Origin of the sequence: Streptomyces albus subsp. albus, from assembly GCF_000719865.1 — a bacterium.
Taxonomy (GTDB): domain Bacteria; phylum Actinomycetota; class Actinomycetes; order Streptomycetales; family Streptomycetaceae; genus Streptomyces; species Streptomyces albus_E.
On the sequence record NZ_JOID01000011.1, the window covers coordinates 1 to 57,671 of the forward strand.

At 71.7% G+C, this 57,671-nt stretch carries 34 protein-coding genes and 1 pseudogene (1 of these 35 running past the window's edge); 27 read left to right on the top strand and 8 right to left on the bottom strand.

What is annotated here, in order from left to right; translation table 11 throughout:
- Positions 1–27: 27 nt before the first annotated feature.
- The 6 genes from IF83_RS30200 to IF83_RS35300 all read left to right on the top strand — a co-directional run bounded on the left by IF83_RS30200 (position 28) and on the right by IF83_RS35300 (position 18,187).
- Positions 28–4,068: an SDR family NAD(P)-dependent oxidoreductase gene (locus tag IF83_RS30200; RefSeq protein WP_030544265.1), complete on the top strand. Its 4,041-nt coding sequence runs from the start codon at positions 28–30 to the stop codon at positions 4,066–4,068.
- A gap of 78 nt (positions 4,069–4,146) precedes the next feature.
- Positions 4,147–8,349: a non-ribosomal peptide synthetase gene (locus tag IF83_RS0112845; RefSeq protein WP_051722715.1), complete on the top strand. Its 4,203-nt coding sequence runs from the start codon at positions 4,147–4,149 to the stop codon at positions 8,347–8,349.
- Between the two features lie 35 nt (positions 8,350–8,384).
- Positions 8,385–11,801, top strand: coding sequence for a non-ribosomal peptide synthetase (locus IF83_RS0112850; protein ID WP_107046756.1), 3,417 nt, complete (start codon positions 8,385–8,387; stop codon positions 11,799–11,801).
- Between the two features lie 4 nt (positions 11,802–11,805).
- Complete coding sequence (locus tag IF83_RS0112855) at positions 11,806–13,377, top strand: GMC family oxidoreductase (protein WP_030544268.1); 1,572 nt, start codon at positions 11,806–11,808, stop codon at positions 13,375–13,377.
- Positions 13,365–14,180, top strand: coding sequence for a thioesterase II family protein (locus IF83_RS0112860; protein ID WP_078843430.1), 816 nt, complete (start codon positions 13,365–13,367; stop codon positions 14,178–14,180). The genes IF83_RS0112855 and IF83_RS0112860 overlap by 13 nt, the downstream gene beginning before the upstream one ends.
- Entirely contained in the window at positions 14,177–18,187 is a 4,011-nt protein-coding gene (locus IF83_RS35300; protein WP_051722716.1) for a non-ribosomal peptide synthetase, read from the top strand. Before IF83_RS0112860 ends, IF83_RS35300 begins: the two co-directional genes overlap by 4 nt.
- Positions 18,188–18,250: 63 nt before the next feature.
- On the opposite strand, the gene IF83_RS0112870 is transcribed toward IF83_RS35300, so the two are convergent.
- The 3 genes from IF83_RS0112870 to IF83_RS0112880 are packed head-to-tail and all read right to left on the bottom strand — an operon-like array spanning position 18,251 to position 20,975.
- Complete coding sequence (locus IF83_RS0112870) at positions 18,251–19,114, bottom strand: ABC transporter permease (RefSeq protein ID WP_078843431.1); 864 nt, start codon at positions 19,112–19,114, stop codon at positions 18,251–18,253.
- An 18-nt stretch (positions 19,115–19,132) separates the two neighbouring features.
- On the bottom strand, positions 19,133–19,990 hold the full coding sequence (locus IF83_RS0112875) for an ABC transporter permease (protein ID WP_078843432.1): 858 nt from the start codon (positions 19,988–19,990) through the stop codon (positions 19,133–19,135).
- The gene (locus IF83_RS0112880; protein ID WP_078843433.1) at positions 19,983–20,975 is read right to left on the bottom strand and encodes an ABC transporter ATP-binding protein; all 993 of its coding nucleotides are present in this window, start codon (positions 20,973–20,975) and stop codon (positions 19,983–19,985) included. The genes IF83_RS0112875 and IF83_RS0112880 overlap by 8 nt, the downstream gene beginning before the upstream one ends.
- Before the next feature lie 93 nt (positions 20,976–21,068).
- Here IF83_RS0112880 and IF83_RS0112885 point away from each other — a divergent pair, with 93 nt between their 5' ends.
- Complete coding sequence (locus IF83_RS0112885; protein WP_078843434.1) at positions 21,069–21,818, top strand: TetR/AcrR family transcriptional regulator; 750 nt, start codon at positions 21,069–21,071, stop codon at positions 21,816–21,818.
- 66 nt (positions 21,819–21,884) lie between these two features.
- On the opposite strand, the gene IF83_RS0112890 is transcribed toward IF83_RS0112885, so the two are convergent.
- Genes IF83_RS0112890 through IF83_RS0112900 form a run of 3 tightly spaced genes read right to left on the bottom strand, consistent with a single transcriptional unit; the run spans position 21,885 to position 25,118 of the window.
- A complete protein-coding gene (locus IF83_RS0112890) occupies positions 21,885–23,081 on the bottom strand; it encodes a macrolide family glycosyltransferase (RefSeq protein ID WP_030544275.1) in 1,197 nt (398 codons plus the stop codon).
- A 13-nt stretch (positions 23,082–23,094) separates the two neighbouring features.
- Complete coding sequence (locus tag IF83_RS0112895; RefSeq protein ID WP_051722718.1) at positions 23,095–23,880, bottom strand: class I SAM-dependent methyltransferase; 786 nt, start codon at positions 23,878–23,880, stop codon at positions 23,095–23,097.
- A 59-nt stretch (positions 23,881–23,939) separates the two neighbouring features.
- Positions 23,940–25,118 carry an FAD-dependent oxidoreductase gene (locus IF83_RS0112900; protein ID WP_051722719.1) on the bottom strand — a complete coding sequence of 393 codons (1,179 nt, stop codon included), beginning with the start codon at positions 25,116–25,118 and terminating at the stop codon, positions 23,940–23,942.
- Positions 25,119–25,494: 376 nt separating this feature from the next.
- Here IF83_RS0112900 and IF83_RS0112905 point away from each other — a divergent pair, with 376 nt between their 5' ends.
- From IF83_RS0112905 to IF83_RS0112915, 3 genes are all read left to right on the top strand, one after another.
- Entirely contained in the window at positions 25,495–27,201 is a 1,707-nt protein-coding gene (locus tag IF83_RS0112905) for a SagB family peptide dehydrogenase (protein ID WP_078843437.1), read from the top strand.
- A gap of 312 nt (positions 27,202–27,513) precedes the next feature.
- On the top strand, positions 27,514–29,034 hold the full coding sequence (locus IF83_RS0112910; RefSeq protein WP_051722720.1) for a vanadium-dependent haloperoxidase: 1,521 nt from the start codon (positions 27,514–27,516) through the stop codon (positions 29,032–29,034).
- Between the two features lie 257 nt (positions 29,035–29,291).
- On the top strand, positions 29,292–29,666 hold the full coding sequence (locus IF83_RS0112915; RefSeq protein ID WP_030544280.1) for a DoxX family protein: 375 nt from the start codon (positions 29,292–29,294) through the stop codon (positions 29,664–29,666).
- 510 nt (positions 29,667–30,176) lie between these two features.
- Here the strand turns inward: IF83_RS0112915 and IF83_RS35565 are convergent.
- Both IF83_RS35565 and IF83_RS0112925 read right to left on the bottom strand, forming a co-directional pair.
- A pseudogene (locus IF83_RS35565) lies at positions 30,177–30,473 on the bottom strand (helix-turn-helix domain-containing protein); the annotation flags it as partial.
- Positions 30,474–31,111: 638 nt separating this feature from the next.
- Entirely contained in the window at positions 31,112–31,402 is a 291-nt protein-coding gene (locus IF83_RS0112925; RefSeq protein WP_030544282.1) for an antibiotic biosynthesis monooxygenase, read from the bottom strand.
- Between the two features lie 207 nt (positions 31,403–31,609).
- Between IF83_RS0112925 and IF83_RS31180 the strand changes: the two genes are divergently transcribed.
- The 17 genes from IF83_RS31180 to IF83_RS0113010 all read left to right on the top strand — a co-directional run.
- Positions 31,610–32,347 (top strand): helix-turn-helix domain-containing protein, encoded by a 738-nt coding sequence (locus IF83_RS31180; RefSeq protein ID WP_051722721.1) that lies wholly within the window; start codon positions 31,610–31,612, stop codon positions 32,345–32,347.
- 144 nt (positions 32,348–32,491) lie between these two features.
- Entirely contained in the window at positions 32,492–33,838 is a 1,347-nt protein-coding gene (locus IF83_RS0112935) for an NAD(P)/FAD-dependent oxidoreductase (protein ID WP_051722722.1), read from the top strand.
- Positions 33,839–34,174: 336 nt separating this feature from the next.
- On the top strand, positions 34,175–34,807 hold the full coding sequence (locus IF83_RS0112940; protein ID WP_030544285.1) for a TetR/AcrR family transcriptional regulator: 633 nt from the start codon (positions 34,175–34,177) through the stop codon (positions 34,805–34,807).
- Between the two features lie 194 nt (positions 34,808–35,001).
- A complete protein-coding gene (locus IF83_RS0112945; protein WP_107046757.1) occupies positions 35,002–36,369 on the top strand; it encodes an NDP-hexose 2,3-dehydratase family protein in 1,368 nt (455 codons plus the stop codon).
- Complete coding sequence (locus tag IF83_RS0112950) at positions 36,366–37,370, top strand: NAD-dependent epimerase/dehydratase family protein (RefSeq protein ID WP_030544287.1); 1,005 nt, start codon at positions 36,366–36,368, stop codon at positions 37,368–37,370. The genes IF83_RS0112945 and IF83_RS0112950 overlap by 4 nt, the downstream gene beginning before the upstream one ends.
- Positions 37,371–37,380: 10 nt before the next feature.
- Positions 37,381–38,103, top strand: coding sequence for a class I SAM-dependent DNA methyltransferase (locus IF83_RS0112955; RefSeq protein ID WP_030544288.1), 723 nt, complete (start codon positions 37,381–37,383; stop codon positions 38,101–38,103).
- Positions 38,100–39,209, top strand: coding sequence for a DegT/DnrJ/EryC1/StrS family aminotransferase (locus tag IF83_RS0112960; RefSeq protein ID WP_030544289.1), 1,110 nt, complete (start codon positions 38,100–38,102; stop codon positions 39,207–39,209). The genes IF83_RS0112955 and IF83_RS0112960 overlap by 4 nt, the downstream gene beginning before the upstream one ends.
- 47 nt (positions 39,210–39,256) lie before the next feature.
- On the top strand, positions 39,257–39,847 hold the full coding sequence (locus tag IF83_RS0112965) for a dTDP-4-dehydrorhamnose 3,5-epimerase family protein (RefSeq protein ID WP_030544290.1): 591 nt from the start codon (positions 39,257–39,259) through the stop codon (positions 39,845–39,847).
- 79 nt (positions 39,848–39,926) lie between these two features.
- Entirely contained in the window at positions 39,927–41,225 is a 1,299-nt protein-coding gene (locus IF83_RS0112970; RefSeq protein ID WP_051722723.1) for a DUF418 domain-containing protein, read from the top strand.
- Complete coding sequence (locus IF83_RS0112975) at positions 41,222–42,292, top strand: glucose-1-phosphate thymidylyltransferase (RefSeq protein WP_030544291.1); 1,071 nt, start codon at positions 41,222–41,224, stop codon at positions 42,290–42,292. The genes IF83_RS0112970 and IF83_RS0112975 overlap by 4 nt, the downstream gene beginning before the upstream one ends.
- Before the next feature lie 13 nt (positions 42,293–42,305).
- Complete coding sequence (rfbB, locus tag IF83_RS0112980; RefSeq protein WP_030544292.1) at positions 42,306–43,304, top strand: dTDP-glucose 4,6-dehydratase; 999 nt, start codon at positions 42,306–42,308, stop codon at positions 43,302–43,304.
- Positions 43,305–43,751: 447 nt separating this feature from the next.
- A complete protein-coding gene (locus tag IF83_RS0112985; protein ID WP_030544293.1) occupies positions 43,752–45,029 on the top strand; it encodes an NAD(P)/FAD-dependent oxidoreductase in 1,278 nt (425 codons plus the stop codon).
- Positions 45,030–45,069: 40 nt separating this feature from the next.
- The gene (locus tag IF83_RS0112990; RefSeq protein WP_030544294.1) at positions 45,070–46,329 is read left to right on the top strand and encodes a cation:proton antiporter domain-containing protein; all 1,260 of its coding nucleotides are present in this window, start codon (positions 45,070–45,072) and stop codon (positions 46,327–46,329) included.
- Between the two features lie 16 nt (positions 46,330–46,345).
- The gene (locus IF83_RS0112995) at positions 46,346–49,087 is read left to right on the top strand and encodes an AAA family ATPase (protein ID WP_030544295.1); all 2,742 of its coding nucleotides are present in this window, start codon (positions 46,346–46,348) and stop codon (positions 49,085–49,087) included.
- A 30-nt stretch (positions 49,088–49,117) separates the two neighbouring features.
- Positions 49,118–50,791 carry an NAD(P)/FAD-dependent oxidoreductase gene (locus tag IF83_RS0113000; RefSeq protein ID WP_244177045.1) on the top strand — a complete coding sequence of 558 codons (1,674 nt, stop codon included), beginning with the start codon at positions 49,118–49,120 and terminating at the stop codon, positions 50,789–50,791.
- Positions 50,792–50,920: 129 nt separating this feature from the next.
- Entirely contained in the window at positions 50,921–57,199 is a 6,279-nt protein-coding gene (locus IF83_RS0113005; protein WP_030544297.1) for a type I polyketide synthase, read from the top strand.
- 71 nt (positions 57,200–57,270) lie between these two features.
- Positions 57,271–57,671, top strand: the 5' portion of a protein-coding gene (locus IF83_RS0113010; protein WP_030544298.1) for a type I polyketide synthase. Its footprint extends 8,788 nt past the window's final position; 401 of the gene's 9,189 nt are visible here — the first part of the coding sequence; the start codon lies at positions 57,271–57,273; the stop codon falls past the right edge of the window.

Here is a 57,671-nt window from a genome sequence, read left to right on the forward strand (position 1 = left end):
GGGTGGTCGCTGGCGACGACGCGTGCGTTGTTCGATCACCGGGCGGCCGTGGTCGGCGAGGACCGGGAGGAACTCCTCACCGGACTCGCGGCACTCGCCCGGGGTGAACAGGCCCCGCAGCTGGTCCTGGCCGAACCGGGACGCGGCAGGACGGCGTTCCTGTTCTCCGGGCAGGGGGCTCAACGCCCGGGAATGGGTGCCGAGCTGTACCGCGCCCACCCCGTCTTCGCCGAGGCGCTGGACGAGATCTGCGGCCACTTCGACGCCCATCTCGACCGGCCGCTGCGCGACCTGATGTTCGCCGCGCCGGGATCGTACGAAGCCGAGCTGCTCCACCGCACCGGCTACGCCCAGCCCGCGCTGTTCGCCCTGGAGACAGCTCTCTACCGGCTCGTCCGGTCACTCGGCCCCGCCCCCGACTTCCTGATCGGCCATTCGGTGGGCGAGATCAGTGCCGCGCACGCAGCCGGGATCCTGACGCCGGCCGATGCCTGCCTGCTCGTCGCCGCTCGCGCCCGGGTGATGGAATCGGCACCCGATTCCGGCGGCATGATCACGATCGAGGCCGACGAGGAGGAGATGCGCGGCTGTATCGGCGAGTTCAATGACGCGGTCGCCATCGCCGCCGTCAACTCGCCCCGCTCCGTGGTGATCTCGGGGGACGAGGTGACCGTCGAGAAGGTCGCCGCCCACTGGCAGGGCCAGGGCCGGCGCACGACACCCCTGCGGGTGAGCCACGCCTTCCACTCCGCCATGATGGACGGCGTCCTGGACGAGTTCCGTGCCGCGGCCGGCGCCGTGGCCTTCGGCCCGCCCCGCATACCCGTCGTCTCCACCCTGACCGGTCTGCCCGCCACCGCCGACGACCTGCGCACCCCGGACTACTGGACCCGCCAGCTCCGGCACACCGTCAAGTTCATGGACGGCGTCAACAGCCTGCTCGCCGAGGGGGTCACCACCTTCGTCGAACTCGGTCCCGACGCCACCCTCACCGCCCTGGCCCAGGACTGCGTCACGGCCGCCGGGCCCGCCCCGACCCTGACGGCCGTACTCCGCCGGGACCGGCCCGAGGCGCGTACGCTCGCGATGGCCCTCGCCGAAGCCCACGTCGCCAATGCGGCGGTGGTGCGCCCCACTCTCGGCTGCGACGCCGGGACCGGCCAGGTCGATCTGCCCACGTACCCCTTCCAGGGCCGCCGGTACTGGCTGGAGGGCCGGGACGCGGTCCGCCGGCCGGCCCGGGCGGAGAACGCCGCCCCGGACCATCCGCTGCTCGGTGCGGGCATGGACATCGCCCGCACCCGCGACCGGTGGTTCTCCCAGCGGCTCTCGGCCGACCGGCCCTGGCTCGTGCGCGAACACCGCGTCGCCGGGCGGTCGGTGCTGCCCGGTAGCGCGATGGTCGAGTGGGCACTGGCCGCCGTCCGGGCGGCGACCCGTACCGAGACCACCGCCTGGACGCTGCGGGACGTGACGTTCAACGCCTTCATGCCGTTCCCGGACGACGGAACCGAGCTCACGGTGCAGGCGGTCGCGGAGACCACCGCGCACGCGCACCGGGTGCGGTGTTTCAGCAAGGGCGCCGGAGACGGCGCGGCGCGGACGTCCGACGACGGCTGGACCGAGCACGCCACGGTGGGCAGCGCCGGCCCCGCCGAACGGCCCCGTCCCGCTGCCGCGCGCCCGCCCCGGCCCGTGGAGCCGGCGACCGAACTCCCCACCGGGCCGCTCTACGACGCCTTCCGCGGGACCGGTCTCGACTACGGCCCCGCCTACCGCGCTCTGCGCCGGGTGTGGCGCGACGGCGACCGGGCGACCGGGCTGGTCGAGGCCGACGAGGCGGCCGGGGACCGGGACACCTATCTGCTGCACCCGGTCGTCCTCGACGCCTGCTTCCAGTTGCTGGTGGCCTTCACGGCCGACGACGACCGGCTGCGCGTTCCCGCGTCCGCCGACCGGATCGACGTCTACGGGCCGCTCCCGCCCCGGGTCACCTGCCGGGCCCACCGGCGCGGGACGACGGCCTCCGGCGACGTCACCCTGGACCTGGAGGTGTACGCGGAGAGCGGGGAGGTCCTCGCCACCGTCGAGGGTCTGCTCTTCCGCGTGGTGCCCCGGTCCGTCCTCGCCCCGGCGGCGGTCACCCCCCGCCGCTACACGCTGGACTGGCGGCCCCGGCCGGACCTGCCGGGCAGGCCGGCCGTCCCGCGCGCCGATGCCGGTGGCTGGCTGGTCTGCGGCACCGACCCCGGAGCGGCCGTCGCCTGGCGTGAGGGACTGGCTGCCCTCGGCGTCGCGGCGACCGCCGTGGTCACCGGTGCCGCGGCCCCCCGGCCGGACTCCGGCGTGTTCCACGCCGACACCGCCTCGGACAGCGACGTGCGGCGGGCGCTGGACGCGGCACGCGGCGCCGCGGAACATCCCTTCGCCGGACTGATTCTCCTCCCGGAGCCCGGCACCACCGGCACCACCGGCACCACCGGCACCGACGGCACCATCCGCACCGCCTACGGGCTGGCCCGCCGGACCACGGCCGTGCTCGCGGCCTTCCTGAGAGACTTCGCCGCCGGAGACCCGCGGATCATCATCTGCTCCGCGGGAGCGGCGGGGCCCGCCGGCACCGGCCCGGCGCCGGATCCCGCGCAGTCCGTCCTGACGGGCCTGGCCCGGTCCGTCGTCGCCGAGTACCCGGATCTGTCCTGCGTGCAGGTCGACCTCGACCCGGCGGAGCCCGCCCCCGCCCCGGCGGAACTCCTCGGCCGGGTGGCTGCACTCGGCGGCTCGGGCCATCTCGCGCTGCGCGCCGGACGCTGGTACGAGGCGCGACTGCGCGAGGAGGGACCGGACGGCGCGGCACCGGCGGCCGCGGCACCGCGGGACGCCGCGCAGGGCGCGGTGGCGGTCCGCGGCGGTGCGACCTATCTGATCACCGGCGGCCTCGGCGGACTGGGGCTGGCCACCGCCTCCTGGCTGGCCGGGCAGGGGGCCGGCTGCCTCCTGCTCGTCGGCCGCACGCCGCCCGCCGAGACGCCGTCCGCGGTGGCCGCACTGCGGGCGCGCGGAGTGCGCGTCGAATTACTGGCCGCGGACGTGGCGGACGCCACCGAGGTCGAACGGATCCTCGCGTACGCGCGCCGTGAACTTCCGCCGCTGCGCGGGGTGGTGCACGCGGCCGGGGTCACCGGCGAGAACGTCCTGGAGCGGGCCGACTGGCCGCAGCTCAGCCGGATGATGGACCCGAAGGTCAAGGGCGCCTGGAACCTGCACCGCCAGACGCACGGTATCGACCTGGACTTCTTCGTCCTCTACTCGGCCCTGGGAGCCCTGACCGGTCTGGCCGGGCAGCCGGGCTACCTCATGGCCAACACCTTCTTGGACGCCCTCGCCGCCGCACGCGGACACCAGGGCCTGCCCGCCCTGAGCGTGGGATGGGGAGCCTGGGCGGACGAGGGCATGGCGGCCGGCGCGGGCCTCGTGGAGCGGTTCGCCGGCGCGGGCATCCAGGGCATGCCGGCCGGCGCGGCCCTCGCGGCCCTCGGCCGGGTCCCCGCGGACGGTCCCCCGCACGTCGCCCTGGCCGCCGTCGACTGGCAGCGGTACGCGGCCGCCGGCACCCGGCGGCTGCCCGACACGCTGCTCGGCGACGTCATGGCGCCCACCCCGCCGGCGTCCGGGAACGCCGGGACCGGGCCGGACAGCGGGGCGCCCGACCTGGGCGCACTCGTCCTCGCCCGGCCCGAGGAGGCTCGGGAGGCCGCTCTCGGCCGGCTTCTGGACGTGGTGGCCCCGCTGCTCGGAATGTCCGCGAAGGAGCGGGACGCGCTGCGCTCCACCTTCCGGCACAAGCGCCTCAACGAACTCGGTTTTGACTCGCTGACCACGATCAGGCTCCGCAACCGGCTGCGCGCCGACTTCTCCGCCGATGTGCCGGCCGATTTCCTCTTCGGCGGCGGCACGGCCCAGGAGATCGCCGAGCTGATCTGCCGCCAACTGAGGACCCGGAGCGTTCTCGCCGGTGACGACGGTGGGCCGGACGACGGCGCGGAAACCGAGGTGCTGACGCTGTGACCGCCGCGGCATCCCCTCTCGCGCCCGGTGACGGGCATCCCTCACGACTCGTCAACTGGCGGACAAGGAGCAACCGCTGTGGATGAAAGCGGATCACGTTCGGTCCCGTCCCTGCTCGACGACCTCGCCCGGGCGGGCGTCAGACTACGGCTCGCACCCGGTGACCGGGTCGAGGTGACCGCCCCCAAGGGGGCGCTCACCGGCGACCTGCGGGAGCGGCTCGGCCACCACAAGCAGGACCTCATCGCCTGGCTCGGCAGTGCCCGGACCGCCGGGGAGGAGGAGGCCGGGCTGCCGGTCGTCACGCCCGACCCGGAGAACCTGTACGAGCCGTTCGCTCCCTCGGACCTCCAGATGTCGTTCATCATGGGCGGTAGGGAGGGCTTCGAATACTACGTGCGGCCCCACCAGTACATGGAGTACGACCTCGGCGGGACGGACCCCGCGCGCCTGGAGAAGGCGCTCAACCGGGAACTGGAGTACCAGCGGCGGAATCTGGTCGTGGTCCGTGAGGACCTGCGGCTCCAGACGGTCCGCGACCCGGAGCCCGTCCGGATCGAGGTGTTCGACGTCCGTCACCTGGACGAGGCCGGCACACAGGAGCACATCGAACGGGTCCGCGACGCGATGAAGCGCCAGGAGCCCGTGCACGACCGGTGGCCCTGGGTGGACATGCGGATCAGCCTGCTGTCCGACGACTCCGCCAAGCTCCACTACAACAACAACAACCTCTTCAGCGACGCCCCCGCGACCCTGAGGTTCATCAGCGCCGTGCTGCGGCGCTACGAGAATCCCGGGGAGACCCCGCCCGAACTGGAGATCAGCTACCGCGACTGCGTCCTCGCCCTGGCCGAGCTGGAGGAGTCCCCGCTCGGCCGGGCGTCGAAGAAGTACTGGACGGACCGGATCGCCGGCTGGCCGGCCGCACCGGAGTTACCCCTCGCGAGCGGTGCCGACCCGCGCCGGCGTTCCCGCCTGGTGCGGCGGGAGATGCTCTTTCCGCCCGAGGTCTGGGCATCGCTGCGGGAGAAGGCCGCCGCCCGCAACCTCACGACGACGAACGTGCTGTGCGGCGTGCACGCGGAAATCCTGGCGTTCTGGAGCGGGTCCCGCCACTTCCTGCTCAACAACATGATCACCCACCGGCTGCCGCTGCATCCGCAGATGAGCGAGGTGTTCGGCAACTTCGCCTCCCTCTACCCGCTGGAGGTCGACTGGCGGCACGAGGAGGGTTTCGAGGACCGCGTCCGCCGGCTCCAGGCGCAGGTTCTCGCCGACGTGGAACACGTCCACTGGAGCGGCGTGAAAGTGCTCCAGGCCCTCAACCAGCACCGGCGCACCCCGGGCAAGGCCGTCTGCCCCTACGCCGTCGGCAGCGCACTGTTCGTCGGAGCGGCCGACCGCCTGGTGCACAGCCTGCTGGAGACACCGCAAACGCTCATCGACTGCGAGTTCTGGGACCTCCGGGACGGCAGTCTCTGGGTCATCTGGGATGTCATCGAGGACATGTTCCCGCCGGGGCTCATCGACGCCATGGAGCAGGGCTACCGCAGCATCGTCACGCAGCTCGCCGGGAGCGACGAGGCATGGCGGCGGAGGGCGTTCGAGCCGCTCCCGGACGCGCAGCGCGTCCGGCGCGCGGCACTCAACGCGCCGTCCGGACCGGTGCCGCCGGGACTGCTGCACGACTCCCTGGCCCGGCAGGCGGAGCGGCGGCCCGGCCGGCCCGCCGTGATCACCGCGGGCCGCAGTCTCAGCTACGGGGAACTCGCGGCGGCCGCCGGGCGGACCGCCCGGAGTCTCCGCTCCGCGGGGGTCGCGCCCGGCTCCCTGGTCATCGTCGCCGCCCCGCCTGGATGGGCACAGATCGTGGCGGTGCTGGGAACGCTGACCGCCGGCGCGGTCTATGTGCCGGTCGACCCCGACTGGCCGGCGGACCGGCTCCGGTACGTGCTCCGGGACACCGGCGCCGCCGCCGTCCTCACCGCCACGGAGCGGCTGGGGACCCTGTCCGCGCTCACGGACGTGCCCGTGCTGGCCGCCGACGCGCAGGAGACCGGTCCCGCGCGCGCGGAACCACTGGTGGCGGCGGCCGGGCGGCCCGGTGACCTCGCCTACGTCATCTACACCTCGGGCTCCACAGGCCGGCCGAAGGGGGCGATGCTGAACCACCGCGGGCCGCTCAACACCGTCACCGAGATCAACCGCCGCTTCGGTGTCACCTCGGACGACGTGCTGTTCGGCGTCTCCTCCCTCTGGTTCGACCTGTCGGTCTACGACATCTTCGGTGCCCTGGAGGCCGGTGCCGCGCTGGTGCTCGCGGAGCCCGGCCGCCCCGACCCCGCCGCCTGGATCCGGACCGTCCTGGAGCGGGGCGTCACGGTGTGGAACTCCGTGCCCGCCCTCATGCAGCTGTTCGTGGAGGAGGCGGAGGGCGCGGGACTGCGGATCCCCGGGCTGCGCACGGTTCTGCTCAGCGGCGACTGGATCCCGGTCGGACTCCCGGACCGGATCCGCGCGATCGCACCGCACGCCCGGGTGATCAGCCTCGGCGGCGCCACCGAGGCGTCGATCTGGTCCATCTGCCACCCCGTCGACCGGACCGACCCGGACTGGGCCAGCATCCCGTACGGGAAGCCGCTCGCGAACCAGAGCTGGCACATCCTCGACGACCTCGGCCGGGACGTCCCGGACTGGGTCACCGGACAGCTCCACATCGGTGGCGAGGGTGTGGCGCTCGGATACCTGGGGGACGCCGGGAAGACCGCGTCCGCCTTCGTGCCCCACCCCGTCACCGGCGAGCGGCTGTACCGCACCGGCGACCTCGGGCGCCGTCTCCCCGGCGGGGAGATCGAGTTCCTCGGACGGATGGACTTCCAGGTGAAGATCCAGGGATTCCGGGTCGAGCCCGGCGAGATCGAGCACGCGCTGACGGACCTCCCGGACATCGGGCAGGCCGCCGTCGTGGCACGCGGGACGGAGTCCGGCAAACAGCTGGCGGCCTTCGTGACCGCCAAGGAGGGCTCTCCCGCGCCGGTGCCGGCCGCCGTCCGCTCGGCACTCGCCGAGCGGCTGGTCGGCTACATGGTGCCCAGCCATGTCGCCGTGCTCGACAGCCTGCCGCTGACCTCGAACGGCAAGCTGGACCGCAAGGCCCTGGAAGCGCTCGGCCCGGCGGACACCCCCGGCGGCCGCCTCCCCGCCGGAGCCCGGACCGCCACCGAGCGCGCCCTGCTGGACATCTGGCAGTCCGCGCTGGCACGCGAACCGATCGGTGTGCACGACGACTTCTTCGACCTGGGCGGCCAGTCCTTCACCGCGCTGCGGGTGATCGGGCAGATCGCCCGGCGGCTCGGACGACGCGTTCCGCTCGGCACCCTGCTGGAACACTCCACCGTCGCCGCCCTGGCCGGCTGGCTCGACACCCGGCAGGGCGACTGGAGCCCGCTGGTCCGGCTGCGGTCCTCCGGCGAAGGCGGGGAACCCTGGTTCTTCGTCCACCCGGCGGGCGGCAACGTGCTCTGCTACCGCTCGCTGGCCGAGGCACGCGACCGCCCCTTCCTCGCGTTCCAGGCTCCCGGCCCCGCCACGGGCCAGGAGCCGGTGGACAGCGTCCCCGAGCTGGCCGCGCTCTACGCCGACGCGCTGACGGAGGCCAGGCCACAGGGCCCGTACCGGCTCGGCGGCTGGTCGTCCGGCGCCGTGATCGCGGCCGAGGTCGTCCGTCTGCTGGAGGCGCGCGGCGACCGGGTCGAGCGCCTGGTGGTCGTCGACTCGCCCGCACCGCTGGGTCCCCGCCCGCCCGCCGACGAGACGCAGCTGCTGCTCTGGTTCCTGGAGGACCTCGACATCGGCTTCGACCCGCAGGCCCCCGGCGCCGCGGAACTGGCCGGGCCGGCGGGCCTCCCGGTATCCGACCGGCTCGGCCACGCGCTCGACGCCCTGCAGCGGCGGGGTCTCGCCGGCGCCGGCCTCGACCGTGCGGAACTGGCCGGCACCTTCGCGGTGTTCCGCGCCGTGGTGGAGGGCTGCGACCGCTACACCGCGTCCCCGGTCGCGGCCGACATCACCGTCCTGCGGGCCCGGGACGGACAGGTCAGCGAATTCGCCGGCCACCCCTTCGCGGCGGCCCCCGACTGGGGCTGGGCCGAACTGACCACCGGTGCCGTGGACACCCTCACCGTTCCCGGCACCCACCACACACTGCTCGCCGGCGCGACGGTGGACATCGTCGCCGACGCCCTGGACGGCACACCCCATCGCGGCCGGCGGACCCGGTGAACGCGGCGGCGGGAGACGGAGGAGGACGATGCACGGTGATTGAGGATCTGCTCGGCGAACTGCGTCTGCGCGGCATCAGGCTGCGCCTTTCCGATGGCCGGCTGGACGTGGTGGCACCCGCCGGTGCGCTGACGCCGCAACTGCGGGACGAACTGCGGCAGCGGCGCGACGAACTCGCCACGATGCTCGAGGACGTCGCGGCGGGCCCGGAACCGGGAGACCTCGTGCCCCGGCCGGCCGACCGCCACGAGCCCTTCCCGCTGACCGACATCCAGCACGCCTACTGGGTCGGCCGGGGCTCGGCCGTCGAACTCGGCGGGGTCTCCACGCACATCTACTTCGAACTCGAACGCGAAGGGCTGGACCAGGACCGGCTGGAGAGCAGTCTCCGGGCGGTGATCGCCCGCCACGACATGCTGCGCGCGGTCATCGGCCACGACGGCATGCAGCGCATCCTGCCCGAGGTGCCCGCGTACCGGATCGCCGTCACCGACCTGCGCGGTCTGGTCCCGGAGAAGCAGGAGCAGGAGATCCTGCGCACCCGGGACGAGATGGACCACCAGGTGCTGCCGGCGGACCGCTGGCCGCTGTTCGACATCCGTGCCTCCCGGCTCGGCGACGACGTCCTGCGCCTCCACATCAGCCTCGACACCCTGATCCTCGACGGCTACAGCATGTACCTGCTGTTCCAGGACTGGCGCCGCTTCTACGAGGACCCCGCCTGGGCACCGGAGCCGCTGGACCTCTCCTACCGTGACCACGTGCTCGCCGAGGTGGAGACCCGGAAGGGCAGCCGGTACCGCGCCGCCGAGAAGTACTGGCTCGACCGGCTGCCCGATCTGCCGCCGGCGCCGGCCCTGCCGACGGCCGTGCAGCCCGGCACGATCGGCCGGCCCGTCTTCGGCCACCGCGGGGGACGGCTGCCGGCCGGGCAGTGGGCGGCCGTCAAGGACTTCGCCCGGCAATTCGGCGTCACCCCGTCCGCCGTGCTCATGACCGCCTACGCGGACGTGCTGCGGACCTGGTCCGCCGAGCCGGACTTCACGCTCGACCTCACCCTCTTCAACCGCCCGCAGTCCCACCCGCGGATGGGCGAACTCATCGGCGACTTCACGTCCGTGACCCTCCTCGCGGTGCCGGCGCGGCAGGGCGAGGCGTTCGGCGCCCGGGTGCGCCGCCTCCAGCAGCAGCTCATGAGGGATCTCGAGCATCCGGAGTTCAGCGGCGTCCGGGTGCTGCGCGAACGGTCCCGCCGCGAGGGCGGCGGTCCCGGTGCCTCGATGCCGGTGGTCTTCACCAGCGCGCTGGTGCTGGGCACCGGCGGAGAGGACCCCTCGGACGGGATCCGGTTCTTCGGGGACGAGGTGTACGGCATCACCCAGACGCCCCAGGTATGGCTGGACCACCAGGTGACCGAGGAGCGGGGCGATCTGCTGTTCAACTGGGACGCGGTCGAGGAGCTGTTCCCCGCCGGCGTGCTGGACGACATGTTCGCCGCGTACCGCGCCACCCTGGACCGGCTCGCCTCGGACCCCGCCGCCTGGGCGGACCCGGGCATGCTGCCGGAAGTGCCCGGACGGCAGCTGGAGGAGCGCCGCGCGGCCAACGACACCGCCGCGCCGATCCCGGCCCGTACCCTCGGCGAACTCGTCGTCTCCCGGGCCCGCAGCAGCCCCGACGCGACCGCGGTGATCGACGAGGACGGCGAGCACACCTACCGCGAGGTCGTGGAGGAGGCCGCCCGGCTGGCCCATCGCCTGGTCGAACTGGGCGCCGCGCGGGACACGTTGACCGGCGTCGTGCTCGACAGGGGCGTCGGCCAGATCATCGCCGTACTCGCCGTCGTCCTCTCGGGCAGCGCCTACCTGCCGGTCAGCCCGGACTGGCCGGCCGCCCGGCGGCATCAGCTGCTGGAGCGGGGCGGGGCGCGGATCGTGGTGACGTCTCCCGAGGCGCGCGACGGGCTCGCCTGGCCGGACGGCGTCCACCTGGTCACCGCCGCGGACCCCGAGGTGAGGGAGGCGGATACCGAGCCCCCCGGGACCGGCGTCCGCCCGGAGGACCTGGCCTACGTCATCTTCACCTCCGGGTCGACCGGACAGCCCAAGGGCGTGATGATCGACCACCGGGCCGCGGCCAACACCCTGCAGGACGTCAACGACCGGTTCGGGGTGGGCCCGGACGACCGTGTGCTCGCCCTGTCGGCGCTGAGTTTCGACCTCTCGGTCTACGACGTGTTCGGGACACTCGCGGCCGGAGCGGGCGTGGTCGTGCCGGCCCGCGGCCGTGAGCAGGACCCGTCGCACTGGGACGAACTCGTGCGGCGCCACGGCGTCACGGTCTGGAACTCCGTCCCCGCGCTGATGCAGGCGTGGACCGAGGCACGCGCCGCCGGAGGGGGCGGCAGCGGGGGCGAGGGCGGCAGCGGGGCCGGGTCGAGTATCCGGCTGGTTCTGCTCAGCGGCGACTGGATCCCCGTGACGCTGCCGGACGCCGTCCGGGAACAGCACCCCGCGGCGCGGGTGATCAGCCTGGGCGGGGCCACGGAGGCGTCCATCTGGTCCGTGCATCACCCGATCGGGGACGTGCCGCCGGAGTGGACACGGATCCCGTACGGCAAGCCCCTCGCCAACCAGACCCTTCACGTGCTCGACAGGCACCTCGCACCGTGCCCGGTGTGGACCACGGGAGAGATCTGTATCGGCGGGGCGGGCGTGGCCCGGGGCTACTGGGAGGCACCCGAACTGAGCGCCGAGCGCTTCGTCGTCCATCCGGTGACGGGCGAGCGCCTGTACCGCACCGGTGACCTCGGGCGTTATCTGCCGGGCGGGGACATCGACTTCCTCGGACGTGCGGACTTCCAGGTGAAGCTCAACGGCTACCGCATCGAACTCGGCGAGATCGAGGCGGTGCTGCGCTCCGTGCCCGGCGTCGCCGAGGCCCTGGTGGGGGTGGAGAGCAATCCGTCGACCGGCAGGCGCCAGCTCGTCGCGCATCTCGTTCCCGAGCACGCGGCCGGCGCGGCCCCGGGGGCCGGTACGGCGGTCGCGGACGTGCGCGCCGCGGTCCGGGAACTCCTGCCGGGCTACATGGTCCCGCACCACTTCCTCTTCGTCGACGCGGTGCCGCTGAGCGCCAACGGCAAAGTCGACCGGAGCGCCCTGCCGGCTCCCTGGGCGGGGCCGGAGCCACAGGAGCAGACCGCGCCGCGCGACGGGCTGGAGGACCGGCTGATGCGGATGTGGACCGCGGTGCTCGAACGGGACGACTTCGGCGTCGACGACAACTTCTTCGAGCTGGGCGGCGACTCGCTGCACGCGGTACGCATCCTGACGCTCATCCGCCAGGAGTTCGGCCTCGGCCAGGACACGGAGGACGACCTGGGAATGCTCTTCGACCACCCGACGATCGCCGAACTCGCCGGCCGGCTCACCGGACCACGGAAGCAGTGACGCCATGTCAGAAACCGATGTCAGAGGGACCGTCCACGGCACGGAGCGGATCGAGGGGCACTGGGACGAGGTGATCGTCGGCGCGGGGTCCTCGGGCGCGACGCTCGCCGGCCGGCTCTCCGAGGACCTCGGCCGTCGTGTCCTGCTGCTGGAGGCAGGTCCGGACGACCACGGCGGCACCCCCGGTTCGCCCGACAACCCGATCCTGTCGGGGGCCAACTGGGACCACTCCGCCTACGTCGGCAAGGAGGCCGAGGACGGACGCCGCTACCCGTACGTGGTGGGCAGGACCGTCGGCGGCTCCTCCGCGGTCAACGGAGCCCTCGCGCTGCGCGGTCTGCCCGGGGACTTCGACGCCTGGGCGGTGGCCGGCAACCCCGCCTGGTCGTGGGAGCGCGTGCTGCCGTATTTCATCCGGCTGGAGTCCGACCGCGACGTCAAGGGCCCCGAGCACGGCAGCGACGGGCCCGTCCCGGTCGGGCGGCAGTCCGAGGACGAGTTCGGGCCGCTGGCGGCCGGCTTCCTCAGCGCCTGCCGGGACCTCGGCGTGGCGACGGTGGCCGACCTCAACGCGGCCGGCTGCGCCACGGGGGCCGGGCCCGTTCCGCGCAATGAGTCCGGCGGGCGGCGGGTGTCGACGGCCGAGGCGTACCTCGCTCCGGCCCGGCACCGGCCCAGTCTCACGGTGGCCGGTCACTGCCGGGTCACCAGGGTCCTGTTCGACGGCGACCGGGCCGTCGGTGTGGAGGCCCTGGCCGGCGGCCGGCCCGTGCGCATCGGCGCCGACCGCGTGACGCTGTCGGCCGGGGCCATCGGCACCCCCACCGTTCTGCTGCGCTCCGGCCTCGGTCCGGGCGACGCCCTCCGCCGGCTGGGCATCCGCCCGGTGGCCGACCTGCCCGGCGTGGGAGCGAACCTCATGGAGCACCCGATCGTCGCCCTGTGGGGGCTCCCCGCCCCCGGCGGCTGCCTCCCGGGGGAGCCCATGCACCAGGTCCTGGCGCGGGTGGCGAGCACCGGCGGCACACCGGACCTCAACCTCACCCTGGTCAACAACATCTCCGGCCTGGACATACCCGTGATGCGCGGCGTTCTCAAGGGCCGGACCGGATTCTCCCTGCACGCCTCGCTGCTGACCCCCCGCTCGCGCGGCTCCGTCACCCTGCGGGGTGCCGGGCCGGACGCCCGTCCCGTCATCGAGCTCCGGCTGGCCTCGGACCCGTGGGACGTCGAACGCCTGATGGCCGGCACCCGGATGCTGTGGCGGATGGCCAGGGGCAGCCACCTCGCACCCCTGGTGGAACGCGTGTTCCTCTGGACCGACCGGACGGTGGAGGACGCGTCCATGCTGCGCCGTGCCGTCTCCCGTTTCGTCTGCCCGTCCTGGCACCCGGCCGGGACCGCCGTGATGGGTCCGGCGACCAGCCGCACGGCGGTCGTCGACGAGCGCTTCCGGGTGCACGGAGTGAGTGGACTGCGCGTCGTGGACGCCTCCGTGATGCCCACGATGCCGAGCGCGCCGACCAATCTCACCGCGATCATGCTCGGCGAGAGGGCGGCGTCGTGGAGCGAGTAGGACAGGCCCACGGCACCGGCCGGCGGCGCGGTCCGCAGACCGGCTGGTGCGTACGGTGGGCGGATTCCGGTGAGGCGCCCGTCCGGCTGTTCTGCCTGCCGCACACGGGCGGCGGGGCGGCACTCTACCGGGCGTGGGCCGAGCGACTGGCCCCGGCCGTCGACGTCGTGTCGATCCGGCTGCCCGGCCGCGAGAACCGGTTCCGGGAGACGCCGTACCGCCGGCTCGACGAGCTCGTCGAGGCGCTGGCACAGGCCGTGGAGCCGCTGCTGGACCGGCCGCACGCCTGGTTCGGGCACAGTATGGGCGCGCTGATCGGCTACGAGCTGTGCCGGACGCTCCGCGACCGGGGGCTGCGCGAGCCCGAGCGGCTGCTGGTCTCCGGCCGCCGGGCCCCGCACCTGCCCTCCCGCCGGCCGCAGGTCCACGACGCTCCGGCGCGCGACCTCGTGGCGCACCTGAGAGAGCTGAACGGCACTCCGGCCGAGGTTCTCGACGACGCGGCCGCCCTGTCGGCGCTGCTTCCCATGGTCAGAGCGGACTTCGCCGTCTCGGAGACCTACCGGTGGCGGGAGCGGCGCCCGCTCCGCTGTCCCGTGCTCGTCCTCGGCGGACGGGACGACATCCTGGCGACGCCCGGTGAACTGGCCGGCTGGCGGGAGCACTCGACCGCCGACTGCGAGGTCCGGATGTTCGACGGCGGCCATTTCTATCTGCACGGGAAAGCCCAGGAGCAGGTCCTGACGGCGCTCGCCGCCGCACTGCCGGCGCCGGGCGCCGCACTCACCGGGAGGCACCAGTGACCGCACACGACCCCACCCCCGGCCACGGCCGGTCCCCCGCTCCCGGAACCGAGTTCCCCCTGACGGATCTCCAGGCGGCGTACCTCGTCGGTTCCAGCCCGCTGATGGAGCTCGGCGGCTTCCGGCCGAACCTCTACACCGAGATCGACATCGTGGACTTCGACCCCGCACGGGCGGGACGTGCCGTCGATCTCCTGATCGCCCGTCACGAACCGCTGCGGACCGTGATGGCAGAGGAGGGCGTCCAGCGGGTCCTCGACGCCGCCGCGGTGCCGCCGTTCCGCCTGCACACCGTCGATCTGACGGGACGGCCCGCCCAGGAGCAGGAGGCGGAGATCCGCCGCACCCGGGAACGCATGCGGGACGAGGGCCCGGCCCCCACCGCCTGGCCGCTCTTCGAGATCACCGCCCACCGCCTGCGGCGGCACCGCACGCGGGTCCACTTCGTGATGAGCCTGCTGCTCCTCGACTCGGCGAGCACCCGCCGGCTCCAGGAGGAGTGGTGGCGGCTGTACCACGATCCGGACACCGAACTGCCGCGGTTGTCCCGTACCTTTCGCGCGTGCGTGCTGGAACGCGCCGCGGCCGTGGACACGGAGGCCCACCGGGCGCAGTGGCGCTACTGGGAGGAGCGGCTCGACTCCCTGCCCGATGCCCCCCGGCTTCCGCTCGCGCGCCCGGCCGGCAGCATCGCGTCCGCCCGCCTGACCCGGCGTTCCTGCCTGCTGAGTGGTGAGCAGTGGCGGCGATTCCGGGCCACCATGCGGGCCCACCGGGTGCTGCCGACGACTGGTCTGCTGCACGTGTACGCCGAGGTGCTGGGGGCGTGGGCGGCCGCACCGGAGTTCTGCCTCAACGTCCTGCACCGGAACTGGGCGGTCCGGCATCCCGAAGCGGCCGATGTCGTGGGGCAGTTCAGCGACACCCTCCCCCTGGAGGTCGATCTCCGGGGGGACGGGGACTTCTTCGTTCGCGCGGCACGGCTCCAGCGCAGGCTCTGGAAGGACATGGAGCACTCGGACGTCAGCGCGATCCGGGTGACCCGCGAGCTCGCGGCCCGCCGCGGCTGGACCTCGCGCGCGGCGCTGCCCTATGTCTTCAACAGCATGCTGGGTCCGGCGGAGCGGCCCGCGTCCGGCCGAGGTGTGTGCCGGCAGCTGAACACCGCCCTGCGCACCCCCCAGGTGCTGATCGACCAGCAGGTCAAGGACGTGCCCGGGGGAGGCGTCGAATGCGTGTGGGACATCGTCGACGAGGCCTTCCCCGCCGGTCTCCCGGACGCGATGTTCGACGCCTACCGGGACATGCTGGAGGCGCTCTCCGCGCGGGACGGGGCCGTGGCACCGCCCGCACGTCCGGGCGCGGCACACCGGGATCTGGTCGAGGCGCTGAACACGACGGCCGAGGCGCCTCCGGAGGGGCGGCTGGAGGACGGCTTCCTCCGGCGCGCGGTGGAACAGCCGGACCGGCCGGCGATCCTGACGGCGCACCGCTCGCTCACGTACCGGGAGCTGGAAGCGGTGTCCCGGTCCGTCGCGGTGTGGCTGCGCGACCGCGGGATCGGCCGCGGCGACGTGGTGCCCGTCGTCATGGAGAAGGGCTGGGAACAGGTCGCGGCCGTGCTCGGTGTGCTCAGGAGCGGCGCCGCCTACTGTCCCGTCTCGGCCGCCCTGCCCGCCGAGCGCATCGGTCGGCTGCTCGACGCGACGTCCGCCCGGGCCGTGCTGTGCCAGTCCCACCACATGCCGGAGGGCGACCCTACCGGGGCGCTGCCCGTGCTCCGCGTCGATCTGGCGGATCCCACCGCCCGGGTGCCGGAAGCACACGGGGGCGATTCCGGCGAACTGGCCTACGTCATCCACACCTCCGGTTCGACCGGCACCCCCAAGGGGGTCATGATCGGCCACGGTGCCGCCCTGAACACGGTCGCCGACATCAACCGGCGACTGCGGCTCGTCCCGAACGACCGGGTGTTCGGCATCTCCTCGCTCAGCTTCGACCTCTCGGTCTGGGACGTCTTCGGCACCCTGGCGGCCGGTGCCGCCCTGGTCCTTCCGGAGGCGACCGGCCACCCCGATCCCGAAGGATGGGCCGAGGCGGCGCTCGTGCACGGGGCCACCGTGTGGAACTCCGTGCCGGCACTGGCCGAGATGCTGACCGAGGTCTTCGCCGGCCGGCGGAGGACGGAGACGCCGCCGCTGCGGGCGTTCCTGCTGAGCGGCGACTGGATACCCACCTCGCTGCCGGACCGCATGCGGTCGCTGTGGGGTGATGTCCGGGTGCTGGCGCTCGGCGGCGCCACCGAGGCGTCCATCTGGTCGAACGTCTTCGAGGTCGGCCGCGTCGACCCCGCCTGGCGGAGCATCCCGTACGGGAAGCCGCTCGCCGGGCAGACCATGCGGGTGCTCGACCACGCCATGGAGGTGCGGCCGCCGTGGGCGACGGGCCGCATCCACATCGGCGGTGCCGGGGTGGCCCGGGGATACGCGGGGGATCCCGAGCGCACCGCCGAGCGGTTCGTCCGCCATCCGCGCACCGGTGAACGTTTGTACTGGACGGGTGACCTGGGCCGCTACTGGCCCGACGGCACCATCGAGTTCCTCGGCCGCGAGGACCGCCAGGTCCAGATCCAGGGGTTCCGGGTGGAGCCCGGCGAGGTGGAGGCCGCGGTCCGCAGCCATCCGGCGGTCGCCGAATGCGTCGTGACGACGGCCGGTTCGCCGGACCGCCGGCCCCGGCTGGTGTGCCTGGTGGTGCCGGGCGAGGGCGTTCGCGCGCGGGCCGGGGACATCTCCCGGCACCTGCGGGAACGGCTGCCGTCCTACATGGTCCCGGGGGACCTGCGGATCGTGGAACGGCTGCCGCTGACCTCGAACGGCAAGGTCGACATGGCGCGGGTGGCGGCGGTGCGGCCGGCACCGGCGGGCAGGGCGGATCCCGCGGTTGCGGACGACCGGGCGGAGGACAAGGTGACGCGCCGCCTCGGGGAAATGTGGGAGGAGTTGCTGGAGGCCGGACCGGCCGGTCCGGACAGCGACTTCTTCGCCATGGGCGGCAACTCGCTGCTGGCACTGCGGCTCGTCAACCGGGTCCGCTCGGAGCTCGGCGCGGAGGTGCAGTTCGGGCAGATCTTCGAGTCGCCCACCCCGGCGGCCTTCGCGGCGGCGGTCCGGACGGGCACCCGGGCCGGCACCCGCGGGGCGGGGTGCGCGGTCAGGCTGTCCGACGGCGGGGAGGACCGCACCGGGCCCGGCCTTGTCCTCTTCCACCCGGTGGGCGGTTCGGTCACTCCCTATTTCGAGCTCGCCCGGGCCTGGCCGGGTTCCGTGCTCGCCTTCCAGAGCCGCCCGCTCGTCGACGGCTCCGAGGAGCCGGCGGCGCCGGACCTCACGACGATGGCGGCGGCCTACCGCGAGGAGTTGCTGGATCTGGTGCCCGAAGGCCCGTATCTGCTCGGCGGCTGGTCGATGGGCGGCGTGCTGGCCTACGAGGTCGCCCGCCAGCTGAGTGCCGAGGGGCGTGACTGCCGCGTGTTCATGATCGACAGCCTGGTCGCCGAGGGCCGGGCGCCGAGGACGGCGGCCGAGGGCCACGCCGCGTTCCTGGCCGATCTGGCCGGAGGGCATCCGCCGGCCGGGCTCGCGGAGGTGCTGCGCGACGCCGGCGACGAGGAGTCGGCGAGCGCGGCCAGGGCGGTGGCGATCAGGCACGGACTCCTCCCTCCTGAGATCGACCCCGCGGGATTCGCGAGGCTGTCGGGGACGCACGCCCACAACCTCGCCGTGCTGGGCGCCTACCGTCCCGCCCCCTGTGAGGTGCCCGCTCTGCTCTTCGTCGCACGGACGAGGCGGGGGGACCCGGCGGACCCGGCCGCCGGCTGGCGGGCGGTGTGCCCGCGGACGGAGGTCGAGTTCCTGGACGGGGATCACTATTCGATCGTGTCGGACGGCGGGCTCCGGGCCGTCGGCGAGCGGATCGTCCGCTGGCTGGCCGCTACGGGGGACTAGCGGCGGCCTTTCCGGACGGGGGTCCGCCGTGTCGCCGACGGCCCGGAGGGTCTGGGGCCGGTGTCAGTACCGGCCGAGTGTTCCCCGGCGCCGGGCGACACGTTCCAGGCGGCCGAAGAGGACCACGCCGATCCCGACGAGCACGACCGGCTGGAGGATCACCCACCACAGGCCCCAGCCGGTCTGCAGGCCGGTCAGCGCGTGGCCGCCCAGGAGGATGTCGCGGATGGCCTCGATGCCGGGGGCGATCGGTACGAGGAGCCGGCTGAGGAACGCCGTCACGTCCGGCATGTTGTCCAGCGGGACGAAGGTGCCGCCCGCGATGAACCACACGGCCATCGAGAACTGCGTGATGATCTCGATGCGCTTGTACACCAGCGTCAGACCGCACAGGATCAGCGCGAGTCCGCAGGTGCCCAGGACGATGGCGGCGAGTGGTACCAGGATCTGCACGTCGAAGGGCATGTCCCCGCCCCGCGCCTCAATGGTGATCACTCCTACCAGGAGGACGGACAGCGCGCTCGGCAGAGCCGATACGACGGCGGCGACCTGGCGTCCGAGGATGAGCGTCCAGGAGGGCAGCGGTGTGAGGTACGTCTGTTCCAGCACGCCCGACTGCATGTCTCCGAGATAGCTCCAGAAGGCCCGGTTCACCTGCTCGTGGATGAAGGTGAGCGAGACCATGCCGAGGAGGCCCGGCAGGAGCAGTTCGTCCCGGAGTTGCCCGCGCCCCATGAACAGGACGAGCAGCAGGAAGAAGATCGGGAAGGTGATCATCTGCACCAGGACCTCGCGCCACCCCGCCCTCAGGTTCAGCAGGCCCTTGTGCACTTCGTTGGCGAAGCCGTTGAGGTAGGTGGCGGCACCCGGGCGGTCCACGGCGTTCGCCGGACGGGTGCGGCCGGCTGCCGGAGTGAGCGTTGTCATGGTCGGTCCCCGCTCATTTCAGTACTGGCCGAGCCGGCCGTCACGCACGGCTCTGCGGTGGTTTCGGGAGAAGAGCCATCCTCCGAAGAGGACGAGCGCGGCGGTGTAGACGAGCAGCCACGGCAGGGTTCCGTCGGACCAGATGCCACCGAGCGACTTCCCGTCGAAGAGCACCTTCGTGGTCGCCTCGATCCCCAGGGTGGTCGGCAGGAACCGCGCCACCACCGCCAGCCAGTCCGGGTAGAGCGCGAGCGGCATCATCGAGCCGTTCAGCAGGATGACCAGGGACGTGAACAGCGAGTGCAGGGCGCCCACCATGGGAGAGCTGACGGCGATGGCTGCGAGGACGAAGGTGAACGCCAGGACGTTGACGACGACCAGGGCGTAGGGCACCAGTGCGGCGGCCTTCAGCGGGATCGTCACACCGGTGACGAGCATCGGAACCAGCGTCGCGACCACGGCGACCGCGAGACCCGCCAGGGACGCGGTGACCAGCCGGCCCAGCATGAAGATCCAGGGAGGCGCGGGCGACATGTGACTCTGGGCGTAGGTGCCGCCGCGCTTCTCCTCCACGAGGTCCGCCACCATGACCAGGCTGCCGTAGTGCAGGAACCAGTAGCCGCTGATGGCGACGAGGGTCTCCGGGATCAGCTCCCTGCGGAGGGTGCCCTGCCCCATCACGTACTGCATGCCGAGGTACAGCACCGTGCTGATGACCAGCATGATGATGTGGCCGGCGGGGTGGGCGAGCTGTGACAGCAGCCCCTTGCGGACCTCCGCTCGCAGCACTCCGAGGCCGGTGCGCGGGGTCAGCTTCCAGTCGGTACGGGCCGGCTGGACCGGCCGCTGCGTGGTGGCGGGCGCGGCGCTAGTCATGGGCCGGCGCCTTGATGAGCCCCATGAAGACGTCCTCGAGGTCCGGCTGGACCTGGGACAGCGACTGCACCACTGCGCGCTGGTCCCGCAGCCGGTCGACGAGCGCGTAGACCTCCTGCGGATCGCTCACGCGCCCCGAGACGACCGTCGTCCCCTCGACGCTCCGGGCGGTGAACCCGGGCGGGAGCGAGAGCTCCGGGAGGTTGCCCTCGACGCGCACCTCGTACTTGTCGCGCTCGCGGAACTGGGCGAGTAACTGCTCGGTCGGCAGGTCGGCGATGACCTGGCCTTTCCGGATCACGGCGACCCGGTCGCACAGTTCCTCGACCACGTTCATCTGGTGGGTCGTGAGGAGCACCGTCTTGCCGCGGTCCCGTGACAGGGTGCGGATCCACTCCATGACCGTGCGGGTCGCCTCGACGTCGAGTCCGATGGTCGGCTCGTCCAGCAGCACGATGGGCGGGTCGGCGATCAGGGCGGCGGCCACGGCGACCTTCTGCTGCATGCCGCGTGAGTAGCCGCCGACATTCTCGTCGCGGCGCTCCCAGAGGCCGAGGCCCTTCAGGAGTTCCTCGGCGCGTGTGGCCGCGTCGGCGGCGCGCATGCCCTTCAACCGCCCGAAGTACAGCAGGTTCTGCCAGGCGGACAGCGTCCAGTAGACGTTGCGCGAGCCCTCCAGGACCGCCCCGAACTGCTGCATCGCGGCCGAGCGCCGACGGGTGACGTCATAGCCGTTCAGCAGCGTCCTGCCCGACGTGGCGGCCAGCAGCCCGGCCAGGATCTTGATCGTGGTGGTCTTCCCGGCGCCGTTCGGGCCCAGGAAACCGAAGACCGTGCCGGCCGGGACCGACAGGGAGACATTGTCGACGGACGGTGTGTCCGACGAGCCGTACGTCTTGGTGAGCCCGCTGATCTCGATCGCGGGCGTGGCCGTGGCGGCTCCTGGCCGGTCGGAACCGGCCGGTGCCTCGGTTTGCGTACTCACATTCGCACCTTCATCGGGTTAACAGCGCACCTGAACGAGAACACCATTCACTTTGCATGTGGTGTGCTCTAGTGTCAAGCGTGTTCTCGTGGAATGCTGGACGCAGGTTGGACCGATGAAGTGGGCAAGCGGATGGCAGCGAACTGGCGTGAGAAGCGGCGGGCTTCCGCCGTGGCGGAGATCAAAGAGGTCGCCCGGCAGCTCTTGGTGAAAGGAGGAGCGGGGGCCGTCTCCCTGCGCGCCATCTCCCGGGAGATGGGGATGACGCCCTCGGCGCTCTACCGCTACTTCCCGAGCCTGGACGCCCTGTTGGCGGGGTTGCGCAGCGATCTCTTCGAGGAATTGGGCGAGGCCACCACGGAGGCGCGCGACAGTGTGCCCGGCGGAGACCCGCTGCTGCGGCTGATGGCGATGGCACGCGCGTTCCGCGCCTGGGGGCTGGAGCACCGTGCGGAGTTCGGTCTCATGCTCGGTCCGCCTCCTCCGGGCGTCGAAGGCGGACCGGACCCGAGTGAACCGGACTACGCGCCCGCGTGCGTGGGTGTCATGTTCCTCGGCGAGATCGCGGAGCTGGAGCGGCGCGGCACGCTGCGGGTCCCGTCGGTCGAGCTCATCGAGGGCCGGCTCGCACCCGGCTTCCGCGACTACATCGATGGTCAGGAAGGACTCGACCTCCCGGTGGTCTTCGCCTTCCTCGCCGTCTGGGCGAGGCTCTACGGCATCATCGCGATGGAGATCTTCGGGCACATGGCCTGGGCGGTGACCGACAGCGGCGCCCTCTTCGAGACCGAGTTGATCAATTTCGCCCAGCAGCTCTCGGGGGCCGAGTACGACGGCTCCTGAAGCCGGTCCCGCGACTTCGGAAGCCGTCGTCCGCGATCCGTGCGGACGGGCACGCCGTCCGCACCCCTACGGGTACACGGCGGCCCCCCGGTCGGCGTGGGCCAGGATCTCGTCGGCCGCGCGGACCGCTCCGCCGGACTCACGGATGTGCTCCTGCAGGTCCCGCGTGGCGGCCCGGACACGGTCGTCGGCCTCGATGTCCAGGACCGCGGCGCGTATCGCCTCCGCGGACGTCGCGTCCCGGCCGATCACGCGTGCGACGCCGAAGTCCGCGAGCTGGTGCGCCAGGCCGTCCGCCGCGGCCAGCTGCGGCAGCACCACCAGCGGGGTGCCCGCGTGCAGCGCGTGCATCACGGTCCCGGTTCCGCCGGAGCAGACGGTGAGCCGGGCGTGCTCCAGCACGGACCCGAACGGCAGCCAGGTGTGTGTCTCGACGTCAGCCGGCAGCGGTCCGATGTCGGCCGGGTCGACACCCGGACCCACCGCGACCACCACGTGCCACGGCAGCCCCTCGAAGGCCTCGATGCACATCCGGAAGAGCTCCGGCTGCTGGTTGAAACTGGTGCCCAGCGAGACCAGGGCGACCGGTTTCCCGCTCGGCGGGGGCTGCCAGGCCTCCTCCGGGTCCTCCGTGCGCAGGCAGGGCCCGACGAAGACGAACTTGTCGTCGGTCTCGGCGTCGATGTAGCCGAACCTGCTCGGATAGAAGACGATCTTGAGCGCCTCCGGGTCGCCCTTCAGCTGGTGGAAGGCCACCTCCGGGTCGACGCCGTTCATCCTCGCGTACCGCCGCATCTCGCTGCGGAGCCGGGCGTAGGCGGTGTCGCCGATGGCGGCCGGTGTGACGTGCTGGCTGACGCATCCCACCGGAAAGAGCCGCACCGCGGGGATGTGCCACTTCTCTCCGAGCAGTTCGCCGATCCACCGGACGTAGCCGTCGTAGACGACCACGTCAGGGCGGTCGTCCGCGAAGTGGGCGTCGAACAGCGACGTGGTGGCGATACCCTCGCGCACCCCGCTCAGCAGGACCTTGGCCAGCCAGTTCTCCGTACCCGGGGGAAAGTCGCGCTGCACGTCGATGGTGGACTCGTACGGGATGACCGTCGCGCCGGCGGACGCGACCTCCTTCGCGAACGCCGTGGTGGCCGGATAGCTCACGCGGTGCCCCCGGCGGACCAGCTCCTCCACGATCGCGAGTGTGGGGGCGAGATGGCCGGGCGCGGGGACGTTGAAAAAGGCGATGTGGCGGTTGCGGCTGCTCATGGCCGGACCTTCCTCAGACCCGCCGGCCGCGGATGGAGACGAACTCATGGCTCCGCACGACCATGGCCTCGTCGTGCATCAGCTCCTTGAGGAAGAAGTCGATGTCGGCCGCGTCGAAACCGGCCTCGATCATGGCGTCGCGCTTCTGGCTGACGTTGTTCTCGTACAGCCGGCAGCCGTAGCCGCCTCCCGTCCAGCTCTCGAAGTGCCAGCGGGTGCGTACGGAGGAGAGCCCGGCGTCGAGCATGGTCTGGTGGACCTCGTGGCCCCAGCCGCCGTGTGTGTGGCGGGCCGTCATGACGTCGTACAGGCCGTCCAGAACACGCTTGAAGACGGCGGCATGCTCCTCGCTCGGCGCGGACACGACCCGCGGGGTCGAACGGACGAACTCGCCCAGCAGCAGCCAGCCCCCCGGCTTCAGCGAGCCGGCCAGGCGGTGCACGAACTCCACCCGGTTCTCCAGGTGGTGGGTCAGCAGCCGCCCGTGGACGAGGTCGAACGGACCGGTCGCGGCGAGCGGTTCACCGGTGCTCAGGTCCTGTGTGTGGATCTCGATGTTCGGCCCTTCGGGGACCATGTGGGTGTCCTGGTCGATGACGTCGACGCGGCCGTTCTCACCCGCCAGTTCGGACAGCATCCGCGTCACCGAACCGCCACCGGCTCCGAGGTCGAGGAAGTGGCCGCCCGCGCTCGGCTGCATCTCGGCGAGCTCACCGCGGGTGAAGGGGTCGAGGAACTCCTGGAGCGGGGTCAGCTGGGCGGGGACGTTGTGGAACACGTAGTCGGCGAGGTTGGTCATGGTTTCCTCTGCGGTGGTAGGGAGCCGGCGGTGTGGAACGCTGTGGGCCTCGGGAGCCGTCACGGGCTGTAACTGAACAGTTCCTTGTCCCGGTAGGTGTCCTCGCGACGCTTCATGGACTTGATCAACGCGTCGCGCACCCGGCCCACCAGGGGATTGGTGGTGTGCCCCAGCCGGGCGATCAGCCGGGAGTGCTGGACGATCTTGTTGGCGCGCCTGGAGCGCACGCGCCCGTACTGGCGCAGCGCGGTGGGTATGTCGTGCTCGGCCAGGAGGCAGGCCAGGCTGGCGACGTCCTCCAGCGCCATGTTGGCCCCCTGTCCCAGGACCGGGCCGATCGGGTGCGCGGCGTCGCCGAGCAGGACGAGCCTGCCGGTGTGCCAGCGCTTCAGGGGCGGGCAGTCGTGGACGTCGGTGACGACCATGTCCTCCAGGGCGCAGGAGGCCACCGTCTCCGCCAGGGGGGAGGACCAGCCGCCCCACAGCTCCAGCAGGTCCGCCTTGGCGTGCCCCAGGGGCTTGTCCGGCCAGCTGTGTTCGGGGGCATTGACGGTGGCCGTCCAGAAGAGACGCGTGTCGTCGAACGCCTCGGCGAAGAAGTGTCCGCCGGGCCCGACGAAGACGAAGCCGTCACCGTGCTGGGCCGGCCGCTTGGAGATGCCGCGGACGGAGGTGAAGCCGAGGTAGCGCGGCGGCACGTCTCCCGCGACGAGGGTCCGCAGAGTGGAGCGGACACCGTCGGCGCCGACGACCAGATCCCCGGTGGCGGTACGGCCGTCGGCCAGCCGCACCGTGGCGGTGCCGCCGCTGCTCGACGCCTCCACCACGGCGGCCTCGTGATGGACCGTCACCTGGGCCGGGCCCGGACCGGTCACCGCCTCGGCCAGGAGGCGGTGCAGATCGGCGCGGAGGATGCCGATCATCGGCGCCCCCCACTTCGCGGGGAAGTTCCCCACCTCGCGGCTCTTCAGCAGCTTGCCGTCCCACGACATGATCGGCATGTCCTGGGCGTGCCGGTCGCTGGACCATCCCGACTTCCGTACCGCCTCGCCGAGCCGTGGACTGATGCGGTCCACCGACTTGACGCCGTTGGGCGTGAGCTCGACACCCGAGCCGGTGTTGCCGAAACCCCGCGCCCGCTCGAAGACCTCGGAGCTGATCGCCCGTTCGCGCAGGGCGGCGGCGAGGGCGAGTCCGCCTATCCCCCCGCCGACGATGAGTACCTTGATCGATTTCATGTCCGCGTCTCTCCCCGAGCTGGTGTTCCAGACCCTCGTGGAGAGCCGGGAAAGATGTGTGTTCTGCCGAATCGATTGCCACCGGACGCGGCGAGCGTCAGTGCCGGATATTGAGCCCGGAAGTCCGCGCGGAACCTTCGACCGGTTTAGGCGTTCCCGTTCCGCCGTCGTCCGCCATTTTTCGGGAAATGCCACTTCCTGGTCCTCTGACGGGCATTTTCGCACGACGGGACCCTCGCGAGAATATCCCAGATTGCTATTCTTTCCGGTAGTCCGGAGGGCTTGCGGCCGCTCCATCGGCGCGGCTACCGTCACAAATTCCGGCGCGAGATCGACTTAATATGCGCGGACGTGCGGACCGAGGACGGATGACTGAATGACAACCATGGCCGGCGTTGGAGGATCGGGAAATGCGCTGCCTTCCTGGCGTTCCCTGCACATAGCGCTCGACAAGGACGAGGAGCGCGCGGAACGGCTGCTTCTCGCCGTGGTGGCCCCCTGGGCGGCCGGCCGGACGGCCGCCGGCACCCTGGCGAGCTGGTTCCCGGAGCGCACGGGAGCGGACGGCGGGCAGTTGCGTGTGCACGTCCTGAGCGCGGACGACCGGAGCACGGCCGACCTCGCCGAGGCGGTCCACTCCGCCGGCGAGGACGTGCGCGGCCCGGCCCCGGAGACGGCCGAGGTGCCCTATGAGCCCGACGCCACACCCTTCGGCGGCGCCGGCGGGCTCGCGCTCTGCGCGGAGCGCTTCGGGGACGCGGCGCGGACCGCCGTCGAAACGATCAGGGCCGCACCGTCGCGGGAGAAGCGCCTGCGCGCCGCCGCCGCTCTGCTGCTCGCCTCGGCCCTGGCCGCCGAACCCGAGCCGCGCCGGACCGTTCAGTGGCTGCGCGGCCACGCGTCCGCGCTGGCCGGCACGGTGGACGTCGCCGGCGCCCGGAGCCGCGCCGAGGAGGACCACTTCCGCAACGAGGCCGAGTGGCGCCGTCGTCACGCCGCCACCCGTGACGAGACCACCCAACCGACGACCGCCACGGGCGCCTGGTACCGGCAGCAGTGCGAACTGCTGGTGTCGCTGGCGCGGCTGCGGGAGGCGGGCGGACTGGACCTGGCCCCGGGCGACGTCCTCCGGGCCTTCGTCCGGCGGCTGTTCGGACAGCTGGGCCTCGACGCGCGCGACGAGGCGTACACGGCCTGGCTGGTGTCGCTGGACCTCGTCTCGCCGGGACCGCGTGAGCCCTACTTCGCGGACTCCCCGGCCTCGGTCGACCGGCTCACGCACGAGTACGGCAAGTACTTCGGCGCCCGTCTGATGGATCAGCGCCCCGACATGCCCGGTGCGACGGCGGAGGGACGCCAGGAACTCCCGCCCGCGCTGGCGCGGGTGGAGCTGGAACGACCGGCGCCCGCACCGGACGCCCCGGCGTTCGAGGAGGTGCTCCTCGCCCGGCGCAGCGCGTACGGCTACTACGGCGGTCCGCTCTCCCTCGGGGAACTCGGCGCGCTGCTCTACTACTCGGCGGGTGTCACGGCGCGGAAGACCATGCCCGGGGCGGACAGCTCCTACCCGGTCCGGCCGTATCCGAGCGGCGGCACGCGCTATCCCCTCCGCACCCTGCTCTACTGCCACGACGTCGGCGGGCTGGCGCGCGGCACCTATCTGTACGACCCGGAGTGCCACGCGCTCGACCAGCTGGGCGACCGGGACATCTGTGCGGACCTGATGCGGATGGCGCCCGCCACTGATCCGCAGGTGGTCTTCCCGCCCAAGGCGGGCGGAAATCTGCACGTCGACGACTGCCCGCTGTGGATTTTCACGGTGGCGGACCTGACCTTCCAGCGGCTTCACTACGGCCTGCGCTCCTATCGTCTCGTCCTGCAGGAGAGCGGCCACCTCGCGCAGAACCTGGCGCTCGTCGCGACGTGGCTGGGCAAGTCCTCGGTGGGACTCGGGGGTTTCTACGACGACACCGTGAACGAGGCGCTGGCGCTGGACGGAGTCAACTCGTCAGTGGTCTACGTCCATCTCGTCGGCGTGGTGCAGCCGCCGCCCCGCGCCGCCGGAGCGAGGGCCGGTACCTGACCGTGCGGGAGCGGTGCGGAACCGGGGCGGCCGGGGACCGGCCGGCCGGGAACGTTCCGTACCGCTCTCCTCCATGCCGGCCCGCGGAGGGCGCGGGCCTCCCCCCGGCGAGCGCCAACGTTACTGTATGGTGGCTCTAGTGTCTCCCTCTCGTCAATACGCCGTCGGGCCCGGACGGGGTCCGGCCCCTCGCGTGCGGCCGTCCCGGCTCTGCGGTGAGCAATCCAAGAGATGACAGCCCGATTCCGGCCTGTGAAGGTCGTCGCACCAATGCAATGGCCATCCATTGCGGTCTCGGGGGAGGACAAACAATTGAACCAGCGCAGAGATTCACTTGGACGGGGCGCTCCGCGGCGTTCGGTGCTCTTCGGGTTCGCCGGAGGCGCCGGGATCCTGGCGACCGGCTCGCTGGGCCTTACCGCGCAGCCGGCAGCGGCCGCCGCCACGGCCGGCACCACTCGTCACCGCTTCGACTTCGCCACGGGCAACGCGCCTCTGGAAGTCTTCGGTCCCGTATCGGGAGATCCGGTGCGAGCCGCGATCGAGCCGAGTGACGCGACCCTCATCATCCGCTTCTCGAATCTGGTGGCGCACTCCTGGTTCGACGCCATCGCGCCGTACCATCCGACCGCGGTCGGCATCCACTCGGACCTCGGCCGCCGTCCGGCGAGCGAGAGGGCGACCAACAAGCACAGGAACGTCGCTCTCATGTACGCCACGTACCGCATGTACGGGGCTCTGCTGCCGCAGTACTCGGCCGTCTGGCGCGAGGCCATGTCCTCGGTCGGACTGGACCCCGACGACGACGGAGAGGACACCGGGACGCCCGTCGGCATAGGGAACCTCGCGGCACAGGGCGTGCTCAGGAGCCGGCTGCGCGACGGCATGAACCAGCTGGGCGATCACGGCGGGCGCGAGTACAACCGCGAGCCGTTCGCGGACTACACGGGATACCAGCCGGTGAACACCGCCTACAGACTCCGTGATCCGTCCCGCTGGCAGCCCGCCGTCGTCACCAAGGGCAACGGCATCTTCCAGGTCCAGCAGTTCGTGACGCCGCAGTTGCGGAAGGTCCGCCCCTATTCGTACGCCGATCCCCGTGAATTCCGCGTCGCGGAGCCCACGGCGAGCAACCACCGCAACGCAGAGGCGTACCGGCGGCAGGCCGACGACATACTCGCGATGTCGGCGAGCCTGACCGACGAACAGAAGATGAAGTGCGAGTTGTTCGACGACAAGTTCACGAGCCTCGGCGCGGCCGTCGGTTCCGCGTCGCACGGCGCCGCTCTCGACCTGGACGGCTGGGTTCACCTCCACGCCGTCGCCGACACCGCCACCTTCGACGCCAGCATCGCCGCCTGGTACAACAAGCACGTCTACGACGCGGTGCGGCCGGGCACCGCGATCCGCCATGTGTACGGAAACCGGCCGGTGACCGCATGGGGCGGGCCGGGCAAGGGGACCGTCAGGATTCCGGCCGACCAGTGGCGGAGTTACGTGGCCACCCCGGACCACTCGGAGTACCCCTCCGGCTCGACCGCTCTGTGCTCGGCCGAGGCGCAGTCGGTGCGGCGCTTCCTCGACACCGACGAGGTGAGGATCCGCATTCCGCGCGCCAAGGGCTCGTCCCGGGTGGAACCGGGGGTCACGCCCCACGAGGACACGGTGCTGGGCTGGGACTCCTGGACCGACTGGACGCGCGAGTGCGGGCTCAGCAGGTTCTGGGGCGGTGTCCATTTCATGCCGGCGGTCGAGGCGTCCTGGGACATGGGACGCAGGATCGGCGACCGCGCCTTCGAGTTCGTCCGCGCCCACATCGACGGTGAGGTGTGACGGCCGGTCCGACGACGACGCGTGACCGGGGCTGAATCCCGGTATCCGCTCACCGGTGCGGCCGGTCGGCACGATGTCGGCCGGTCGCACCTGAAACAAGCCAACTCCCTTGCTAACTAGGCGAGTTGGAGGCCCGACACCCATGCCGTCGCTAGGCTGCGGATCACTCTCTGGTCCGACCGGGCGTAGTGGACGCCGGGATTCTGCACTCCCAGACCCTGACCCCTGACCATGTGGAAAGCAGAGGAAGTCACGTCATGAATGTCGCCCTGTGGATCGTTGCGGGTGTTCTTGCCTTCGCGTTCGCCCTTGTCGGCCTGTTGAAGGTCACCAAGCCCAAGGAGGAACTGGCCGGCGGCAGCATGCCCTGGGCCGCCGACTTCTCGCCGGGCATGGTGAAGGCGATCGGAGCGGTGGAAGTGCTCGCTGCCATCGGACTCGTGCTGCCCCCGCTGCTCGACACCGCCACGGTCCTCGTGCCGCTGGCCGCCACCGGCCTGGCCGTCACGATGGTGGGTGCCGCCGCCGTCCACGCCCGGCGCAAGGAGAACTCGGCCATCGGCCTCAACGTCGTGCTGCTGGCCCTGTCCGTCTTCGTCGCCTGGGGACGCTTCGGGCCCCACAGCTTCTGATTCCGGATAACGGCGGGGGGGGGGGGGGGGGGGGGGGCCCCCCCCCCCCCCCCCCCCCCCCCCCCCCCCCCCCGCCTGAGCGGACCATTCGACGGGCAGCGCGAAGAGAATCGGCGGGTTCGCCCAGCCGGGCGGGCGCAGCGTCAGCCGGACCGCGGAATGGGCTTCCGGCCCGATGGTGACGGGCCCCGCCGTGCCGGCGAGCAGGGGGCGGGCCGCCGATGCGCTCCCCGGGAAGGACTCCCGCATCACCGCGTGTACGAACCAGGTCCCCCGCGGGACGCCGGAGAGGTGGAAGCGGCCCGGGTGCGCGATCGTGGCGCGGGCGGCGGGGGGCCGTTCCAGGATGGGGCTTTCGAAGACTCCGATGTAAATGCAGGACTCGGCACCGTACGGGTTTCCGACGACACCTGAGATCGATCCCTCGCCGTCCCGCCGGGGCTCGTCCGGTACGAGCTCGATTCTGCGGGAGGGCGCCTGAACGGTGCCCAGAGAATTACGCCGGTACTGGGTGGGGGAGCATCCAACGGATTCGCTGAAGCGACGTGTGAAGCTTCCGGTGCTGCTGTAGCCGACCTGCGCGCCTATGTCACTGACATTGAGCGAGGTGGAGACCAGGAGGATCTTGGCCTCGTGCAGCCTCACCGCGCTGAGGAAGCGGCCGGGCGTGACGCCGGTGATGCGGCGGAACGTCCGCAGGAAATGGAACTTGCTCACCATGGCGGTGTGGGCCAGCTCGTCGAGTGTGAGAGGTTCGGAATATCTTTCACGTATGGTCTTCACTGCACATTGGATCACGTGCTCCATGACTCTCCCCCTGTGGAACGTTTCGCGTACCGAAATTCTGTGTGAACGCGATGTTTCGCGCGTAGAATTCGCAGCTGATGGATCTCATCGCAGATGTCGCGGAGTCCTGCGGCGGAAGTGGAAGCTGAAGCCGGCCGGCCGTTGCACCGTCTTGCGGCCGGCCCGGGTGGGGGAGCCGGGCGGGGATCTCGAGCCCTTGCTCCGCCCGCACGGGGGTTCTCCCTTGGTGTTATCGGCGCGTTCCCTGCCCGGTGGCGTCGGTTACCTCGCCAGAAGGGTTGCAGATGGAACATGCCCCTGTCTTCTTCGTTCTTGCGGTTCCGCCGGCGTCGCCAAACGTACTGTTCGGTGGCATTGGAGCGATTTCGCATCTTTCCCGAGCCGCGTTGCGGGCGTGATGGCTCGGAATGCCCGCGGAGTGCGGGGGACGGTGGCCGCCGTCCCGCGGGTCGAATGATCTTCTTCCATTTCTCCGGAAGGTGATCGTCCGAGTGGACACTTTGATTCCGGGCATCGGTGGGATGCCGTGTCCATCGTGTCCCGGGCACCGAAAAGGGCCCCTGCTGCGGGAGGCACGGCGCCCCGAACTGGTGCCGTGTGCGAGCAGAGGCCCTGACGGGCGGAGTGCGGCCTTCCGGCTACACCACGGCGACGATCTCGGCCGTCTCCGCGGCCACGTCGGTCGTGAGGGAGAACGCGGCGCCGGCCGCCGGCATCGTCGGACCGGCGGCGAGGGCCTTCTGCATGCTCTCGGCGTCCTGCCAGTACCAGTGGTCGACCCAGGTGCCGTCCTCGAGCCGGCCGAGACGGGCCTCGGTGAGTCCGGGGAACGACTCCCGGACCGCGGTGATCAGCGCGGCCCGCTTCTCGATCATCGCCTGCTCGTTGGCGGGGTCGGTCCTGAAGCGCGTGATGCGGACGACTGTCATGCCAAGTTCCTCTCTAGAGTGTCTATCTCATGTGGCACTCTAGAGGTACACTACGTTGACGAGTCAAGTGCACTGGTTGCTCAGTTGCCGAAAGGCGGGCGGCTGCCTGACGGGTGTCCGGCCACCTGCTTTTCTCGGTCCGACTGGGGATGTGGGGGGCGATCGAGCGGAACGCGGCGCGCCGTTCAACTCACAGGGGGAGTCCTGATGCGGTCGGAAATCGAGAGTGTCGTCGAGGTCATACGTGATCGGTACCACGAGGATCTTTCCCTCTGTGCGCTCGCCGACATGGCGCGGATGAGCGCCTTCCATATGTCGCGGATATTCCACCGGGAGACCGGTCTCCCGCCAAATCGTTTCCTCTCCGCAGTGCGCCAGGAGGAGGCGAAGCGCAAGCTCCTCTATACGTCCGACCGGATCGCCGACATCTCGGTTCAGGTGGGCTATTCCAGCCTGGGGAGTTTCACGACGCGCTTCACGAAGAGCGTTGGCGTGTCACCCGGGCGTTTCCGTCGGCTTGCGCAGCTCGGGCAGACGGCCATCGATTTCACCGTGGGGCAGGCGGATGACGCGCCCTTCGCCTACGGATCTTTTCGGGGGCGGGTCCTCCGGGGTGACGGTCAGGACAACGAGCCGGTTTTCGTCGCGGCGATTCCCCCGCTCTCCCGGTACGAGCGCCCTTCACGATGCCGCCGTATTCCGAGCGGTACCGGCGGCTGGAGCATTGATTTCGTTCCCGAAGGTCACTGGTATATTCAGGCGGTTTCGAGGAGGGCCGGTGGCGGCAGTCGGCCCATTGCCGTCGGGAGTGCTGGTCCTTTTTACGTCGCGCCGAGTTCCGTGATTACCGTGGATCTTGTCCTGAAATCTCCGTCGCAAACGCGTGTTTTTGATGCGGAGCGGGCCGCTATCGGTGCCGCGCTACCGGAGCTGTTTTCCTCCTGACGGGCCCGGTCCGCGGGGTTGAGCAATCCTGGAGAAGACATTATTTACCGGCTTCCTCAACAATGACAGACCGGTGCGGTCCGCACCGGAATTCTGTCTTCATGAGGAGGGCACGTGGGCGTGGTCGGCGGACACGCAGTGATTATGGGGGGCTCGATCGGAGGACTGGTCGCGGCCCGCACGCTCTCCCGCAGATTCACCTCGGTGACCGTGATCGACAGGGACACTCTTCCCGATGGCCCGCACAGCCGGAAGGGCGTGCCCCAGGGCCCACACGCCCACGCCCTGCTCATCAGCGGGCGCAAGAAGCTGGACGAGCTCTTCCCCGGTCTCACCGACGAACTGATCGCCGGCGGGGCGGTGCCCTTCGACCCGGGCCGTGATCTGCTCTTCCATCAGATGGGCGGGCTGCGTATCCGGTTCACCAGCGGGCAGCTCGGCATCAGCCTCACCCGCGCCTACCTCGAGCACGCCGTCCGGCGCCGCGTCACCGCGCTGCCCAACGTGGAGATCCTCGACCGCACCGCCGTGAGCGGGCTGTTCGGTGTGTCCGGCAGGGTGCTGGGGGTCGATCTGGACGACGGCCGCAGACTCGGCGCCGACCTCGTCGTCGACGCCACCGGGCGCAGCGCCGGCCGTACCGAGCGGTGGCTGGAACAGCTCGACTGTCCGGCGCCCAAGACGACCACCGTCAAGATCGATGTCGGGTACACCACCCGCGTGATGCACCGGCAGGGCGGCGAGCTGCACGGCGACGCCCTGCTGTACCTGATGTCCGCGGTGCCGCCGCACGACAAGCGTGCCGCCGCGGTGTTCGCGGTGGAGGGGGACCGCTGGATCGTCACCCTGGGCGGATGGCACCGGTCGCACGCACCGGTGGACCCCGAGGGTTTCGCCGCCTTCGCCGAAGGGCTGCCCAGCCCGCACGTGGCCGAACTGCTCGCCCGGACCAAGCCGGTCGATGAGGGGAACGCGGAGCGTTTCCTGTACCCGGCGGCCAGGCGGCGCTGGTTCGAGGACCTGAAGAAGGTGCCCGCGGGCTTCGTGGCGCTCGGCGACGCGATCTGCAGCTTCAATCCCCTCTACGGCCAGGGCATGACCGTGGCCACGCTGGAGGCGGTGGAGCTGGGCCGCTGCCTCGACCGGCACGGCGAGGCCACTCCGGCCATGGCGCGCCGGTTCTACCGGGCGGCGTCACGCGTGATCGACACCCCGTGGCAGATGTCCACGAGCAGTGACTTCATGTACCCCGAGACGATCGGCGCCAAGGGGATCGGTACGGACCTGATGAACCGCTACGTCCGTCAGGTCATGATGGCCAGTCATGTGTCGGTCCCCGCGCACCGGGTCATGCTCGACGTGCAGCATCTGCTGGCCAGGCCGGCGGCCGTCGTCCGCCCCGACCGGGTGGTGCGGTCGCTGATCGGCGCCCGCCGTTCGCCGGCCCACCCGGCGTCCACCGGGTCCGGGGCGGCCGCCGGTCTCTCCTGAGCCGGGCGTGTCCTCCCGGCCCGAGGGCGTGCCCGGGCCGCCCGTACCGGCCTCCCCCGCCGGTACGGGCGGCCGCGTTCCGGGACCGGGCCGCGCGCCCGCGGGGGCACGGCCGGACGTCCGCACCCCCGCGGCGCCGCCCGTTCCAACCGGCGCCGGGAGGCCGGAGCGCGCGGCCGGGGACGGCCCGTACGGCATGGCCGCGTGCCCGGCCGCCGGGAACGGCAGTCATACTTGCCTGGCCTGCTGGAGTGGACGGATGCCGACACCCCGGGTCCCTCGGACGGTCCGCCCAGTGGCCCGAGATGCCGAGCAGTGAGTGGGAAGTGATCCAGAATGGCGAAGGAAAACTCCGGCCGCCGACTGAAGGCGCAGCAGACGCGGAACCGGATGCTGGAGGCCGCCATGGCGCTCTTCGTCGAGCACGGTTACGGCGGGACCACCATCGAGTCCATCGCCCGTGAGGCCGGGGTCGCCGTGCAGACGATCTACTTCTCGTTCGGGAGCAAGCAGCGGATCCTCAAGGAGCTCATCGACGTCCACATCGCGGGCGACGAGGATCCCGTACCGACCCTGGAGCGTCCTCAGGTGGTGGAAGCGCTGGAGGCCGAGGACCCGCGCCGTCAGCTGCGGCTCCAGGTACAGCTGACCCGCGTCATCCTCGAGCGGGTCGGCCCGTTGCTCGAAGTGCTGCGCAACGCCGCGGCGACCAGCGGCGACGGCGCCGAGCTGTGGGAGGCCAACAAGCGTCAGCGGCTGATTGTCCAGCGGCGCTTCATCGAGTCGCTGGAGAGCAAGAGCGCGCTGCGGGAAGGGCTCGGTGTGGACCGGGCCGTCGACATCGCGTACGTGCTGCTCGGTCCGGAGCTCTTCCACCTCCTGGTCTCCGAACGCGGCTGGACTCCGCAGGAGTGGGAGCAGTGGGTGTACGAGAGCCACTGCCATCACCTCATCGGTGAACCGGCCTGATCCACCGGAGCACGGCACGTCCGAGTTTCGCCGGCCCGGGCCGCCGCGGAGCTGTTCGCTGGGGCAATCCTGAATTGGTGATCCGGCGGCGGACGTTATGAGCAATCTGGGAGACGCCACGGGCGGCGGGCTGCGCGAAAATGAGTCGCCAGCCGAAATGAAGCGTCAAGCCAATCCCAGTACGAGAGTTGCTGATGAAGGAATTTCTCGCCGATGGACCGTGTGCTCCGGCAGGTTTCCACCAGTGGTTCGAGGCCGCTCGCCGGACCATCTACACCCGGGTGGAGCGCATCCCGCTGGCGTCCGTGCAGGGGTGGGACTGCGCTCCCGGATCGCCGGCGCTGACCCATCGCAGCGGACGCTTCTTCTCGGTCGAAGGGCTTCGCACGCACATTTCCGGGCACGCCATCCCGCGTTGGGACCAACCCATAATCAATCAGCCGGAAACGGGAATCCTCGGAATTCTCGTCAAGTGGGTCGACGGTGTTCTGTACTGCCTCGTCCAGGCCAAGGCGGAGCCGGGGAACATCAACGGACTCCAGCTTTCCCCCACGGTGCAGGCGACGCGGAGCAATTTCACCGGAGTGCACCGCGGGAAGCCCGTTCCCTATCTGACGTATTTTCGGGATGCCGCCGCGCACCGGGTGATCGCCGATGTGCGCCAGTCCGAACAGGCCTCGTGGTTCCTGCGCAAGCGCAACCGCAACATGATCGTCGAGGTCGGGGAGGACATCGAGGCGGCCGCCGGATTCCGCTGGCTGAGCCTTGCCGAGGTGCGCGGCCTGTTGAGGATCGACGACCTGGTCGGCATGGACCTGCGCAGCGTGCTGGCCTGTATGCCGGTCGGGGGCGAGCGGCACGTCACACGGCCGGGGCCGGCCCGCGGCCCCACGACGACCGGGGAGATCCTGAGGTGGATCACCGCCGCGCGCAGCCGGGTCGAGGTGCGGACCGAACGGGTGCCTCTCGCGGAGCTCGGCGGATGGCGGCGCGAACCCGGGGCGATCGTCCATGAGAGCGGGCGGTTCTTCGACGTGATCGGCGTGCGGGTGAAAGCCTCCGGCCGTGAGGTCGGGGAGTGGGCCCAGCCGATGATCGCCGCACACGGGACAGGCATCGTCGCCTTCCTCACCGCCCGTATCGACGGCGAGCCGCATGTACTGGTGCACCAGCGCACGGAACCGGGGTTCGTGGACGCGGTCGAACTCGGTCCCACCGTCCAGTGCACGGAGCGGAACTACGACGTACTGCCGGCTCACGCCCGTCCCCTGTTCCTCGACGAGGTGCTGACGGCGGAGCCGGACCGGATCCTCTTCGACGTCACCCTGTCCGACGAGGGCGGCCGGCTCTTCCATACGCGCAGCCGGCATCTGCTCGTCGAGACGGACGAGCGGCCGGACCACCCCGACTACCGCTGGATGAGGCCGGCGCAGCTCTCCGAGCTGCTGCGGCACAGCCACTACGTCAACATGCAGGCCCGGAGTCTGCTGGCATGCCTGCACGCGCTCCATGCCCCGGCCGTGCCGGCCCCCGCGCCAGAACAAGGAGTCGAGAGGACATGACCTCGCAGGAGCGGGAGCCGGGCGAGCCGCCGGTGATCGCCGTACTCGGAGCCTCCGGATTCGTCGGGTCCGCGGTGACCGCGGCCCTCGCGCACCGGCCCGTCCGGCTCAGGGCGGTGGCCAGGCGGCCGAGTCGCGTTCCCGCCGCGGGGACGGCCCGTGCCGAGGTGCGCAGGGCCGACCTCACCCGCGGCGGGGAGGTGGCCGAAGCCGTGTCCGGCGCGGACGTGGTGATCCACCTCGTCACCCACAGCGGAGGCTGGCGGGCGGCCGAGAAGGACCCGGCCAGCCGGGCGGTCAACGTCGGTGTCATGGAGAACCTCTGCGAGGTCCTGCGCGGTGAGCGGCGCGAAGGGCCCGCCCCGCTGGTCCTGTACGCGGGCGCGGCCTCCCAGGTCGGCCTGCCGCCCGGCGGTCCCCTCGACGGGAGCGAGCCCGACCACCCGGAGACCGCCTACGACCGCCACAAACTGGCCGCCGAGCGGCTGCTGATGGAGGCCACCGCGGACGGGGTGCTGCGGGGCGCGAGCCTGCGCCTGCCGACGGTGTTCGGGCATGTGGCGGCGCCGCACGCCGCGGACCGGGGAGTGGTGGCCTTCATGATCCGCCGCGCCCTGGCCGGCGAGCCGCTCACCCTGTGGCACGACGGAACGGTCAAGCGGGATCTGGTGCATGTGGACGACGTGGCCGGGGCGTTCGTGGCCGCGCTCGACCGTCCCGGGGCGCTGACCGGCGGCCACTGGCTGCTGGGAGCCGGCCGGGGCGACCCGCTCGGCGAGGTGTGCCGCACCGTGTCGGAGCTGGTGGCCGCCCGGCTGGGGAAGCCGCCGGTACCGGTGGTCCGCGCCACACCGCCCGACGACGCGCCGGCCACCGATTTCCGGAGCGTCACCATCGATTCCTCCTCGTTCCGGTCGGTCACCGGATGGCGGCCCCGGATACCGCTGCGCGTGGCCCTGGAGAGGACCGTGGCCGCCTTGGCCGAAGCCCACGCGACGTGAGGGGACAACCGTGTACGGACCGGACTTCGCCGAGATCTACGACCATGTGTACACCTTGCGCGGCAAGGACTACCCGGCCGAAACCAAGTACGTCACCGAGCAGATCCGCGGGCGGCTGCCCGGGGCCTCCTCGCTGCTCGACGTGGCATGCGGGACCGGGGGCCACCTGCGGTACTTCGACGAGCTGTTCGAGCACGTGGAGGGTGTCGAGCTGTCCGAGGCGATGCTGGCCGTCGCCCGGGACCGGATGCCCCGCACCCCGCTGCACCAGGGCGACATGCGCACCTTGGACGTCGGCCGGACCTTCGACGCCCTCGTCTGCCTCTTCGCCGCCGTGGCGCACCAGAGTGCCGGCGAACTCGCCGGCACCATGCGCTGTTTCGCGCGGCACCTGCGTCCCGGCGGCGTGGTCGTCATCGAACCCTGGTGGTTCCCCGAAACGTTCCTCGACGGCTATGTGGCCGCCGACGTCCTCACGCCCGACCACCGCACCATCTCGCGCGTGTCGCACACCCGGCGGGAGGGCGGGGCCTCACACATGGACGTGCACTACGTCGTCGCCGACGCCGGGGGCGCCCGGCACTTCGTCGAGTCCTACGTGCACCAGCTGTTCCCGCGCGACCTCTACGAGCGGACCATGCGCGACGCGGGTCTGACGACCGAGTACATCGACGATGCCCAGTCCGGCCGGGGCCTCTTCCTCGGCGTGAAAGAAGGAGCGAGACGTCCATGACGACCGGAGTCTGGGGCTATCTGGAGGAGTACGCGGCGGAGCGGAAGGACATCCTCGACGCCGTCGACACCGTCTTCGGCTCCGGCCGGCTCGTGCTGGGCAGCAGCACGGAGGGGTTCGAGCGGGAGTTCGCGGACTACCACGGCATGCCGCACTGCGTCGGCGTCGACAACGGCACCAACGCCATCAAGATCGCGCTTCAGGCCCTCGGGGTCGGACGGGGCGACGAGGTCGTGACCGTGTCGAACACGGCCGCGCCGACCGTGGTGGCCATCGACGCCGTCGGAGCCGTCCCGGTCTTCGTCGACATCGACCCCGACACGTACCTCATGGACACCGCGCAGGTGGAGGCGGTGCTGACCGACCGGACACGCTGTCTGCTGCCGGTCCATCTGTACGGGCAGTGCGTGGACCTGGAGCCGCTGCGGAGCCTCGCGGCGGAACGCGGTCTGAGCCTGCTGGAGGACTGCGCCCAGGCGCACGGCGCCACCCGCGACGGCAGACTGGCCGGCACCACCGGGGACGCCGCGGCCTTCTCCTTCTACCCGACCAAGGTGCTGGGCGCCTACGGCGACGGCGGCGCCGCCCTCTTCCGCGAGGAGGAGACCGCCCGGCGCATGCGCCGCCTGCGCTACTACGGCATGGAAGAGCGCTACTACGTCGTCGAGACCCCGGGGCACAACGCCCGGCTCGATGAGGTCCAGGCGGAGATCCTGCGCCGGAAGCTGCCCCGGCTCGACGGCTACATCACGGCCCGGCGGGCGATCGCCGAGCGCTACGCGGCGGGCCTCGGCGATACGGGCCTCGTCCTGCCGGCCGTCGCACCGGGGAACGGCCACGTCTACTACGTCTACGTGGTGCGGCATCCGATGAGGGACGAGATCCTGCGGGCCCTCCGGGGCCACGGCATCGAACTCAACATCAGCTACCCGTGGCCCGTCCACACCATGTCCGGCTTCAGCCATCTCGGCGTGCGGGAAGGGGCGTTGCCGGTGACCGAGTCCCTCGCCGGACAGATCTTCTCGCTGCCGATGTACCCGTCGCTGTCTCCCGCCACCCAGGACCGGGTGATCGGCGCGCTGCGCGAGGTGCTGGCGGCGCTGTAGCGCGCCGTCCTCATCCGCCCGCCCAGTGGACCCGCTCAGGAGGAGCCATGGAAATACGTGAACTCGCCGTCGAGGGAGCAGTGGAGTTCACTCCGCGGATCTTCCCCGACGAGCGCGGTCTGTTCGTCTCGCCGTTCCAGCAGGAGGCCTTCGAGAAAGCCGTCGGACACCGTCTCCTCCGGGTGGCGCAGACCAACCACAGCCGGTCACGCCGCGGCGTCGTCCGCGGAGTGCACTTCACCGCGACACCGCCCGGGACCGCGAAGTACGTCTACTGCGCCCGGGGCGCCGCGCTCGACATCGTGGTCGACATCCGGGTCGGCTCGCCGACGTACGGGGCGTGGGACGCGGTGCGGCTCGACCCGGTCGACTTCCGGGCGGTGTACTTCCCCGTGGGGGTGGGGCACGCGTTCGTCGCCCTGGAGGACGACACCGTCATGTCCTACATGCTCACGAGCGGCTACGTCGCCGAGAACGAACACGCGCTCTCCGTCCTCGACCCGGAGCTCGGCCTGCCGATCCCCGCCGGTATCGAGCCGGTCATGTCCGAACGGGACACCGTGGCGCCGACGCTCGCCGAGGCGAGAGCCGCGGGCCTGCTCCCCGACTACGCCGCCTGCCGGGAGCCGGCCCGGTGACCGGACATCCCCGCCGGACGGTACGGAGCGGCCCGGCCGCCCTGTCCCGGTCCGAAGAGAATCACCATCGGAGGACAGCATGTCGACGCGCAGCACGGTGAAACCGCCGGCCCGGCGGCGGGGGGTGACCGCTGCGGAGCGTTCCCCGGCACCCGACATCGCACGGGGCTTCATGCTGCTCCTCATCGCCCTGGCCCACGCGCCCCTGTACGTGACGACCAGCGACCCGGGCGTGGTGACCCACCCGGCGGGGGGCGACGCGCTCGACCGCACGGTCACCTTCCTCAGCCTGGACCTCGTCGACAACCGGGCCTACCCGATGTTCGCCGCCCTCTTCGGCTACGGCATGGCGATGCTGGTCATGCGGCAGCGGGCGGCCGGCACCACAGCGTCCGCGGCGGCCCGGCTGCTGCGCCGGCGCGGTGTGTTCCTCGTCCTGTTCGGCTTCGTGCACTTCGTGCTGATCTTCCCGGCGGACATCCTCGCGCCCTACGGCGTCGCGGCGCTGGCCCTGGGGTGGCTGTTCACCCGTGGCGACCGGGCCCTGGGCAGGGGTGTGGTGATCAGCGCCGTGGCGGCGACCCTTCTGACAGCGCTGCTGTCCGTGGCGATGGCCGTGGAGGAGAGCGGGAGCGGCGCGGAGGTCCGCGGGACGGTCTGGGCCCACGACTACGGCGCCGCGGTCGTCGAGCGGCTCTCGCAGGCGCCGTTCGCCTCGGTGCACATCCTGCTGGCGTGGCCGATCCCGACCGCCATCCTGGTCGGTGCCGTGGCCGCGCGCAGACGCTACCTCGACGACCCGGCCCGGCACCGTGCCCTGCTCGGGCGCGTGGTGCTGATCGGCGGCTCCGTCTCGGTGCTCGGCGGTGTGCCGCTGGCGCTGATCGGCGCCGGCGTCTGGGAGACCGGTGACCTGGCCAGGGGATCGGTGACCGCGCTGCACGTGATCACCGGGTTCGCCGGCGGACTGGCCTACGCGGCGGCGTTCGGGCTGTTCGTCGCCCGGCTCCAGGACCGCGGCCGGACCCCCGGACCCGTGGCCGGCGCCCTGGCGGCGGTCGGCCGCAGGTCGCTGACGTGCTATCTGCTGCAGTCCGCGCTGCTCGCGCTCGTTCTCGCCCGCGTCGCCTTCGGTGCCGGCGACCGGATCGAGGCCACCGGCGCGGCCGTCATCGGCGTCTGCGTCTGGCTCACGGTGCTCGCTGTGGCGGTCGTGCTGGAACGGGCGGGTCTGAGAGGGCCGCTGGACGCTCTGATGCGCCGTCTCGTCTACGGCGGGTCCGCCGGCCGCGCGGCCGGACCGGTGGAGCCGGGCACGGCGGGGTCCGGGACGGCGCCCGCGGGGAAGCGGGAGTCGACGACGGGCGCCGAGTCGTGAAGGCGCTCGTCCTGGCCGGCGGGACCGGAACCAGACTGCGGCCCTTCAGCCACACGATGCCCAAACAACTCATCCCCATCGCCAACAAGCCCGTGCTCGTGCACATCCTCGAGGACATCCGTGCCCAGGGGATCACCGACGTGGGCATCGTGGTGGGCGGCTACGCCGGCGACATCGCCGCGAAGGTCGGAGACGGGTCCGCGCTCGGTCTGCGGATCACCTATCTCCACCAGGACGCCCCCCGGGGCCTGGCCCACTGCGTGGTCATCGCCCGGGAGTTCCTGGGCGACGCGGACTTCGTGATGTACCTCGGCGACAACATGCTGCCGCAGGGCATCGCGGAGGTCGTGGACGGCTTCCGCACCGGCGGGGCGGCAGCCCAGCTGGCGGTCCAGGCGGTGAGCGATCCGCGAGCCTTCGGCGTGGCCGAACTGGACGACCGGCAGCGCGTGATCCGGGTCGTGGAGAAGCCCACCCGCCCGGTGAGCGATCTGGCACTCATCGGGGTCTACGTGTTCTCTCCGCGGGTGCACGAGGCGGTCGCGGCCATCACGCCGAGCGCGCGCGGCGAGCTGGAGATCACCGACGCCGTCCAGTGGCTGGTAGCCCGGGGGCATGAGGTGCGGGCCTCCGGCTACAAGGGGTACTGGCGTGACATGGGCACGGTGGACGACATGCTGGAGTGCAACCGTGAGCTGCTGCGCTCCCTGACCACCTCGGTCGCCCACCGGGCCGACGCGACCAGCGTGCTCGTGGGCCCCGTGGAGATCGGGGCGGGCAGCCGCGTCGTGAACTCGCGCATCACCGGCCCGGTGAGCGTCGGCCGGGGCACCGTGATCAAGGACAGCGTCGTGGGGCCGGACACCACCATCGGCGACGACTGCGTGCTCATCGGGTCCGGCGTGTCCTACTCGATCGTTCTCGACGCCGCGTCGATCAGCGGTGTCGAGGGCCTGCACGGTTCGGTCATCGGCCGGGCCGCCCAGGTGGCCTCCGCCAACGGCGGCGGACGACGGCACCGGCTGATGGTCGGCGACCATGCGAGCGTGCACATGCTGACGACATGACGAGGCGGACCGAATGAGAATCCTGGTGACGGGCGGGGCCGGCTTCATCGGATCGTGCTACGTGCGAGCCGTGCTGGACGGGGCATACCCGGGCTACGAGGACGCCCAGGTCACCGTCCTGGACCGGCTGACCTACGCGGGGAATCGGGCCAATCTGCCCGCGGAGCACCCCCGGCTCACCTTCGTGCGGGGCGACGTGTGCGACGCGGCGACGCTCCTCGAACTGCTGCCGGGGCACGACGCGGTGGTGCACTTTGCCGCCGAGTCGCACGTGGACCGCTCGCTCAGCGCGCCCGCGGAGTTCGTGCGGACCAATGTGGCCGGCACCCAGACGCTGATGGAGGCGTGCCTGAGCACGGGGGTGCCGCGGGTCCTCCATGTGTCCACGGACGAGGTCTACGGGTCGATCGAGGAGGGCTCGTGGACGGAGGAGTGGCCGCTGGACCCGAGTTCGCCCTACGCGGCGACCAAGGCGGGCAGCGACCTGATCGCCGGCTCCTACTGGCACACGCACGGACTGGACGTGTCGGTGAGCCGCTGCTCCAACAACTACGGGCCCCACCAGCACGTGGAGAAACTCATCCCGCTCTTCACCACCCGGCTCTTCGCGGGACGCTCCGTTCCGCTCTACGGCGACGGGGCCAATGTGCGCGAGTGGATCCATGTGGCGGATCACTGCAGGGCGCTCCAGCTCATCCTCACCAAGGGACGGGGCGGCGAGATCTACAACATCGGTGGCGGCACACCGCTGAGCAACCTTCAGGTGACGGAACGTCTCCTGGAGCTCTGCGGCGCCGGTGCGGACCGGGTGCGCCCGACCCCGGACCGCAAGGGGCACGACCGGCGCTACTCGCTGGACGGCACCAAGCTCCGCGAGGAGCTGGGCTTTGAACCCTCGGTGCCCTTCGAGCAGGGGCTGGCCGAAACGGTCGCCTGGTACCGGGACCACCCCGACTGGTGGAGCACCGCCGGCCGGTCCGGGCAACGCCGGTTCGAGCAACACGGGAGATGACGCCGGCGGTACCGCCGTCCCACACTCGTGGGGGCGGCGGGAATTCTGAGGGAGGGAATACACGCGCGGTTCCGGACCGGGCGGTCGCGCCCGAGAGCGGTTCGGGTGAACGTCGAATCGATTCGGTCCGGTGTGTCGCTCGTCCCGTACGTTTTCCGCCGGTGGCCGATTCCCGAAGTGGGAATGAGGAGGCCTCCTTCTGTTCCCGGGGCGTGCCGGCGGACGAGTCCTTGAGTGCCTGCCGGGCAGCGGCCTGCCGCGGGCCGGTGAGGCATGCGCGGGTGTCTTCCCGCCGGCGGTCCGGAGACTCTGGAGCCGTCTCTGAATGAGGCATCCAGAAATACTCCAGGAGACCTTCATGGGCCGGAGGCCACACTTTGAGGAATGCCGATGCGCGCCCTGCGCAAAGCGGTGCAGCGTTCGTTGATGCAAGGAGAGGATCTATAAATGTCGTCCACTCTCTTCGGGGTACCTGAAGAATTCGACGTCATCGTTATCGGTGGAGGGCCGGCCGGCTCCACCACCGCGGGACTTCTCGCGCAGCGTGGACACCGCGTCCTCGTTCTCGACCGCGAACGGTTTCCCCGGTATCACGTCGGGGAGTCGCTCATCCCCGCGTTCATGCGGCCCATGCAGGAGCTGGGCCTGACCGAGCGCATGGACGCCCGCGGCTTTGAGCGCAAGTACGGCGGCACGCTGGTCTGGGGCAACGCGCAGGTGCCGTGGAACTTCTCGTTCATCGAGGGGACCAGCCACGAGTACGCGTACCACACGCGGCGCGCCGACATGGACTCCCTGATCCTGGACCGGGCCCGCGAGCTCGGCGCGTTCGTGCTCGAAGAGGCCACCGTCAAGGAGCCCGTCGAGACCGACGGGCGCGTCACCGGAGTCCGCTACACGCTGCGCGGCATGGACGGCATGCAGGAGGCGCGGGCGAAGCTGGTCATCGACGCCTCGGGCCAGTCGCGCCTCCTCAGCCGCAAGTACGCGGACGTCACCTGGCACGAAGAGCTGCGCAACGTCGCGGTCTGGACGTACTTCGACAACTGTGAGCGGCTGCCCGGGGACGAGTACACCAACATCCTCATCGAGGGCCTCGACGAGGGCTGGTTCTGGGCGATCCCGATCGACAAGGGCACCATCAGCGTCGGCTACGTGACGCGGTCGGAGGAGGCCAACAAGGAGGGCCGTTCGCTCCAGGAGCTGTTCTGGAGCGAGGTGGACAAGTCCACCAAGCTCAAGAAGATGCTCGCCGGCGCCAACCAGTCCGCGGGCTGGCGTACCGCGCGCGACTGGTCGTACACCAGCAAGAGCTTCACCGGCGACGGCTGGGTGTGCGTCGGTGACTCGGCCGCCTTCGTCGATCCGCTGTTCTCCACCGGTGTCGCGCTGGCCACGCTGGCCGGCAGCACCCTCGCGAGGATCGTCGACAAGATCATCCAGCATCCGGAGATCGAGGAGCAGGCCCTCAAGCGCTATGTCACCGCGTACCGCGCCTTCTTCGACGAGATACGGACCTTCGTCGAGCGGTTCTACGACCGTACGAGGTACAAGGAGTTCTACCACAGCCTCGCGACGGAGATGGTCGACCCGGACCGCGAGCGCACACCGTCGGCGAACTTCGTGAAGCTGATCTCCGGCCTCAGCGGGAAGCACCCGATGCTCACCCTCACACTCGACGACCTCATCGGCCAGAGCACCGAGCCGGCCGCCGACAAGAGTTGACCACCGCCTACAGGAGAAGGGCGGGCGGGACGCCACGGCCATGAGTAGTCACCAGGTGCAACTCCTCTTCATCGATCTCGGGCTGATTCTCTTTCTGGCGAGAGGGCTCGGTCACCTTGCGGCCCGGATCAACCAGCCCCCCGTGGTCGGCGAGATCGTCGCGGGTGTTCTTCTGGGACCCACTCTCTTCGACGGGGCGATCTCCGGACTGCTCTTCCCCGACGACATCCGCCCGCTGCTCACGGGCATGGCGAATGTCGGCGTGGCCCTGTTCATGTTCGCCGTCGGCCTGGAGCTGGAGGGCTCCACCCTGCGGGGCAGGAGCCGGATCACCGGTGGCGCGGTCCTCGGCTCCACCGCGGTGCCGTTCCTGCTGGGTGTCGGTCTCGCCTTCTATCTGCTGCGCACCCATGAGACCGGCAACACCGCGGTCTTCGTCGTGTTCATCGGGCTCTCGGTCTCGGTGACGGCGTTCCCCGTGCTGGCCAGGATTCTCACCGACCGGGGTATCGGCAAGACCGCGGTCGGCGGGATCGCACTCGCCACAGCGGCATCGGTGGACGTCGTCGCCTGGAGTGTCCTCGCGGGGGTCCAGGCGACGGCGGGCGGTGGTGGCGAGCACTGGCGGACGATGCTCGCCTTCCCGTACCTCATCGTGATGATGTACGTCGTGCGGCCGGTGCTGCGCGCCCTGTTCGTCAGGGACGGCAAGGCGGTCGCCTTCGCTCCGTGGCACTTCGCCCTGGTGCTCATCGGCGTGTTGCTGTCGGCGACGGCGACCGAGGCGATGGGCATGCACTTCATCTTCGGCGCCTTCCTGTTCGGCACGGTCGTCCCCCGGGAGAAGACCCTCGCCCTGCGGACCGAGATCCATGACCACACGGCACAGGTCACCTCGGTGCTGCTGCCCGTCTACTTCGTGGTGGCCGGTCTCAAGGTGGATCTCGGCTCCCTGCGGGGTGGCGACTTCATCGAGCTGGGCGTGATCCTGCTCGTCGCGGTCGCCGGCAAGTTCGGCGGGACCTATCTCGGGGCCCGCAGCCAGGGACTGCCCCCGCGGCCGTCCGCGGCTCTCGGGGTGCTGATGAACACCCGGGGCCTGACCGAACTGGTCATCCTCGGAGTCGGTCTCCAGCTCGGCCTGCTCGACGCCGGTCTGTACTCCCTGGTCGTCGTGATGGCCGTGGTCACCACGGCCATGACCGGTCCGCTGCTGACGCTCATCTACCGCACACCCGTGGAGGTCCCCCGGGTTCCGGAAACCGCGAACCCGGAACCCGTGACCTCTTCCCGGACCTAGGAAGGGAGGAACGAACATGCGGCTGGTCGGACTCGACCGGGAACTGTCCGAGCTCTCGGAGCTGTTCCAGGCCTGCGTTCACGGCGCGGGCGGCGGCGCGGCGGTGATCGGCGGTGCGACGGGCTGCGGCAAGACGGAGCTGCTCACCGCCCTGAAAGGCGAGGCATGGGACCGGGGCTTCCTGGTCCTGGACGCGGTGGGTTCGTGGCCGGAACGCCGGTCGCCGGGGAGCGTCCTGAGACAGCTTCTCCGGTCGGCCGGCGCTCCGCCGGGAGCCGCCTCGCTCCTTGACGACCTGCACGGCGGGTGCGAAGCGTCCGGGGAGGACACGGGCGACCTGCCGCGGACGCTCGACGCGGCCACCACCGACATCCTGCACCGGCTGTGCGCCGAGGTGATCCGTGCGGCGGAGGAGGTCCCCGTACTGCTGTGCGTGGACGACGTCCAGTTCACCGATCCCCTGTCGCTGCACTGGCTGCTCCACCTGATCCGCCAGTTGCGCCGGGCCCGGGTGGTCCTCGCGCTCACCGAATGCCCGCTGTCACGTCCGGCCCATCCCCAACTGCACGCCGAACTACTGCGCCAGCCCAACTACCGCGGTCTGACGCTGAGTACGCTGTCGCCCGCCGGGGTCACGGCGCTGCTCGCGGCGCACCGGGGCACCGCCCCGGACCCGGACTTCGCCGAGCGGTGCCACCGGGTCAGCGGCGGAAACCCGCTGCTGGTCCGGGCCCTGCTGGAGGACTCCCGCTACGCCTCCGACCCGAGCACGGTGGTCGTCGGGGACACCTACGGCGACACCCTCCTGAGCTGCCTGCACCGCGGACAACCCGCTCTGCTGCGCCTCGCCCGGGCGCTGGCCGCACTCGACGGGGACATCCACGCCCCCGGCCATCTCGCGCGGCTCACCGGCCTGGAGCCGGCCGTCGTCGTCCGCGGCGCCCGGGCGCTGGAGTCCGCGGGGCTCCTGGACGGCATCCGGCTGCGGCACCCGGTGGCCGCCCAGGCCGTGCTGGAGGGGCTGAGCGCGGCGGAGCGGAGCGCGTTGCACCGCGAGGCGGCCCTGATGTGCTACGAGGAAGGTGTCGCCGCCACCCGTACCGCCCGCCACCTGCGCAACTGTGCCCCTGAGGGCGGATCACTGCCGTGGGCGGTGCCCTTGCTGCGCGAGGCGGCGGAGCGCCATCTGAACGGCAACCGGGTGGCCGAGGCCCACTCCTGCCTGGAGGCGGCCCTGCGCTTCGGGGGCGACGACGGCGAACGGGTCGGCCTGCGCGCCCTGCTGGCCTCCACCTCCTGGATGCTCAACCCGTCGATCAGCACTCCCCATCTCGGTGAACTGGCCATTGCCCTCAGCGACGGCCGGCTGTCCGCCCGGCACACGCTGATGCTGGCCAAGTACCTGTTGTGGCACGGCCGCTTCGACGAGGCGGTGCGCGCCGTCGCCCAGATGGACGACCGGGACGAGCGCGCCGACCCCGAGTACGCGGCCGAGGTGCGCGCCACCTGGGAACTGCTCTCCGTCACCTATCCGGTGGTGCTGGCCCCCACCCGGGGCGAGCCGGCGCACGACGACCCGCGCTCGCTGAGCGCCATGGCGCTGTCGCGGGTACTCGGACAGGGGCCCTCCGAGGGCGCCGTGGCCGACGCCGAGACCGCGCTGCGCGCCATGCGGCTCGGCAAGCACACCCAGGAGTGGCTGATGTGCGCGGTGGCGGCGCTGTCGTTCGGCGACCGGCCGGAGAGCGCCGCCCGCTGGTGCGACCACTGGCTGGAGGAGGCGCGGGCCCGCAAGGTCCCCCTGTGGGTGGCCGAGTTCGCGTCCCTCCGCGCGGGCATCGCGCTGCGGTTGGGCGACCTGACCGGCGCCCGGGCACTGGCGGAGACCGCGCTCGCCCAAGTGCCCGCGGACAGCTGGGGCGTCTGTATCGGCGGCCCGCTGGCCAATCTGATCCAGGCGGCGACCGACACCCGGGACTTCGCGGCCGCCGCCGAATACGTGGCGCAGCCGGTGCCCGACGGCATGTTCTCCAGCCGGTTCGGGCTCTACTACCTGCACGCCAGGGGCTGCTTCCAGCTGGAGACCGGACGCCCGTACGCCGCTCTCGACGACTTCACACGGTGCGGCGAGCTGATGACGAGCTGGGGGTTCGACCAGCCGACCCTGCTGCCCTGGCGCAGCAGCGCGGCCCGCGCCCATCTCGCCCTCTCGGATGTGCGGGCGGCCCGGGCGCTCGCGGACGAGCAGGCCGTGCTCGCGGGCGGGGAACCGTCCCGCGCGCGCGGGATCTCGCTGCGCGTGTGCGCCGCCACCCGGGAACCGGGCGACCGGACCGCTCTGCTGGAAGAAGCCGTGACGAACCTCCGTTCCTGCGGTGACCGGTTCCAGCTGTCGGGCGCGCTGGGCGAGCTGGGCCGCGCGTACGCCGTCGCCGGTCACACCTCCCGGGCCCGGCTCGCGCTGGACGAGTCCAAGCGCCTGGAGCGGGAGTGCGGCGCCGGGGCGTCCTCGCACGGGCCCCCGGCCTGGAGCCCCGTGTCCGCGGAGGGCGAGCGGGCGCTCGGCCGGCTGAGCGGCGCGGAACGGCGGGTCGTCGCCCTCGCCGCGCAGGGCCGGACCAACAAGGAGATCGCCGACACGCTGACCGTCACGGTGAGCACGGTCGAACAACACCTCACGAAGGCCTTCCGGAAACTCGGTGTCCGGACCCGTAGGGAACTGCCGAGAAAGCACTTCCCGGAAGCGGCAGCGAGATGAGCAGGCACCCCGCATATCGGAGAGAGACAGGTGAGCGACTTGCCGCGCAAGGACTCGAAGAAAACGACGAGCGATCAGTACGACGTGGCGATTCTCGGCAGTGGAATGGCCGGCGGCATGCTGGGCGCGGTACTCGCCCGCAACGGCGTCAAGGTTCTGCTGCTCGACGCGGGTACGCACCCGCGATTCGCGGTTGGTGAATCGACGATCCCGTACACCTCGGGCATGACCCGGCTGATCGCCGACCGGTACAAGGTTCCCGAGCTGGAGGCACTGTCCAGCTTCAAGGGGATCCGCAAGGAAGTGTCCCGGAACTGCGGCCAGAAGCAGAACTTCGGCTTCGTCTATCACCGCGAGGGCCGGCCGCAGAACCCCGAGGAGGTCAACCAGCTGGTGGTCCCGTCGCTCCTCAGGACCGAGACACACCTGTTCCGCCAGGACATCGACGCCTACCTCTTCCACTTGGCGGTGAAGTACGGCGCGGTTCCCCAACTGGCCACCCGCATCGCGGACATCGAGATCGACCCGGATTCCGGCGCGGTGCTGCGCACCGAGGCCGGCAAGGAGTTCCGCGCGAGCTACGTCATCGACGGCAGCGGCTTCCGCTCCCCGCTGGCGGAGAAGTTCGGCCTGCGGGAGACGCCCACCCGGGCGCGCACTCACTCGCGCAGCCTCTTCACCCACATGGTAGGGGTCCGCCCGTACGACGAGTCGCCGAACGGCCGGAAGCACAAGCAGCCGAATCCGTGGCACAACGGCACGCTGCACCACGTGTTCGACGGCGGCTGGCTGTGGGTCATCCCGTTCGACAATCACGAGGACTCCCTCAACCCGCTGTGCAGTGTCGGCCTGACGTTCGACCCGCGGGTCTTCCCCAAGGGCCAGGCCACTCCGGAGCAGGAGTTCGACGACTTCCTGAAGCGGTTCCCGGAGATAGCCTGGCAGTTCCAGGGAGCCAAGGCCGTCCGGCCGTGGGTGTCCACCGGCCGGCTCCAGTACTCGGCCAAGCAGGTCGTGGGGGAGCGGTTCTGCCTCACCTCGCACGCGGCGGGATTCATCGACGCGCTCTACTCGCGCGGTCTGACCAACACCATGGAGCTGGTCAACGCTCTCGGATGGCGGCTGATCGCCGCTTCCCGCGACGGTGACTGGTCGCTGGAGCGGTTCTCGTACCTGGAGAGCCTCCAGCAGGGTCTCTTCGACTTCCACGACGACCTCGTCTACAGCTCGTTCGTGGGCTTCCGCGACTACGAGCTGTGGAACGCGGTCAACCGGACCTGGATGCTCGGCACCATGCTCGGCAACGTGATGCTCGAGGACGCCTACTACCGGTTCGACACCACCGGCGACGCCCAGGTCTTCCTCGACCTCGAACGGAGCGAGCACCCCGGTTCACCGCTGCCGGTGAGCGCCGGATTCAATGAGATGGGAACGATGACCCGGAAGCTCTGCGAATCCGTGGAGGACGGGAAAACGACGCCGGGAGATGCGGCCAAGCGCATTCTTCGGCATATTGAGCAGGCCGATTTCATCTCCCCGTCGTTCCGGCTGGGGAACGAGAGCACCCGCTGCTTCGCGATGAGTCCGGGCAAGATGGCGGTAAATGCCGTCTGGTCGCGCCGCGAGGCGCCGCCCGAGATCGGCCGGCGCATGATCAACGCCAGTAAGGGGCTGGTCAGGACGCGCCTCCGGGACTTCAAGTGACCCCAGACCGCCTCTAGGGGTTCTCCGTGGTGAACACCCCTGACAGGTCAGGGGTGTTCACCACTTCCAGGCTGATATAAATTCATCTGGATTGCTTCGGAATTCCGATTCTCAACAAGAGGGCGGGCAATGGACGCACATTCAGAGTTCGAGGACCCGGGGAAACTCGTCGCCATTGTTGGTATGGCTGGAAAATTTCCGGGGGCGCCCGATGTCGACAGCCTGTGGAATCTGATGATGGAAGGCGGGGACGGTATAGGCCCCGTCCCCGCCGACCGCTGGGACAGCACGGCGCAGCTCGACCCCGAGAAGGAGATCCAGGCGGTCGGCGGCTTTCTGGACGGCGTCGACCGCTTCGACGCCGGCTTCTTCGGCATCTCGCCCCGTGAGGCCGAGGCCATCGACCCGCAGCAGCGTCTGATGCTCGAAGTGGGCTGGCGGGCCATCGAGGACGCCGGCCAGCGGGCCGGCTCCCTCGCGGGCACCCGCACCGGTGTGTACGTGGGCGCCTCCTGGCACGACTACGAGCTCCTGCGCAAGGAGCGCGAGGCCCAGCCCACCCCGCACAGCCTCGTCGGCAACGCGCTCGACGTGATCGCCGCCCGTCTCTCGTACTTCCTCAAGGTCCGGGGCCCCAGCATGACCGTGGAGACCGGCTGCTCCTCCTCGCTCGTGGCCCTGCACCTCGCCTCCCAGGCCCTGCGCGAGGGGGAGATCGAGGCCGCGGTCGTCGGCGGCACCAACCTCATGCTCGATCCGCACGTGACCGTGGGACTCACCCACTTCGGAGGGCTCTCACCGGACGGACGGTGCAAGGCGTTCGCCGCCTCGGCCAACGGATTCGTACGCGGTGAGGGCGTCGCCGCCCTCTACGTGAAGACCCTGGAGCGCGCCCTGGCCGACGGCGACCGCGTCCACGGGGTGGTCGTCAACACGGTGGTGAACAACGACGGCGGCGGCGACAGCCTGGTGACCCCCAGCCCTCAGGGCCAGGAGGACCTGCTGCGCCGCGCCTACGGCGGCGGAGCCGTGCCGCAGGGCGCTCCCGCGTACATCGAGGCACACGGCACCGGCACCGGGCGTGGCGACCCGGTCGAGGCCACCACCATCGGGCGGGTCCTCGGCGGGGGACGGGCCGCCGACCCGTTGCTCATCGGCTCGGTGAAGACGAACATCGGGCATCTCGAGGCCAGCGCGGGCCTGGCGGGCCTCATCAAGATCCTGCTCGCGCTGAAGCACCGCGTGGTGCCCCCCAGCCTGCACTCCGCCGAACTCAACCCGGCCATCCCCTTCGACGACATCAACCTGCGGGTGGTGCGCGAGCCGACCCCCCTGCCGGAGACCGGCCCCCTCTACCTCGGGGTCAACTCCTTCGGCTGGGGCGGCACCAACGCCCATGTGGTCGTCACGGACCCGCCCGTGACGGCCGGGGACGACGCCCCGCGGCTCCGCCCGGCGACCGGGCTGCCCGCCCTCGTACCCCTGTCGGCGAAGGACGCGCCCGCCCTCGGACTGCGCGCCGCGGAACTGGCGCCCCTGGTGCCGGACGCAGCCGGGGAGGTCGCCGCCCAGGCCGGTGCCCTCGCCTGGCGCCGCGACCACTTCCCCGTCCGCGCGGCCCTCGTGGCGCAGGACACCCCGGCGGAGCTTCGTACCGGCCTGCTCGCCCTCGCCGCCGCGCCGGACGCCGAACCCGCGACGCCCGGTCTGGTGGCCGGTACCGCGGTGGCCCCCGGCGGCACCGCGTTCGTCTTCCCCGGACAGGGCTCCCAGTGGAGCGGCATGGGGGTCGAACTCTTCCGGGACAGCCCGCTGTTCGCCTCCGTCGTCACCCGCTGTGCCGAGGCACTGCGCCCGCACACCGACTGGAACCTGCTGGACATCTTCTCCGGGGACGCCGACGAGGAATGGACGAACCGCATCGACATGCTCCAGCCCACGCTCTGGGCGATGTCCCTCGGCCTCGCCGAGCTCTGGCGCGCCTCGGGCGTCGAGCCGGACGTCGTCCTGGGCCACAGCCAGGGCGAGATCACCGCGGCGACGCTCGCCGGAGTCCTCTCGTACGAGGACGCCGCCCTGGTCATGGCCCGGCGCAGCGCCATCGCCCGCCGTGCCTCCGGGCACGGGCGGATGCTCGCCGTGGACCTGGACCGGGAGGCCGCGCTGGCCGCGCTGGAGGGTTTCGAGGACAGCGTCTCCCTCGCGGTGCACAACGGCCCCAGCTCCTGCGTGCTCTCCGGTGAGAAGGAGGCCGTGCTGATGCTCAAGGAGCTCCTCGACGCCGAGGGCACCTACTGCCGGCTGGTCAACGTCGACTACGCGTCGCACAGCCCGCAGATGGACCCGCTGCGCGAGGACCTGATGGCCGCCCTGGAACCGGTCCGCCCGCGCGACGCGGCGATCGGCCTGATGTCGACCGTGCGGCGGCGCCGCCTGGACGGGCCCGAGATGGACGGCGCCTACTGGGTGGAGAACCTCAGGAATCCCGTGCAGTTCGCCGATGCCATGGGCGCGCTGCTCGACGAGGGCATCACCCACGTCGTGGAGATCAGCCCGCACCCCGTCCTCGCCCCGGCCGTCGAGCAGCTGGTGGCCGGCCGGGCCCGCCGGGCAGCGGTCCTGACCACCATGCGCCGCCACCACGGCGGCACCGCGGACGTCGCCGGCGCCCTGGCCCGCGGCTACGTCGCCGGTCTCGAACCGTTCGGCCACCTGCCCCGGACCGCGTACCCCGGGGTGCCCGGATACCCGCTGCGGCAGGACCGCTACTGGACCGCCGAACGCCCCCGGGGCTCCGGCGCCGCCCGTGGTTTCGACACCGCGCTCCTCCCCGCCCCCGGGGAGGAGGACGTCCGGCACGGGGCCCTGGAGCTGTCCCTCGGCAACCCGTCCTGGCTGGAGGACCACCAGGTGCACGGCACCCCCGTGGTGCCCGGCGCCGGCATCCTCGCCGTGGCCGTCAACACGGCACAGGCGCTGCCCGGCCCCGCCGTCCGGCGCCTGGAGAAGATCCGCTTCCGCAAGGAGGTGGCGGTGACCGAGGACATCACCCGCCTCACCGCCGAGTGGCGCGGCGGATCCGCCGGCGGCGCCTTCCGGCTGCTGTCGCTGGCCGAGGGCGGCACCGGCTGGGAGGACAACGCCACCGCCCGCGCCGGCCACCGCGCGTCGCCGCTCCCCGCCCCCGGCTTCCCCGACTGGCACACCGGCCACGACCCGGCGGACGCCGAGGGCTTCTACCGCACCTGGGCGGCACGCGGCCTCGAGTACGGACCCGCCTTCCGCGGCATCCGCACCCTGTACGCGGACCCGGCGGGCGGGCAGGCCCTGGCCGAAGTCGTGCTCGCCGACCGGCTGCGCGCCGGCAACCGCGGGCGCGCGCTGCACCCCGCCCTGTGGGACGGGGCGCTCCAGGTGTCCCTCGCACTCTGCGACGCCTACGCGCCGGGAACGGCCCTGGTGCCCACGGCCGTCGAGCGCGTCGAACTGCTGGACGCCCCCGACGAACCCGTCACCCGGGTTTGGTCGCACGCCGTCCGGCGGGCCGAAGGGCTCTTCGACGTCCAGATCTTCGACGGCGGGCACCGGCCGCTGCTGGTGATGGAGGGAATGGAGCTGTCGCCGCTGCCGGGCGCGGGCTCCGGCGCGGACTCCGACGCCGAGCGCCTGCACCGCATCGAGTGGACCGATCTCACCGCCCCCCGCGACGAGGCCGCGGGGGCCGGCCACTGGCTCGTCTGCGGAGCGGACGGTGCGGACGGCGGGGACGGCGGGGACGGCGGGGACGGCGGGGACGGCGGGGGCGCCGCGGCCGGCCGGCTGGCCCGCGCACTGGCCGCCGCCGGCGCCCGGGTGACGCGCACCGCCGTGGACGGGACGCCCGACCCGGCGGATCTCCCCGAGCGGGTGGTGTTCGCCGCCCCGGACGCCGAAGCCGGACTCGAAGCCCAGCGCCGGGCCCTCACCCTGCTCGCCGGACTCGCCGGCGCCTGTTCCGACCTGCCCGTACCACCGCAGCTGGCCGTGGTGACCACCCGGGCGCAGGCGGCCGTGCCCGGCGACGCCCCCGACCCGGGAGCCGCGCTCTTCTGGGGATTCACCCGCGTCCTGCGGCGCGAGCACCCGGAGCTGCTCGCCCGGCTCGTCGACATCGACCCCGCGGAGAGCGGCGGACCGGCCGAGTGGGCCGCCGAACTCCTCGGCGACGGTGCCGAGGACCAAGTGGTACTGCGCGCCGGCCGGCGCCTCGCGGCGCGCCTCACCCGCGGCGTCCCGGACGGGGAATCCGCCCTCGCACTGCCCGCCCCGCGCTCGGCACGACAGCCGTTCCGGGCCGCCGTCCGCCGGCCCGGTGCGGGGCAGCCGGTCGAGTACCTGCCGCTCGCCCGGCGCTCGCCCGGCCCCGGAGAGATCGAGATCGAGATCACCGCGGTCGCCATGGACCACGGCGACGCGCTCCGGGCCTTCGGCGCGCTGCCGCCCGGCACCGGCATGATGCCGCTGGGCTCGGGGTGCGCCGGCCGCGTCGTCGCGGTCGGCCCGGACGTCACCGTCGTGGCGCCCGGCGACCGGGTGGCGGCCTGCGCCGCCGGTGCCCTCGCCAGCCACGTCACCGTGCGCGCGGACCACGCCGCGCTCGTTCCCGACGGTCTCGGCGACGCCGAGGCGGCCGCGTTGCCGCTTCCGATGGCCGCGGCCTGGTACGCGCTGTCCGACCTCGGCCGGCTGGAGGCGGGGGAGACGGTGCTTGTCGACCTTCCGCCGGGCGTCGCGGCCCGTGCCGCCGTCGAGCAGGTCTCCCGCGTCCTGGGCGCCCGGATCGTCACCACGGCCGCCGGCGGTGACACCGGCTCCGGCTTCGACGCCGTCGTGGACCCCACGGAGCCCGGATGGGCGGACGCGGTGCGCTCCGCGACCGGCGGCCGCGGTGTGGACCTGATCCTCGCCTCACCCGCCGGGCAGCCCGGCGACGGACGGCTGGACGCCCTGGCACCCGGCGGCCGGTACATCGCGTTCGGCGGAAACGGCAGCCGCGCCCTCGGCGCGGAGGCGTTCAGCAGGGGAGTCGCCCTGTCCACGGTCGCGCTGCCCGGTTTGCTCGAACACCGGGGCCGCCGGTTCGCGTCCGCCCTCCGGGCCGCCTGGGAACTGATCGTGGGCGGCAAGCTGGAGCCGCTCCCGGTCCGCACCCGCGCCATGGCCGACGTGGCGGACGCCCTCCGCGAGACCGCCGACAGCGGCGCCCGGGGGCTGCGTACGGTCCTGGTCGACGCGTCCTCGGTCGACGGAGTGACGCCGCTTCCGATGCCCGGCGGCCGGTTCCGCGCCGACGGCAGCTATCTGGTGACGGGCGGCCTCGGCGCCCTCGGGCTGAGCCTGGCCGCGTTCCTCGCGGAGCACGGCGCCGGGTCGCTCGTCCTGCTCGGGCGTTCCGGGCCCACGCCCGCCGCGGCCGCCCGGATCGAGGCCCTGCGTGCCGCGGGCACCGCGGTCCGCACGGTGCGGTGCGACATCGCCGACGCGGAGGCCGTGCGCGCGGTTCTGGCGGCGGTGCGGGACGAACTGCCGCCGCTGCGCGGCGTGGTGCACGCCGCGGGTCTGCTCGACGACTCGACCGTGCGCAACCTGACCGCGGAGCAGGTGGAGCGCGTCCTCGCGCCGAAGACGGCGGGCGCCCGCAACCTCGACGCGGCGACCGCGGAGGACCCGCTGGACTTCTTCGTCCTCTTCTCGTCCGCGGCAGCCCTGGTCGGCAACGCCGGGCAGGCCGCCTACGCCGCCGCCAACGCCTACCTCGATGTCTTCGCCGAGGCACGGCGCCGCCGGGGCCTGACCGCGCTCAGCGTGCAGTGGGGCCCGTTCACCGAGGTCGGCCTCGCCGCGAGCGACGAGCAGCGGGGAGCCCGCCTGGAGGAGCGCGGCATGGGCGGCTTCGGCCCCGACGAGGCGTGGGCCGCGCTCGTACGGATGCTGGAGCGGGACGAGCCGGTGACCGGATACGTGCCCATTCACCTGCGCCAGTGGTTCGACGCCTATCCCGACACCGCGGCGCTCGGCAGCTGGGAACGGCTGCACGCCGCCGCACAGGACGGCGGCGCCACCGCGGCCGGCGGCGACTTCCTGGAACAGCTGCTGGCCGCTCCGCCCGAGGACCGGCCGGCCGCTGCCGAGGAGGAGGTCCGCAGGCTCGCGGGCCGCGTCCTGCGGCTCGACGCCGGACAGGTCTCCGGCGAGACCCCGTTCAAACAGCTCGGCCTGGACTCCCTGATGGGCCTGGAACTGCGCAACCGGCTGGAGGCCTCGTTCGGGCTGAAGCTCTCGCCGACTCTCCTGTGGTCCTACGGGACGCCGAGGGCGCTGGCCGACGCCCTCTGCGAGCGGCTCCCCGGCTCTCCCGACTCCGGCTGACCCCGGCTGCGCGCCCGCCCCGGCCCTTCCCCCACGACATTTTGTCGTTCGACCGCGAGGAATACCGACCCATGGAAGAGACCCCCGTACCCGACGGAAGCCGGCAGACCCCGCTCACCCGCGCGCTCGCCACGATCCGCACGCTGCGGCAGCGGATCGAGGAACAGGAGGGCAGCGGGCCCGTCGCCGTGGTGGGCGTCGGCCTGAGGCTGCCCGGCGGCATCGACGACCTCGACGGTTACTGGGACGCGCTGGCGGCCGGGCGCGACCTGGTCCGCCCGATGCCGGAGCACCGCAAGGAGCCGTTCGCCGCCGAGTGGGAGAAGCTGCCCCAGCGCGGCGGGTTCCTGGACGAGGTCCTGGGCTTCGACGCCGCCTTCTTCGGCATCAGCCCCCGCGAGGCACGCCACCTCGACCCCCAGCAGAGGCTCCTGCTCGAAGTCGCCTGGGAAGCCGTGGAGAACGCCGGCCT

Coding starts and splice junctions, on each gene's coding strand:
- IF83_RS0112875 (WP_078843432.1), bottom strand. CDS start 19,990: ATGACTAGCGCCGCGCCCGCCACCACGCAGCGGCCGGTCCAGCCGGCC.
- IF83_RS0112960 (WP_030544289.1), top strand. CDS start 38,100: ATGACGACCGGAGTCTGGGGCTATCTGGAGGAGTACGCGGCGGAGCGG.
- IF83_RS0112900 (WP_051722719.1), bottom strand. CDS start 25,118: ATGAAATCGATCAAGGTACTCATCGTCGGCGGGGGGATAGGCGGACTC.
- IF83_RS0112905 (WP_078843437.1), top strand. CDS start 25,495: ATGACAACCATGGCCGGCGTTGGAGGATCGGGAAATGCGCTGCCTTCC.
- IF83_RS0112935 (WP_051722722.1), top strand. CDS start 32,492: ATGGGGGGCTCGATCGGAGGACTGGTCGCGGCCCGCACGCTCTCCCGC.
- IF83_RS0112945 (WP_107046757.1), top strand. CDS start 35,002: ATGAAGGAATTTCTCGCCGATGGACCGTGTGCTCCGGCAGGTTTCCAC.
- IF83_RS0113005 (WP_030544297.1), top strand. CDS start 50,921: ATGGACGCACATTCAGAGTTCGAGGACCCGGGGAAACTCGTCGCCATT.
- IF83_RS0112870 (WP_078843431.1), bottom strand. CDS start 19,114: ATGACAACGCTCACTCCGGCAGCCGGCCGCACCCGTCCGGCGAACGCC.
- IF83_RS0112855 (WP_030544268.1), top strand. CDS start 11,806: ATGTCAGAAACCGATGTCAGAGGGACCGTCCACGGCACGGAGCGGATC.
- IF83_RS0112950 (WP_030544287.1), top strand. CDS start 36,366: ATGACCTCGCAGGAGCGGGAGCCGGGCGAGCCGCCGGTGATCGCCGTA.
- IF83_RS0112925 (WP_030544282.1), bottom strand. CDS start 31,402: ATGACAGTCGTCCGCATCACGCGCTTCAGGACCGACCCCGCCAACGAG.
- IF83_RS0112915 (WP_030544280.1), top strand. CDS start 29,292: ATGAATGTCGCCCTGTGGATCGTTGCGGGTGTTCTTGCCTTCGCGTTC.
- IF83_RS0112885 (WP_078843434.1), top strand. CDS start 21,069: ATGCTGGACGCAGGTTGGACCGATGAAGTGGGCAAGCGGATGGCAGCG.
- IF83_RS0112990 (WP_030544294.1), top strand. CDS start 45,070: ATGAGTAGTCACCAGGTGCAACTCCTCTTCATCGATCTCGGGCTGATT.
- IF83_RS0112895 (WP_051722718.1), bottom strand. CDS start 23,880: ATGACCAACCTCGCCGACTACGTGTTCCACAACGTCCCCGCCCAGCTG.
- IF83_RS0112985 (WP_030544293.1), top strand. CDS start 43,752: ATGTCGTCCACTCTCTTCGGGGTACCTGAAGAATTCGACGTCATCGTT.
- IF83_RS0112970 (WP_051722723.1), top strand. CDS start 39,927: ATGTCGACGCGCAGCACGGTGAAACCGCCGGCCCGGCGGCGGGGGGTG.
- IF83_RS31180 (WP_051722721.1), top strand. CDS start 31,610: ATGCGGTCGGAAATCGAGAGTGTCGTCGAGGTCATACGTGATCGGTAC.
- IF83_RS0112965 (WP_030544290.1), top strand. CDS start 39,257: ATGGAAATACGTGAACTCGCCGTCGAGGGAGCAGTGGAGTTCACTCCG.
- IF83_RS0112995 (WP_030544295.1), top strand. CDS start 46,346: ATGCGGCTGGTCGGACTCGACCGGGAACTGTCCGAGCTCTCGGAGCTG.
- IF83_RS0112940 (WP_030544285.1), top strand. CDS start 34,175: ATGGCGAAGGAAAACTCCGGCCGCCGACTGAAGGCGCAGCAGACGCGG.
- rfbB (WP_030544292.1), top strand. CDS start 42,306: ATGAGAATCCTGGTGACGGGCGGGGCCGGCTTCATCGGATCGTGCTAC.
- IF83_RS0112890 (WP_030544275.1), bottom strand. CDS start 23,081: ATGAGCAGCCGCAACCGCCACATCGCCTTTTTCAACGTCCCCGCGCCC.